The sequence below is a fragment of the Iodobacter fluviatilis genome (genome assembly GCF_900451195.1).
Classification (GTDB): domain Bacteria; phylum Pseudomonadota; class Gammaproteobacteria; order Burkholderiales; family Chitinibacteraceae; genus Iodobacter; species Iodobacter fluviatilis.
On the sequence record NZ_UGHR01000003.1, the window covers coordinates 1 to 56,657 of the forward strand.

The window sequence follows — 56,657 nt, forward strand, 5'->3', positions numbered from 1 at the left end:
CCCCCTCAAATTTCCAACGCCCACTGCAGATAGGGACCAAACTGTCTCACGACGTTTTGAACCCAGCTCACGTACCACTTTAAATGGCGAACAGCCATACCCTTGGGACCGGCTACAGCCCCAGGATGTGATGAGCCGACATCGAGGTGCCAAACTCCGCCGTCGATGTGAACTCTTGGGCGGAATCAGCCTGTTATCCCCGAGTACCTTTTATCCGTTGAGCGATGGCCCTTCCATTCAGAACCACCGGATCACTATGTCCTGCTTTCGCACCTGCTCGACTTGTCTGTCTCGCAGTTAAGCCGCCTTATGCCATTACACTATCAGTACGATGTCCGACCGTACCTAGGCGACCTTCGAGCTCCTCCGTTACAATTGGGAGGAGACCGCCCCAGTCAAACTGCCTACCATGCACGGTCCCCGATCCGGATAACGGACCAAGGTTAGAACCTCAAAGGGGTCAGGTGGTATTTCAAGGACGACTCCACACAGACTAGCGTCCATGCTTCAATGTCTCCCACCTATCCTACACAAACCACTTCAAAGTCCAATGCCAAAGCTACAGTAAAGGTTCACGGGTCTTTCCGTCTAGCAGCGGGGAGATTGCATCTTCACAAACATTTCAACTTCGCTGAGTCTCAGGAGGAGACAGTAGGGCCATCGTTACGCCATTCGTGCGGGTCGGAACTTACCCGACAAGGAATTTCGCTACCTTAGGACCGTTATAGTTACGGCCGCCGTTTACTGGGACTTCAGTCAAGAGCTTGCACCCCATCATTTAATCTTCCAGCACCGGGCAGGCGTCACACCCTATACGTCGTTTTCGACTTTGCAGAGTGCTGTGTTTTTGATAAACAGTCGCAGCCCCCATTTCTCTGCGACCATGTCAGCTCCAGCCGCAAGGGCCTTCACCTAATATGGGCTCACCTTCTCCCGAAGTTACGGTGATAATTTGCCGAGTTCCTTCTCCTGAGTTCTCTCAAGCACCTTAGAATTCTCTTCCTACCCACCTGTGTCGGTTTGCGGTACGGTCAATATAAAGCTGAAGCTTAGAGGCTTTTCTTGGAAGCATAGGATCAATCACTTCAGTCCGAAGACTTCGTCGTCACGTCTCAGCGTTAAAGCAGCCCGGATTTGCCTAAGCCACACGCCTACTCGCTTAAACCCACTATTCCAACAGTGGGCTGACCTACCTTTCTCCGTCCCCCCATCGCACTTTATATCGGTACGGGAATATTAACCCGTTGTCCATCGACTACGCATTTCTGCCTCGCCTTAGGGGCCGACTCACCCTGCGCCGATGAACGTTGCGCAGGAAACCTTGGGTTTTCGGTGTGCGGGCTTTTCACCCGCATTATCGCTACTCATGTCAGCATTCGCACTTCCGATACCTCCAGCATCCTTCTCAAGACACCTTCGCAGGCCTACGGAACGCTCCTCTACCATATGCACATCGTGCATATTCGCGTCTTCGGTTATCAGTTTGAGCCCCGTTACATCTTCCGCGCAGGACGACTCGACCAGTGAGCTATTACGCTTTCTTTAAATGATGGCTGCTTCTAAGCCAACATCCTGGCTGTCTATGCCTTCCCACCTCGTTTTCCACTTAACTGATTATTTGGGACCTTAGACGGCGATCTGGGTTGTTTCCCTCTTGACCATGGACGTTAGCACCCACAGTCTGTCTCCCATGCTCGCACTTGACGGTATTCAGAGTTTGCCATGGTTTGGTAAGTCGCGATGACCCCCTAGCCATAACAGTGCTTTACCCCCGTCAGTGATACATGAGGCACTACCTAAATAGTTTTCGAGGAGAACCAGCTATTTCCAAGTTTGTTTAGCCTTTCACCCCTATCCACAGCTCATCCCCTAATTTTGCAACATTAGTGGGTTCGGACCTCCAGTGCGTGTTACCGCACCTTCATCCTGGCCATGGATAGATCACTTGGTTTCGGGTCTACGCCCAGCAACTATGCGCCCTATTCGGACTCGGTTTCCCTACGCCTCCCCTACTCGGTTAAGCTTGCTACTGAACGTAAGTCGCTGACCCATTATACAAAAGGTACGCAGTCACCCCATTTTGCAAGGGCTCCCACTGTTTGTATGCATCCGGTTTCAGGTTCTATTTCACTCCCCTCCCGGGGTTCTTTTCGCCTTTCCCTCACGGTACTGGTTCACTATCGGTCGATGATGAGTATTTAGCCTTGGAGGATGGTCCCCCCATCTTCAAACAGGATTTCTCGTGTCCCGCCCTACTTGTCGCATGCTTAGTACCAACCAATCTTTTTCGTGTACGGGGCTATCACCCACTGTCGCCAGACTTTCCAGACTGTTCCACTAAAGTTTGATTTATCACATGCAGGCTCTTCCCATTTCGCTCGCCACTACTTTGGGAATCTCGGTTGATTTCTTTTCCTTCGGCTACTTAGATGTTTCAGTTCGCCGAGTTCGCTTCTCATGACCTATGTATTCAGTCATGGATGACCCAAAAGGGCCGGGTTTCCCCATTCGGATATCACGGGATCAATGCTTATTTGCCAGCTCCCCCGTGCTTTTCGCAGGCTAACGCGTCCTTCTTCGCCTATCATCGCCAAGGCATCCACCAGATGCACTTAGTCGCTTGATCCTATAACCTCAAACACGTATCAACAAAGTTAATACAATTCGAAGTATCTGATTTCGCTTTGTTTGCGACATCGATTATTCAGTTCTGACTTCGAACAATCGATTTTGATACAATCTACCCTTATTTATTTCTAAATTTGAGTATTACTTCTTCTATTTTTTTAAAGATCAAGTTACTGTCTTGCTGATTTTAGAAACCAGAATAAATGTGACTTTATTAAATCACATCAATTCTGAATCCTAATCAACAATCCCTAAACCTACAGTCGATGAGTGTGAGTACTCAATCCAAAAGTCTTCTCTTGAAAGGAGGTGATCCAGCCGCAGGTTCCCCTACGGCTACCTTGTTACGACTTCACCCCAGTCATGAATCCCACCGTGGTAAGCGGCCTCCTTACGGTTAGCCTACCTACTTCTGGTGAAACCCATTCCCATGGTGTGACGGGCGGTGTGTACAAGGCCCGGGAACGTATTCACCGCGACATGCTGATCCGCGATTACTAGCGATTCCGACTTCATGGAGTCGAGTTGCAGACTCCAATCCGGACTACGATCGGTTTTATGAGATTAGCTCCACCTCGCGGCTTGGCAACCCTCTGTACCGACCATTGTATGACGTGTGAAGCCCTAGCCATAAGGGCCATGAGGACTTGACGTCATCCCCACCTTCCTCCGGTTTGTCACCGGCAGTCTCCTTAAAGTGCCCAACTAAATGGTAGCAACTAAGGACAAGGGTTGCGCTCGTTGCGGGACTTAACCCAACATCTCACGACACGAGCTGACGACAGCCATGCAGCACCTGTGTATTGGTTCCTTGCGGCACTCCCCAATCTCTCAGGGATTCCAACCATGTCAAGGCTAGGTAAGGTTTTTCGCGTTGCATCGAATTAATCCACATCATCCACCGCTTGTGCGGGCCCCCGTCAATTCCTTTGAGTTTTAGCCTTGCGGCCGTACTCCCCAGGCGGTCTACTTCACGCGTTAGCTGCGTTACTAAGGAACGAATTCCCCAACAACTAGTAGACATCGTTTAGGGCGTGGACTACCAGGGTATCTAATCCTGTTTGCTCCCCACGCTTTCGTGCATGAGTGTCAGTATTAGCCCAGGGGGTTGCCTTCGCCATCGGTGTTCCTCCGCATCTCTACGCATTTCACTGCTACACGCGGAATTCCACCCCCCTCTGCCATACTCTAGTTGACCAGTTTGCAATGCAATTCCCAGGTTGAGCCCGGGGCTTTCACATCACACTTAATCAACCACCTGCGCACCCTTTACGCCCAGTAATTCCGATTAACGCTTGGACCCTACGTATTACCGCGGCTGCTGGCACGTAGTTAGCCGGTCCTTATTCTTCCGGTACTGTCATCCCCAATGGATATTAGCCACTAGGATTTCCTCCCGAACAAAAGCGCTTTACAACCCGAAGGCCTTCTTCACGCACGCGGCATTGCTGGATCAGGCTTGCGCCCATTGTCCAAGATTCCCCACTGCTGCCTCCCGTAGGAGTCTGGACCGTGTCTCAGTTCCAGTGTGGCGGATCGTCCTCTAAGACCCGCTACAGATCGTGGCCTTGGTGAGCCTTTACCTCACCAACTAGCTAATCTGATATCGGCCGCTCTAATAACGAGAGGTCTTGCGATCCCCCTCTTTCCCCCTCAGGGCGTATGCGGTATTAGCTATCCTTTCGGATAGTTATCCCCCATTACTAGGTACGTTCCGATATATTACTCACCCGTTCGCCACTCGTCAGCGGTGCAAGCACCCTGTTACCGTTCGACTTGCATGTGTAAAGCATGCCGCCAGCGTTCAATCTGAGCCAGGATCAAACTCTTTAGTTTAATCACTAAGCTAGTACTTACTGGCTTACTTTATTCAGAGCAACCATCGCTGGTCACTCCTTACTCATGTAAGCACTTGTTTCGCTTCCGAATCAAGCACTCACACTCATCGACTGTATTTTTTTAAAGATCGTTCTCGCTATCTGCATCACTGTGTTTCCGTGTGTGCTGCAGCGAGAGGCCGAACTATACCGGCGGGACCCTATTCGGTCAACACCCTGAGCAAAATAAAACGAAGCAAGTCGCTAAGTTGTTGATTTAAATAAAATCCATTTTGTTTCTTTTTTGCAGCCACAGCGTAAAGCCACAGAGCAGTGCCGCTCCAATATTCAAACCCTCTCAGAAAACCTGCTGATTTCGATCATTTATTGAGTTAACCAGCAAAATTCAAGCTCATAAATCTGCATATATATAGTTATGGCACTGCTTTGGGCTTTTCCAGTGATGCATTCAGCTGATCAACGCTGATTTCATTCTTGCCACCATTGGGCATACCAAACATGGCGGCCATTTCTGTGGCTTGATCCTGAGTCAGCACTAATAGCTCGATTCGTCGATTTGATGCGGCCAATGGGTTTTGAACGTCGTATGGCGCGCGATCGGCCATGCCGACGACTTGCAAGATATTTTCTACGGGCATGCCGCCTTCTAAGAGGCCGACTCTAGCTGCCATCGCCCGGTTGCTGGATAAGCTCCAATTAGAGAACGCTGCGTAATTGGCATTCTTATATTGCATTGAATCTGTATGCCCAATCACGAGGAGTTGGTGATCAATGCGGGAAAAAATGGCGCCCATTTTGAGCAGTAATCGCCTAAAGCGCTCGCCAGGCACTTGGCTGCCGCGCTCAAACATGCCCTGCTTATCAGTATCGTGCAGCATGATGCGCAGACCATATGGGGTGATAATGGTTTGAATGTTTTCTGAAAGCCCAGCTTCTTTAAATAGCTGAACAAACGTTTGCGCCAGCTCCTGCATATCTCGCGGGGTGTCGTAATGCTTTTTAGGCGAGGCATTATCAGAGTATTGCAAAGAGGCTTGCGCACCACCGCCCTGCCCCTGTGCCGATTGAATGGCACCCGATTGATTAGTGCCAATGATTGGCTCACGCGGAATCAGACTCCCCTTGGGATTGCCCTGATGATCAATCAACTCACGATTACCATTGCTGGCTAAAGAGCGCCCTGCGCCGTTACGCAATACGCGCTCCAGACTTTCCTTATCCCTTGCGGATAAAACCCATAACACCAGAAACAAACACATCAGCGCCAGAACGAAGTCAGCAAAAGCGACTTTCCACGCCCCGCCATGCGCTTCAGCACTTTGCTTGCGTGATACCTTACGAATAATTGTTTCTTCGTGCTTATTGTTTTTATTACTCAATTAAGCCGTTCCCTCTAACGTGTTGATCCACGTTTCAAGCTGAGAAAAGCTAGGCTTAATATTCAGCTGCACCAAACGACGCCCGGCATCGATTGCCAATAAAGGCGGCTTGCCTGATACGTGTGTCACAAGCACCACTTTTACGCATTCCAGATTAGACAGCTCTTCCTTCACCAGCTGGTGCATCATATTGCACAGCGGATCAAGCACGCCGTAGCAGAGAAAAATCCCGATAAATGTTCCCACCATTGCCGCCCCCACACGCTCGCTGATTTCAGCCACTTCAGCGCCTTCGCTAATGGTGTGCATGGTCATCACAATACCCAGCACCGCAGCCAAAATACCAAAACCGGGCATGCCTTCAGAGATTTTATGCAAGGATTTGGACGGCTGATTCAGCTCTTCGTGAATCGCTTCTAATTCTTGCTCTAATACGCCCTCTAATTCGTGCGCATTGATTTTGCCCATCGCCATCAGGCGGAAGTTATCCACAATAAAGGCAAGTAGCTTTGGTTGCTCTAAGACCAGTGGATAGCGCTGAAACAAGGCGCTCTCTCTTGGCGATTCAACGTGTTGATCCAGCGCTTTTAAGCCCTGGCCAGCGGTAATCAAAAGCTCATACATCAGCAATAATAATTGGCGCTGAAAATCCGGCCCCTGCTTTTTACCCAACACCACACGGCGGATTTGCCCCAGCATTTCTGCCAGCACATGCTTAGGGTTGCCCAGCACCAAGGCACCAAAGCCTGCGCCAATAATGATCAGTAGCTCAACCGGCTGCCAGATCAGGTGGAAAGTCCCCCCAATCATAAAAAAACCACCAAACACACACATCATGACGATGCCGATACCTAAAAACAGCTGCATGCTTCATTCCAACTTTATATTAAGCCCCACCTAGGGCGGTTTTCATTTTCTTAATTGCCGATTTATTAATCTGGCAAACCCGCGCTTCGGTTAAATCCAGCACCAGAGCAATTTCTTTTAAATTCAGCTCAAACTCGTAATACATCTGGATAACACGCTGCTCTTTTTCATCTAAACCAGACAAAGCCCGAGCTAGGCTCAGGCGATTAATCACGCCATTTTCCGGTGACTCTGCCCCACCTGCTTCGTGCACACCCTCGCTGAGCAAATCATCAAAGCTCGCCAGCACTTCAGCATTTTCGGCCATTTGATAATCACGGTATTCTTTGGCGGAGATATTCAAACCTGCGATGGCATCCGCCTCGCTTGGCTCCCTGCCTAGTTTTTTCCTTAAGGCGCGGATCTCATCCCGAATACGATGCGCGCTTTGCCTGACCGAGCGCGGCCGCCAATCTAAGCGCCTAAGCTCATCCAAAATAGCGCCACGCATCCGCAGCAGAGCAAAACCCACAAACTGATCATCGGGTGTGCCATAGCGGCGCAATGAATCGAGCAGGGCCATCAGACCAATCTGCTCCATATCTTCACGATCCAGCACAGCGCCCACCTGCGTTACCAACTGCCGGAGCACACGATTGAGCAGCGGCATATAGGCTGCCAGCTGAGCGGCTTCTTGCTTGCTGTCTAAAGCGCTATGAACGTAAGCGTCGGCAAGATCCACGATTTACTCAACAATCAATTTGCTGACCATCACATCAGAAAAAGGCTTATCTGATGCAACGCCTTTATAGGCAGCAGAGAACTCTTTATTTAAGAGCGCGTGATAATCCTCGATGGTCATTTTATTGGCCATGGTCAGATTAAGATGAGACAAGACCTTCACGGCGGTGCTCTTTAAAAAAGGCAGATGATTTTTAATCTCAGCTTCTTTTTCCTTGCTGGTTCTGAACACCAGATCCACCGCAATATAGTGGGTAGATAAAGAGCTGCCATCATCATTACGCAGCATGACAATGATCTTATCCACCGAGGCAAATTTATATTCAACGGATTCGGCTTTGGCTACCTTAGGCGCGCTGTCTTGCTTAAAATAATAAGCCGCTCCGCCGCCCACTCCGGCAGCAACTAATAAACCTAAAACAATAAAAATAATATTCTTAGACATGTGATTTCCAGATCGGTTAAATGCGCGCCAGAATGGAGCCAAACTCACTCGTTTCTTCGCCTAATTCTGCCAAAGCCTGACCGACCTCATCCGATTCAGCCGCCTGTTTTTTGGGAGATCCGTCTTTGCTTGCCGATGGATCTCTCACGTCAACCGCCACGCTGCTATATTCCTTTTGGCTTAAATCAGTACGCATCTGCTCAGTAATTGCATGCAGCTGCTTGGTGACATCGCTATTGCTGGCGTGCAATTGCACCGATAAAGCACCCGCCTCATGCTTAATGCTGATTTCTAATGAGCCGAGCATAGGCGGGGATAATTTAATCACCGCACGCTCAATCCCATGCCCAAGCTGCACATCAAGGCGATCTTTCAATGCGGTTTCTAAATGACGAGACCAGCTGGCGGGCTGAGTGGGCTCTAACTTAATGGGGGCCCATTCTGAAGGCTTGGCTTGCGGCATACTGCCGGCTGCCATGGTATTTAATTCAAACGGGCGAATGGCGGCCGGCTGATCCGGCGCATCATTCGCGAGCACAGGCTCGGCTTTAAGCAGAGGCGCATCGGCTTCTTGATGAGATATCGTTAGAGGCGGAGAGCTGACCACGACAGGCTGCTGAGGTGCAATAAACGGCTCCGCAATCATGTCTGCTTCAGCTGCGGATATTTGCGGCCCCGGTATCTTAGGAATAATGGGCGCGAAAAAAGCAGGCATGCTCAAGAGAGCAACGTCTGTGGGCTGCTCACTTATATCTTTTTCATCTTTCGTCGCCACGGCTTCGCTCTCCGCCACTGGGGTGGCGCAGTCCTGCATTTCACCGCTAAATAACATCGCCAACAGTGGGTCAAGCGGCGGTGTATTGATGGCGGGAAGATTCAAATCAGCAGGGTGGGGCATCATGCTTGCGAGCAGATTCATAATGCCTGCGCCGCATAAGCAAGGCTGGCATCGCGCTGCCCAGCAAACTGCGCCAATTTATCTGCCAGCTCTACCGTTGCCAAACGGCAGGCCTCCTGCATCGTGACATAAGCACGGCGTACATTTTTTAAGGCTTGCTGCTCTTGTTCATTCCAGGCATGGCCTGCCAGCAAGGCGGCAAATTGTGCGTCTAGGATCAGTAACCGATCCCAATCCTGCTCAGCCAAAGCGCCCTGCATTTCGGCCATTTTGGCACTCATTGCTTTAAGCCTTGGCATCACGCACACCCAGCCAACCACCACGCAAGGTGCCTAATAATTGTTCCACTTCGGTAACGCCTGCCACATCCAGCTGGCTGCTGGCGCTGTAAAGACGATAAACGCAAAAATCGTATAAACGCGCCAGATTGGTGACCACTTCACCGCCCTGATCAAAATCGAGTGCGCTGGATAAGCCATTTAATATATCGATGCACTTATTAATGCTCTCGCCCTTCTGCTCAAAACGCTTGTGTTCCATATGCGCTTTGGCACGAGCGAGCTCTTCCAAAAGGCCATCAAATAACACCAAAACCAATTGCACTGGCGAGGCATTGGAAGTCTGTGCTTCCAAATTCACCGAGTGATAACTGCTATACGCTTCGTAATCCATTACAACCTCATTTTGCCTGCATGTATCCGGGCCAACCCGCTTGGGCACGCCCGTAGCTCAACCACTAAACAAACGACATGCTGTCGAACATGCTGGATGTTTCACTCATTTGCGCTTGCAGCTGCTTAAGCTGGGTAAATTGCTTTAAAGCACGCTGATAAGCCTGATCGTATTGCTTAGAAATCTTATCGGCCTGAGCGCTTAAATCGCCCGCCGCTTTAGAAACTGATTCCTTGCGAGTTTTTAATAAGCCATTGCTGGCGTTCAACCATTTGCCAAGGTAATCGTTATTTTCTTTAATCAAATCAGTGCCAGTGCTGGAGTTAAAAATCTTCTCCAGCCCTGCTGGGTTTTCAATCAGCGCTTTATCGAGCTTGGTGCGATCAAGCGATAGATTGCCGTCGCGATCGGTTTTTACGCCAAAGTCCATCAGGCGCACGCCGTCAAAGCTTTGCCTGACCAAACCGTTTAATTTATCCCGCAGCGCGCGAATGCCTGAGTCAGATGCAAATGCACCGCCCGCATCCCGCTTACCGCTGTCATTTTTATCGTTTTTGGCATTGGCCAGCATGGCGCTTAAGGACTTTTTCGCAGTATTAAAGCCATCGATAAAGGTCTGTAAATTAGCTGCGGTATCGTTATTACTCGTGCTAACGGTAAGCTTTAATGCCGGATCACCGCTTTTCATGGCGCGGTTTAAATTTACTGTTACGCCTTCGATACCGGTAAACGTATTCGATGCCTGCTTGATTGGCACACCGGTGTTTTCGTCCCCCAAAAACACCAAGGCATCTTGCGCCTTAGATAAAACCTTGGGTGCTTCAAGTGCCAAAGCCGCCTCGACGCCTGCGCCACTACCGCTCACTTGCAAAGTATTGGCTTCGCCAGTTTGGCTGGAAGTCAGCACCAATTGTGACTGGCCATTGGCCGTCAGCACCATGGCGCTTACTTTGCCTGAGCTGTCTTTAGATTGATTGATGCTGCGCGCCAATTCGGTGAGCGATAACTTACCGTCAGCATCTTTATCTGCGCTGGCCAAATCAATGGCAATCGTCGCTGCGCCCACTTTGATATTAAGCTTGTCGCCAGCGGCCACAGTCATTGCATCGAGACGGGCAAAGGCCTGCTGCTCTGCCGTAGCCACTTGTTTAACAAACAGCGAGTAATTACCATCCTGCGCCTTAGCACCGGCCGTTACCGTAGCAATCCCTTCCTGGCTCAAAGCCGCAGCATGGGCCAAGACAGACTTTTTACCGCTTAAACCACCCAGCGTGTTTTTAAAATCCTGCAGTGTTTTTTGCAGCTGTACCAAGGCATCAGAACGGGCTTTATTCTCTTTGGTCCGCGTGTCATTACGGCTTTGCGCCTGCTGTACTGCGTAGCTGGCAACTTGGCTGGCCAGCTGCTGGGGATTAATTTCTGCCATGGCGTTTTTTCCGTAAAAGCAAATTAGAGGATTCTAATTAAACAAGGCGACCAAAGCCTTGCCATTACAAAATGTAAATAATTACGCCTTCAAAAGCCCAAATCTTGAACCACAGAGACGACGCTTCAGCCTCCCCCTTTGTAAAAGGGGGAATGAGGGGGATTTGCCTTTGAATTAGCTTTGCTTCGCGCCTTTTTATCAAAAGATACAGAGCAAAATCCCCCCTAGCCCCCCTTTTTCAAAGGGGGGAACAAGTACGCTCAAATCATGCCTAGGCATCAGCCCTTCTACGCAAATATGCCTGTGTAGCCGTTTCATCCGATTGTTTTTGCAAGGCCCGCTCGCGCTGCATTTGCAGTGCCATACGCTCTGCTGCGCCTAATTTATCCATCACTTCACGGCGCGATACGGCCGCTAATAAATCTTTACGCGCCACCGCCAAATCGGCATCACCCAAGGCTAAGTCTTGTTTTTGCAGGGAGATTAAATTCAGCAAGGAATGTTTAAATGCGCCAGCATTGATCGCCAAAGCGGGATGTGGCACAGCGCTTGCGCCCAAGTGCTGGCAAAGCGATTCCATACGGCTGATGTTTTTTTGATAGCGCTGCGTCAGCTGGTGCTTATCTCGCACCACGGTTTCTTGCTTATCCACATCGCTTTGGCGTAAACGTAACATCAGCTCTAAGCGCTGCACGGCTTGGGGGGTACTCATTGCAGTAGCGCCTTTAAATCGGCCAGTGAATCTGCCAGCGGAGCGGCCTCATGCACGGCCTGCTGTAAATAGGCTTCGATACGTGGAAATAAACGCACCGCTCTATCGGTTTCCGCATCGATGCCAGGCACATAAGCGCCCAAGGGAATCAGATCACGCACTTCGCGGTAGCGGGATAACAGCGCCTTAATCTGCCGCGATACAGCGTTATGCTCGCTGCTACTGATCTGACTCATACAGCGGCTGACCGACTGGGCAATATCAATGGCGGGGAAATGCCCGCGCTCGGCCAACTGGCGCGATAACACAATATGGCCATCTAAAATGGCTCTGGCGGTATCCACCACTGGGTCTTGCTGATCGTCCCCTTCGGCCAGTACGGTATAAATGGCCGTCATACTGCCCTGCGGGTTTTCACCATTGCCTGCGCTTTCGGCCAGATTAGGCAACAGCCCGAACACCGATGGCGGATAACCTCGGGTTGCAGGTGGCTCGCCCAGCGCCAAAGCCACTTCGCGCTGCGCCATGGCGTAGCGGGTGAGCGAATCTACCAGCAGCAAAACACGATGGCCTTGATCGCGATAATGCGCGGCAATGCTGTGGCATAGCTCGGTGGCGTTCAAACGCATCAGCGGCGATTCATCGGCCGGAGCCACCACCAGCACAGCTTTGGCCAAGCCTTCTGCTCCGAGCGAGTGATCCACAAACTCACGCACTTCACGGCCACGCTCACCGATCAGGCCAACGACGACGATATCGGCCGAGGTATTACGGGTAATCATGCCCAGCAGCACGCTTTTACCCACGCCACTACCGGCAAACAAGCCAACACGCTGGCCCTTGCCTAAGGACAGCAAGCCATTAATGGCACGCACGCCGATATCCAGCGGCTCGACCACCGGCTGTTTACGCAGCGGATTAATTTTGGGCGGCGCGGCGGCGAGAGGTTTGTCTCCGCCTAGCGGGCCAAGATCGTCCATCGGCTCGCCCAAGCCATTCACAATCCGGCCCAGCCAAGACTCACCAATCATTAAGGAACTGGCCTGCGGCGCGGCCTGCACTCTGGCGCCCGTTTGCAAGCCGACTGGCTTTTTGAAAGGCATAAGAAAAGAAACTTCGCGCCGAAAGCCCACCATCTGCGCCTGTATCCATTCGCCTGATGAAGTTTCAATCAGGCAGCGCTGGCCCGTCTCTAAAGGGCAGCCAATGCTTTCTAATAAAATGCCGGTCACGCCAATCAAGCGTCCGGTCATAGTGGCAACGGGAACGTCGTTTAAATCCAAGCGGCGCAGCGCGTCACCAATCACACTCATTCGGCAACCTGCACCAGCTGCTCTTGCAATTGATCCATACACAGATCCAAACGCTGCATACAACCCGCATCAGCTTCCATTTCTGCGCTGTGAATCCGGCACTCGCCAGGAGCAAGATGAGGGTCGGCCACCAGCTGCCAGCGTGCGACTCGCTCCGGGGCCAGCTCAATCACGCGCTGGCATTCTTCAGCATTTAAATGCACGGCAACCGAGGTATTAGTTTGCGACGTTGCTGCCAGCGTTTCATCGACCAAGGCCAGCAATTGCACCGGTTGCAAAGTCAGCTCGCAGCGAATCACCTGCCTTGCGACCTTGGCCACCAAATCGACCACTTCTTGGCGCAAGGCCAGCTGGTAATCATCGCTAGCCCGCTGCACCTGTTGCAGTAGCTGCTCCATCAGGGCAGCTTTTTCATCAAAACGCGCTGTCGCTGCCAGCCTTGCCTCAGCTTCGCCCTGAGCCAGCCCCGCCGCGTGGCCTTCGGCAAAACCAGCCGCCCCGCCACTGATTAAGCCCTCGGCATGACCATCGCTATGGCCGCTATCCCAGCCCTGCTGATAAGCCTCGGCTGATAAGGGCGCAGCTTCACCCGCTTGGGCAGACTGCGCTACCTGTAAGCGCTGCAAAGAAGGAAAACGATGAGGGCGAACCGATTTCACTCGACCACCGCCTCAGGGAAAAGTTGTAAATCAATTTCACCCGTGCTGGCTAATTCACGCACGATAGTCATGATTTCCTTGCGAACTTCCTCAACACGGCTCAGCGGCACGGGGCCAGAGCGGCGCATCATATCTTCGAAACTTTGTGCCTGACGGCGTGGCATGGTTTGGGTAATCGCCTGGCGCACTTCCGGCTCCGCACCTTTCAGTGCAATTGCCCACTGCTCCAGCGCCACATCTTCCACAATCCGCATCAGCGCGGTTTCGGTCTGGCGCGACAAGATAAAGAAGTCATACATACGGCTTTCGATTTCTGCGACCAGATCAGCATCATGGGCACGGAGCAGCTCGATCATTTGCTGCTTATTGCCCGAATAGCGGTTAATGATGTCGGCGGTTTGCTGCATACCTGCCACTTCAGTGCTCTGGGTGTGCAGATTATCCAAGCAGCGATTCACCAGCTCATCCAGCTCAAGCAATAATTCCCGATCCACTTCTTTCAGCCGGGCAATCCCCACCAGTACATGATCTTGTGTGGCAACCGGCAGCGCTTCAACGACCTAGCCCGCTAAATGCGGCGGCAGGAAAGCCAGGAAAACGGCCTGCATACGCACATGCTCGTGTGCAATTCTATCGGCCAGCCACTGCGGGGAAACCCATTGCAAGCGGGCCATCTTTGGGCGGATTTCATCGCCATAAATGCTGTTGAGCACACTATTGGCAATATCGCCGCCTAAGGCCAGATCCAAAGAACGCTGCAAAAAAGAGCGCGATGCGCCATGCACGCCGCTTTGCTCGCGGTACTCGTCAAAAAATTTCTGAATCGATACCTTTACCGTATCAACCTTAATGCCACTCATGCGCGACATCACCTGCGTGACGGCCAGCAATTCCTCACGCCCTAGGCAGCGCAGCACATTGGCAGCAGGCTCTTCGCCCATGCTCAATAAAACAATGGCCGCCTGCTCTACCGGAGTCAGCGCGGTTTCGGCCTGATTATTGATTGCGTCCATCTTTTTGTACCCACTGTTTAACGACTTCGGCAACGCGTTCCGGCTCTTTGGCAGCCAGCTCTTTCAAATGATCAACCAGTACGTCCACCGAAGAACCCGCCGGAGGAAGATCGTAATTCTCTAGCAAAGGCACCACCGGCATAGGCTTCGCAGATTTGGAATAGCCAGCCGCAACAGCGGGCTCTGCCGCGTTTTCAGGCGTGATATCTAGCTCGGCAGGCGGAGCAGCTAGGCCCAGTGGCGCGGCAGGTTTTCCTATCCATTCTTTAAGCAGCTTAAAAGCAGGGCGCACCAAGAATAAAAACGCCAGCAGCAATCCCAGCGCATAAGCGAACAAACCAATCGCATCATAAATGGTGCTGCGTTCCAGCCACCAAGGCGTGGCAACCGGACGAGCCGTAAACGGCAGGGTAGAAACCATTAACTGATCGCCCCGCTCGCTATTAATGCCCAAACCATTGCGTAAGATCTTTTCAATATTGGCAATTTGCGCGGGCGTCCAGCCCGCCTTGGCAGAAGGAGCAGCCGCATTACTCAAAACCACCGCCACATTGAGACGACGCAGTGCACCACGGGCTTTTTTTGTGCTGGTAATACTTTTATCGTAAGCGTACTGGCGAGTCATCGCATTTTTCTTAAAGCGGCTATCGTCAGTTTCAGGCTTGGCTGGATCAGCATTAACCGGTCGATTGCTTAAGGAGCCGGGAATACCAATCGCACTTTTTTCGCTGGTTTGTTCATCACGGCTGGCCTCGCTGGTGATTTTCGGCGCCTCACCGTATTGCTCTCGTGTCTCTTCTACCTGGTCGTTATCTACATCGGCGGTGACGCTCACCTTGAAGTTATCCGCCCCTAATACCGGATCAAGCAAATCACGGATGCTGCTCAGGGTTTGTTCACGGTAGCGGCTGGCGCTGTCGTTTTCATTCGCCGAAAAACCGCTGGCAGCCGTATCTAGGCGCGCAGATAAAAGACTGCCCGCTTCATCCACCAGCGTCACTTTCCGCGGGCTAAGGCTGGATACACTGCCAGCTACCAGATTAACAATCGCGGCTATTTGTTCCTGATTTAATTTCTGGCCTGGCTTTAAAGAAACAATAACCGACGCAGAGCTTTTATCAATTCCCGAATCAACAAAAGAAGAAGATCTGGCAATAGATAAATGCACCCGTGCGCTGGCAATGGGATCTAATGCCAGAATACTTTGCACTAATTCGCCCTCAAGCCCGCGGCGAAATCGTACATCCTGTACAAACTGGCTGACGCCTAATGGATCATTCTTATCGAGCAATTCAAGCCCGGCAGGTAATTTAGCCACCACGCCTTTAGCCGCCAATAGCATACGCACGCGGCCTAAATCGCTGTTTTCAACCAGCACCTGACCACTTTGCGGATGCAGGCGATATTTAATGTGCTCCGCATCCAGCACCGTCATCATATCTGCTACGGCAATTTTTTCTGTATTACCAAATACCGGTTTGTAATTGGAATCGTCATGCCACAAATACAGAATAAGCAATACGCTGATTGCAATGGCCAATACTGTAATGGGCAAAACCATTTTTACAAACGATGCAGGATTACGCTCATTATTTTTTAAACGTAATGTTTCAAAGCCAGCTTTTAATTGTGCGTACATGTTTTCCTGCTGCCTTTACAAAGGCATTTTCATCAGATCATCAACCGCACCCATGACCTTATTGCGCACTTGCATCATCATTGAGAACGATAAGCCCGCCTCCTGGCTCATCAGCATTGCGCCGACTAAATCGTTGCTGGCCCCGCTATCCACCTCGGCCATTTTGGCCGCTGCCATTTGATCTTTGGCATCAACGCCACGAATGGCATCGGCCATGATCGCCATAAAACCACCATTATTTTGGCCATGAGCATCAGGCGAATGCAGGCTGTTTCCTGAGATGGAGGCCATCTCGCCCAGCATTTTTGTTTGCTCAGTTTTTAAGGCCGAAGCAATTGCATTCACCATTTAAGCACCCCGTGTTGGCCAAAAAATTACGCCATTATTTTTTACAAACCACTTACAGGGCGCGGATTCTAACAGCAGTACACAGGCATAGTTAGCTGTGAATTTTTACCATGCAAAACAGATACATGAACATATCATAAAATTCTAATGTTGAAGTACAATACGCGCGATTTGCCAAATCACCCCTCCCTCTAGGTTCTTTCCCTGATCGGTATATAGCTGCGTGTCTATAGCAAAAACAAAACGTGTACTTCACGAAAAAAATGCAATTCAAGTGCTGGATCACAGCAGCTTAGGCCGCCCTCTGCACCTTTTAGCGGGATTAAACGAGCGGCTGAAAATAGAAACAGAGCAGTTTCTGAAAAGCGAATTCAACCGCCCCTACCGGGCCACACTGGGCGTGACTCAAATCAGCCAGTCCGCCCGTAAAGCCAATCCTGTGAGCTGGATAGATTTGGGTGTTGGCCAATTAGCCGTAGAAATGTCGCGCTCATTTTTGCTGCGTACGCTGGATTATCGCTATGGAGCAAAAGCCCAGCCTGCTGCGATCAGTGAGCAAGATTTAAATGGTGAAGAAACCAGCACAGAACAGCGATTAAAAACCAATCTTGCCAATAAGATAGCCCAGCTGTTTTTAGCGTTTTTAAATCAGGAGGCCAGCGAGTGCAGTGGTCTGAGGACTGAAGCCGCATGGCAAATTGAAATCGAAATAATCGATCAGATTGATCAGCTGAAAGCCAATATCTGTTTAGTACTGGACCATGCCCTGTTTGATTTACTACTGAAATTAGTTGCAAAACCACGCGCCAACAACAAAAGCCAGACCGCTTTCTTTGATCAATTAAAAATAAAATGCCATGCGCATCTGGCAGAGAAATCGCTGACTTTAGATGATGTTTTAAAGCTAAAAATTGGCGAGGTTATGCCAATTAACTTACAAGCTAAAGCCAGTGTGTATATTGGCAAGAGCAAATTGTTTACCGCCAGCGTCGCCGAAAATAACGGCGCTTTATGCCTCACATCATTTGAAGATGCAGAATAATTCCATGAATATGAATGACGATTTTGATTTAGAAAACGCACTGCAAGAGATGGAGTCAAAACCAGAAACCGCAGCACCGGCCAAGCGCGACCTCAATCCATTTTTAAGAAAAATCCCAGTTACGCTGACTTTAGAAGTAGGCGCGAGCGATATCTCCCTAGCCGAGCTGTTAGCCATCGAATACGGATCGGTATTAGAGCTGAATAAGCTCGCGGGTGAGCCACTGGATATCAAAGTGAATGGCACCACCATCGGCAAGGCCGAAGTGGTCATTACCGGCGAGAGCTACGGCCTGCGCGTGGTTGAATTAGATCACCTCGATTTACAAACCTTGGCCTCATGAATCTCTTTTGGCGATTTACGGTCCTGCTGCTGGCAGCGACTCCGGCATGGGCGGAAGACTCACTCAAGATCTTATCCAATAGCGCAACGGTGGGTGATTTAACGGTTAAAACCCAAGTTTTAATCATTATGACTTTGCTGGGATTACTTCCCACGCTGGTTTTAATGATGACCTGCTTTACCCGTTTTGTGATTGTATTGTCGTTGCTGCGGCAAGCGCTGGGTTTGCAGCAGGGCATGCCCAACCGGATTACCACCGGTATGGCACTGATTTTAACACTGCTGGTGATGCGCCCGGTGGGGGTGGAAGTCTGGCAAACCGCCATGCTGCCCTACGATCAGGACAAAATCACCCTGCTGGCCGCGCTGCAAATCGCCGAAAAACCGTTGTCCAAATTTATGCTGGCGCAAACCAATAAATCGGCACTGGCGCAGATATCACGCCTTGCTGGCGAAGGCCCAGTAGCCAAACCCAGCGATCACGCCTTTACCGTAAAACTGGCCGCCTTTGTACTGAGCGAGCTGAAAACCGCTTTTCAGATCGGCTGCATGCTGTTTATTCCCTTTCTGGTGGTCGATCTGGTGGTCTCCAGCGTATTAATGGCGATGGGGATGATGATGCTATCGCCGCTAGTGATTTCATTGCCGCTTAAATTACTGCTGTTTGTACTGGTAGACGGCTGGTCGCTCACCGTCAACACCCTTGTCACCAGCATACAGGCCTACTGATGATCACCCCTGATACCGCGGTTGATCTAGTCAACCAAAGCCTTTATGTGGTGGTGAAACTGGTGATTTTGCTGGTGCTGCCGGGGCTGATTGTCGGCGTACTGGTCAGCCTGTTTCAGGCCGCCACGCAAATTAACGAGCAAACCCTCAGCTTTTTACCCCGCCTGCTGGTCACCCTCGCCGTCATCGCCCTTGCTGGGCATTGGATCGTTGGCCAACTGATGACATTTTGCATCGAGATTTTTAATAATGCGGCGATGTTGGTGGGGTAGCAAAAAAGATTTTCCATAACGGCAATAGGCGCAAACAGCCCAAAAACTTATTAACCACGCTTTGTGTACAGGGCTTTAAAGTCCCCTTGAAACACGCCGAAGCGAGGAACAAGCGGGCGGGGTTTCTTTGATGCCTGTTTGAGCGAAGCGAGTTCCGCAGCCGCCGCTCGATTGTCCGCAGATGAGGGGCCTTCGTGTTTCGTGGGGCGGCCTTCTTTGCTTACTTTCTTGGCCGTTCAAGAAAGTGAGTCCCACGCGGGGGAATCCCGCACCTAAACAGTGTGCCGAAGGCACTAATCATTTTTGATCTTGAATTGGTCCACATCACCACACAAAGGCGGGTTACCGCCGAAAATGTCCACTGCCCCAATAAACACAACAAACGACCTAACCCACCCTAAAGCTCGAAACCACAAGAAAACCATGGACTCCCTGATTAAGGAATTACTCGCAATCCTACCCCTGCTCTGGTGGCCTTTTTGCCGCTATATGGCGGGGTTTAGTTTTGCGCCCTTGATAGGCGAAGCCATGGTGCCGGTGCGGGCGCGGATTGGTTTATCGCTGGTGCTCAGCGTCATCACCCTGCCCCTTATGCAAAAAACCCAAATCAGTATTGATCCCTTTTCTATGCACTGGATTCTTGCCACCTTTGCACAGGTGATTATCGGGCTGATTTTTGGCATGGCGTTTCAACTGGTGATGACCATCCTCTCCATCTTGGGCTTTTTGATTTCATCGCAAATGGGCCTGAGTATGGCGGTAATGAATGATCCTATGAGCGGCAGCTCATCCGATGTGATTTCCACCCTGCTGTATTTATTAGGCGCGCTGCTGTTTTTTGCCATGGATGGGCATCTGGTGATTGTGCAAATTATCTACGGCAGCTTTAAGCTGTGGCCGGTGGCCGATGGGATTAATTTTGTATCGCTCAAAATGCTGGCGCAAAGCCTGAGCTGGGTGTTTGCCGCTGCCCTGCTGCTGGCGATCCCGAGTATTTTTTCTACTTTTATTGTGCAGCTTGGCCTTGGCTTACTTAACCGCGTAGCCCCAGCTTTAAATTTATTCTCTCTGGGCTTTCCCCTTATTACCCTGTTTGGCCTGTTTACCCTTGGCTTGATCAGCCGTTTTATTCCAGGCCACTATAGCCAGCTCAGCGAAAAAATCTTGCAAATGATTGAGCAAATGCTGCATGGGGGCGTGCATGGCTGAAGCGTCTAATGGCGATAAAACAGAAAAAGCCAGCCCACAGAAACTCAAAAACGCCAGAAAAGAAGGGCAGATTGTCCGCTCGCGCGAAGTGGCTTCTGCCGTGGGTTTGCTCGCCAGCTTGAAAGTATTTGCCCTGCTGGCTCCCAGCTATTTAGTTGATTTTGATGCACTATTTAAGCTGGCTTTTAGCTCGCTAGATCAGCCAGGCAGCCTCGATCATGTTTGGTCTGGCCTATTTAGCGGCAGCTTTCTTTTGCTGCTTAAAATGCTGCTGCCTTTAGCCATCATTCCGCTGATGATTATCCTAGCCTCGCTTTATCCGGGCGGCTGGATTTTCTCTGGTAAGCAGCTGATGCCTAAATTTGAGCGCATGAATCCGCTTTCACACTTTGGGCGGATATTCTCTGCCCAGCATGCCAGCGAGCAAATCAAAGCCATTATCAAGGTCCTGATTTTAGGCGTTGTTTTGTTTTATATTAGCCGGGACAGCCTGCCTCAATTCTTTAGCCTGCAAGAGCTCACCCTGACCGAAGCGCTTAATGGCGCTGCGCAATTATTATTTGATGCGCTATTTAGCTTTTGCTTGGTGTTTATCTTATTTGCCGCCATTGATTTGCCGCTGCAAATATTTTTGTTTATGCGTAAACAAAAAATGAGCAAACAAGAGCAAAAAGACGAATATAAAACCAGCGAAGGCCGGCCAGAAATTAAACAACGCATCCGGCAAATTCAGCAGCAATTAGCCCAGCGCAGTATTCGCAAAGCTATCCCTAGCGCGGATGTGATTATCGTCAACCCGCGCCATTATGCGGTGGCTTTAAAGTACGACGAAAACCGGGCTCAAGCGCCCTTTATTGTGGCCAAGGGCATGGATGAAATGGCCATGTATATCCGCCAGCTGGCCGAAATCAACAAAATAGATATTGTGCCGATTCCGCCGCTAGCCCGTGCTATTTATAAAACCACTCAGGTCAATCAACAGATCCCTGCGCCCTTATTTAAAGCCGTGGCGCAGGTGCTGACCTATGTATTGCAGCTCAAAGCTTTTCGCAGCGGCGGCCGCCGTGTTGCTCCCCTATTACCGGATGATTTGGGCATTTCGCCAGAATTAGCAGAGATTAAAGAACCAGCATGAAAGCACTCGCCCCCTATTTAAGCGCCTTAAAGCAATTCAAGCTGGCAGCACCACTATTCTTGCTGGCCATGCTGGCGATGATTATTCTGCCGATTCCGCCGCTGGTATTAGATCTTTTATTCACCTTTAATATTGTGCTGGCGATTATTGTGATGCTGGTGGCGGTATCGGTGAAAAGGCCACTGGATTTCTCTGCCTTCCCAAGCATTATTCTGGCCACCACCCTGCTGCGGCTGACGCTCAATGTCGCCTCTACCCGTGTGGTCTTACTGCACGGCCATCAGGGTACGGAAGCCGCGGGCAGGGTGATCGAGGCCTTTGGTAAGGTGGTGATCGGCGGTAATTTTGTGGTGGGGATGGTGGTGTTTGTCATCCTGATGATCATTAACTTTATTGTGGTCACCAAGGGGGCCGAGCGCATTGCCGAAGTCTCGGCACGCTTTACGCTGGACGCCATGCCCGGCAAGCAGATGGCGATCGATGCTGATCTGAACGCGGGGCTGATTAATCAGGAACAAGCCCAGCGCCGCCGCCGTGATATCGCCACCGAAGCCGATTTTTATGGCTCGATGGATGGCGCATCCAAATTTGTACGCGGGGATGCCATTGCCGGTATTTTGATTCTGCTGATCAATCTGATTGGTGGAGTGGCGATTGGCGCGGCCATGCACGATTTAAGCATGGGTGAAGCGTTCCGCCTTTACGCGCTGATGACGATTGGTGATGGCCTTGTGGCACAGATCCCAGCCCTGCTACTGTCTGCTGCAGCCGCAATTGTAGTCACTCGCGTCAGCGATTCTGGCGATATGCAGGAGCAAATTGGCGAGCAGCTGCTGGCATCCCCCACGGTGCTATTGAGTGCCGCAGGCATTATGTTTGTGCTGGCGATTATCCCCGGTATGCCGGTCGTACCCTTTCTGGCCTTTGCTGCTCTGCTGGCTTATTCCGGCTGGAAAATGCATCTGAATGCAGAAAAAAACCCTAAGCCAGCCCAGGATTTAAAAGCCATCGAATCGGCGCTGCTCAGCAGCGATGAGGCCGAGCTGGATTGGCAAGCCCTGCCTTATGTCGATGTGTTATCCATATCGCTGGGTTATAAATTAGTCAGCCTGATGGATAAGGAGCAAGGTGCGCCGCTGAGTAAACGTATCCGTGGCGTGCGCCAGACGCTGAGCGAAAATATGGGGATATTGCTGCCGCATATCGCCATGCGCGACGATCTGCGCATCAAGCCATCGCAATACACCATCCGCCTCAACGGCAGTGTGGTGGCGCAGGCCGAAGTATTTAGCGATCACTTAATGGCCATTCCCTCGCCCGAGGTTTACGGCAATCTGGACGGTATTCCCGGCGTAGACCCTGCCTACGGCATGCCGGTCACCTGGATTGCCAGCAGTGACAAAGCCAATGCGCTGGGGCTGGGTTATCAGGTCATCGACTGCCCAAGCGTGATTGCCACCCACTTAAATAAAGTCATCCGCAGCCATCTGGCCGAGCTATTCCGCCACGACGATGTCAGCGCCTTATCTGAGCGGCTTACCGTGCTCGCCCCCAAGTTAGCGGCAGCGCTGAATACCGCACTCAACGCCAACCAGCTACTGCGCGTTTACCGCTATCTGCTGGAAGAAAATGTCTCGCTCAAAGACATCGTGCCCATCGCCACCACCTTGGTCGACGCCGCCGACAACGCCAAAGACCCCATCATGCTGGCCGCCGAAGTGCGCTGCACCTTAAAGCGGCAAATCGCCCAAGCCATTCTGGGCAATAAGAGCGGAATTAAAGCCTTTAACCTCAGTGCCGAGCTGGAAAACATGCTTTTAGGATCGCTCAGCCAAGCCCAGCAAAATGGCAAGGTAGCGCTGGATAGCTTCCCCATCGACCCCAATGTACTCGGCCAGCTGCAAAGCAATATGCCACTGGTGCGTGAGCAGCTCAAACAACAAAGCGCCCCGCCTATCCTGCTGGTCATGCCACAAATCCGCCCCCTGCTCGCCCGCTACGGCAGACTATTTGCACCTGGGCTGCATGTGCTTTCTTATAACGAAATTCCAGATAATTATGATGTGAGTTTGGTGGGGACGATGGGGTGATGGCGTTACCCCCCTATAGGCATCAAGTTAAGCGTTCGTCATGGAGTGGATCGGCATTTTATAGGGTGTACAACGACGCAGTCGTTGCGCACCAAAGGCCGGTGCGCAAGAAAAACAACTTGCACACCCTATGAAAATCAGCTTTTTTGCTAGGTTTTTGCCCTAGTTTGATACGCATAGGGGTGATGGCATTACACCCCAGCTCAATAATCCATCGCTTCCAATAAAACCAGCACTTCAGCCGCAAATTTAAATAAGGGCTGCGGAAGCTGGGCGGCGCTAAGGGTGGCGGCTTTGCGGGTAGGCATGCTGCGCGGGTGCTGTTGCCTAGCGACGCTAAAGCGAATAAGTCGTAAACCAAGCCGGATCGCAGCGGCTTTAAAATGATATTCCAAGGCGTTTAGCTCATCGTGCCAAATATCATCTGCCCACAGGCTAAACGCCAAGGTTTTGGCCTCCTGACTCATTACCAGCTTAATTTGCCCCCATTTGGGCAACACAATTTCCAGCAATAGCTCTAAAGATGCATGCTTTACAGAGCCATTTTGCGGCTCGTCTTCTTCTACAAACCACAGCCGTAAGATGGGGCCGCCCCAGAGCCAGAGCGGGATATTCGCCGATTCGACAGGTGCTTGCTGGCTGATCAATTGCGCGCTAAATAAACTGCCTGCGGCAAATTGCCCGCTATCTTGCGCCACACGCATCGCAAGGTAAGAAATCGTCCCAAGTAATTGCACCCGCCAAGCATTAGCCAGCTCGGCAATTTGAGGCTTATGCCTAGAAAATCTGGGGTTATCACGCAAAACCAAGGCATCCAGCAAGCCTTCATTTGTTGAGACTTGCGGCCCGGCCCTGGTTTCCAGAGCCAGTAATAAGCGGGGCTGATTTTCTAGAACACGTAATAAAAGCGGCCGGCTTAAAGGCCAGTCTGCGGCCAGCTCTGGCAAGTAAATATTAAGCTCCACCCCGGCGGCACTGCGTAAATGCAGCTCGCCACAAGGCTGACGGGCAACAATATCCAGCAAGAGCAATTCATTACTTTTAAACTGGCTGGCTAGGGTAGCCTGCACCCGTGGTGCAAGGCCTGTGCTGCACACTCTTCCCAGCATTTTTAAGTCCTAAGCGAAAAAAAACCAGCTGCAAGAGCAGCTGGTTAGTATCCAATCGTTACCGGATTATTGCATCAGAGACATCACCATTTGGCTCATCGAGCCGCTTTGCTTCAGCATCGAAGTACCGGCTTGCATCAGCATCTGGTTAGAAGTCATTTTCGCTTGTTCAGTCGCGTAGTCTGTATCCATGATACGACCCTTAGCCATCTTGGTATTGCTGTCCATATTGCCCAAGTTGTTATAAACATGGTCAAGACGGTTGGCGTTTGCACCCATATCTGAGCGAACTGTACCTACTGCTTTCAGTGCAGCTTCAAGCTTAGTAATTTGCGCATTGGCACCACCAGCCGAAGTCAGCTCTGTACCTGCAGTACCAGGTGTTGTGTAAGCAGCCGATGCCCCGCCCAAGGCGGTATCTAATGCCGTTAATCCTGTTTTCAGATCTACAGTCATTTTTTCTGCAGCACTCGCACCAATCTGGAAATCAACTGTTGCGCTACCCAACTTACCTGCTGTTTTATCCAATAAAGCCTCACCACCAAAGGAGGTGTTCTTCATGATATTGCCCATTTCCTTACCCAGCGCGTCGAACTCTGACTGCATCGCTGTTTTGTCGTCTGCCGAAGCAGTGCCGTTGGCGCCTTCAGTAGCAAGGTCTTTCATACGCAATAAGATGCTGCTTACTTCGCCCAAAGCGCCTTCAGCTGTTTGCAACATGCTGATACCGTTTTGAGTGTTCTTCATCGCAGCCTGCATACCACGGCTTTGCGCGTCCATACGTGTGGCAATTTGCAAGCCAGCAGCGTCGTCCATTGCAGAATTGATGCGCAGACCTGTGCCCAGACGGGTCATGGATGTGGTCAGAGCAGATTGGCTAGTGCCCAGGTTACGTTGGGTAGAAAGGGCAGCGGCGTTTGTGTGCAGGCTCAACATGGGGAAGAACTCCAAATGACAAAGTAACGGCACCCGCCATTGGGCGCCTCTACCTATCCAAGGCGACAAGCCCGTAGAAATTCTTAAGTAGTATATTAGTAAATATTTACATGCGCATTGTAGAGGGCGAAGGGAAACCTAAATCTTGAAACACGGAGGGCACTGAGAACACAGAGTTTCACGGAGGAAGACAGAGTAAAAGCACTTGGCTTAGCTTGAAATATTTTCAAAGTACAAACAATTAATTTTTATCGCAGATCACAGCACAGGGCTTAAATTTCCCCTTGAAGCGCGCCGAACGAGGAATAATCAGATCGGGGTTTCGGCAAAGGGGTAGCGAGGCAGCGAGCGCGCAGCCTTTGTCGCCGAGCTGATTATCCGCAGTGAGGGGCTTTCGTGCTTCGTGGGGTCGCCTTCTTTTGGTTCTTTTCTTGGCGAAGCAAGAAAAGAACGCCCCCGCGGTGGCTACCGCTCCTAAATCAACGTGCCGAAGGCACTAAACAGCATTGTTTATGATTTTGCTTAGCTGTTGGGTTACGCGGATTTGTCCGCCTAAAACAAGCTTGCAAACCCGCTAACCCAAGCTACAAATGCATAATCCACTATCTCAACGCCAACAAAGACAGCACCCGGTAACGACTCATCCCCATCAGCGCCGGGGCGATGTCGCTGAAGAAGCGGTAATCACTGCTTTGATTAAAGCGCGCATTAAAATCACCCACAAAACTTTGCGCCCATTGAGATTCGTCCATCGTGGAGAGCTGCTCAATTGCCAGCTTTGCCTCGCCCATAGCGCTGCTGATGGCGGCTCGGGTTTGCTCCAGCAGCTCAAGCGCCATCACTACTTTTTGCAAACTCTGCCGCACGCTGGCGTGATCATCAACGGACCAGCTGTTGGGCGAGATAGCGACGGCTTCGCTTTCAATTTTTAAGCGATTAGCCTGCCCGGCAGGAAAACGAATCCCGCCGCCCCGAATCGCCAGCTTGTTTTGCAGTGGTGCTAAGGCTTCTTCCGCCACCGAAAAAGTGAGTGCGCCGCTTTGATCGGCTTCGGTTCGGATGCCCGATGGCGCAAGTGCGCGGTTAAACTGGCGCAATACATTTTCGCTGCTGACTTCAGACCCCACGGCCACCGAGGCAGGGCCGGTACCGCGCACGCCAGTATAAAAAGTCAGCATTTCAGCTTGGCCACTACTTAAGGCTTCCAGCTCCAAGCCACGAATACGGAAGACTTCTTTTGCATCCTGCGATAGATGAAACTTTAAACGGCCATCCACACTGCCACCCGTGCGCTGGCTGCGATCAGCCCAAAGTGCAGAAAACCCAGCCACTTTAGCACCCAGATCGCCCGTATCTACCCGCCGTTGCCCCAGCTCTTGGCTTAATTTCAGCTTTAGGCCAGTCAGCTGATCACTCAGCTCATCGACATAATCCAGCGCACGCTGCCCAGCAGTCAGCTGCTCATTTAGCTGAGTGCTGTAACGCCAAGCCCCAAGCTGTTCGCCCTTTGGCTGACGCACGGCAGCCAGCTCACCCGATACGGTGGGTGCTGCGGCGATCACTGGCTTGCTATTAATTCCTGAGTTGCGGCCTAATTTATGACTGCTATCCAATCTGGGCAACGCTGCTGCCATACCCAACATCCTTTTAAATCACTTCAAAACCCGGACCAATCCATGACATTGAGTCCTGCTTACCGGGCTGGGAACATCGCACTAAACCGCTGAGCCCACTCTTTTATTCAAAGCACATCAAACAAAGACAAGCTGCTGACTTTTCCATAAGCCTTTTGAGAAGCTTGCAAAGCTAGCTTATAGCTATCCATCGTCACCATTGCCTCACCATAATCGAGGCTGCCTAATAGCCTAACCGATTGCTGATTGGACAGGCTGACATTGGCATGATTGTCTTCCATCATCTGCATATTATTTTGCGCGCCGCCCAGATTGGCGATCTTGCTGCCCACACTTCTGAGTGCAGCATCAATCCCGTTAATACCCTGTTCTACTGCCGGGCGATAGCCTGTAGCGGGTGGATTTTGCAACGCAGTAATGGCCAGATCAAGCTGATTTAATAACGCCGCCATTTCTGGCAAAGCCACATTCGAGGCTTGTGTCACGCCATTGCCCACCACCACCAGCTGCTGATCGCTATTGCCCAGAGCGGTATAACGACTGCCTGCAGTGGCGGTGTTATCCAAACCCAAAGTCGCTGTCGAGCTGGCTGTACCAGAAAAATAATAATGCCCTTCCTGATCCCTGGTATTGCTTGTGAAATACAGGCTGTCTCTTAAGCTGACCAGGCTCGCGGCAATATCTTTTACATCTTCTTTAGAGACCGTATCGTCCGCCCCAAGAAGCAGCACACGCGCCTGCATCAGATCCTGAGTCATCCCATCCAGATAAGATTCATTCATGGATAAGCGCGAGCGCAGCGCACCAATATTGCTGGTGTACTGGGTAATCGCGGCCTCTTCACGCTCTAAGCGCAGCAAGCGCACGCTGGAAATCGGGTCTTCTGACGGCAGTAAATAACGCTTACCCGATGACATTTTTTGCAGCAGCTCAGCCATATTGCCCGAAGCAGATTGCAAAGATTCATTCATGGTTGTTTGTAACTGGGTACTGGCGATACGCATAAAAACTCCATCAATTTAAACAGACCCGCTGGCCATAGCGAAATAACGCCCCTAATGTCGTACACCTATGGGTTTTGACATTAGCCTCCCCCTTAGTAAAAGGGGGATTTGCATTGGTTTGGCCCTTTTTTGTAAAAAGATACAGAGCTAAATCCCCCCTAGCCCCCCTTTTTCAAAGGGGGGAACAAGTGCATTAAACTTATGCAGATATGCTTAATTGGCTTAAGTAAACGACATTAGGCTCACTTCTCCGGCATTTCTGTGTAACTCTGTTCTCTGTGGTTCAAGGTTCGGATTTTACCCACAAGCCATTGCTATATGGCTTAGCCAAAAGCGGCCAGGGTGCTGTCGAACAGCTGATTAGCAATCGCAATCACCTTCATATTGGCCTGATACATTTTCTGGTACTCGATGATATTCATCGCTTCTTCATCGCGGTTTACCCCGCTGGTGCTTTTCCAATCCTGCTCGGACTGACTGCGCACTACTTTGCCGGTTGCGAGTGAGGATTGATTTTGCTGGCTTTCAGAAGCCAAGCGCCCTAAAAGCTGAGCATAGGCGTCGCTCAGCGTGACGGAGCCAAGGCCTAGCACCGTGAGCGCCTGGCTTTGAATATCAATCAATTTTTGCAAATTACCGCTACCACCGGGCTTGCTGGCGTCACTGGCAAAAGCTAAATCTTCCGCCACAATGCCGGGGCGAAGTTTGAGCATGGCTTCCGGGTTTTGCGCGTCAAACACAAACAGTGCCTTGCCCGGTTGGCCTGTTAAATCAAAACCGGCAGCATGCTGGCCGTTAATTCGTCCGGCCACTTCGCCCGCCAAAGTACGTATGGCGTCTTCCATCGGCTTTAAGCTATTTTTCTCGTATTCATTTAAGCCGCCTAACTGGCTACCAATACTGCCGCCGTTCAGGGTGAATTTTTCTTGAGCAAAAGACAATTTAATCAGCTGGCTGCCATCTAGCTGCGTTTCTGTGCTCATCACCGAAGAGCTATCGCCAACCACCAAGGGCTGGCCCGCACGCAAGGTAACCGAAATCGCACCGTCGTTTTGATTCACCACGCGCACATCAACCAAGCCGCTAAGCTGATCAATTTTGCGATCACGCTCGTCCAATAAGCCCGACGGGTTCACGCCTGTGGCGGTGGCCGCGACAATTTCTTTATTCAGGCGGGCAATCGATCCGCCCAAGGAATTCACCTGCGTGACCAAGGCAGTGCGCTGCTCATTAATCGAGGCATGCTGGGCGCTTAATACGCGGTTCAGATTATTAAAACGCTGCGCCATAGCACCCGCTTCAGTAATCACACCTTGGCGCAGCGCCAGCGAGCTGGGCTCTACACTGGCCGCGCCCAAAGCGGCATAAAATTTATCCAGGCCGCCACTAATGCTGCTGCCCGACGCGCTCATCACCTGCTCCAGCTGAGTTAAATAACCCTGCTTGGCAGCGCTTTCGCCCATATTGGCCGATGCCTGCCACATTTGCAGGCTGCGATACTGATCGTTGAAGCGGCGAATGGATTGAATATCCACGCCAGAACCGGCGCTGTGCGGATCGCCCACCGATGGGGCGATGGCGGATAAAACCACGCCCTGACGCGAATAGCCGGGAGTCATTACATTAGAAATATTTTGGCTGGCGGCATTCAGCGCGGCTTGTGCAGCCAGCGCTCCGGCCAGCGCATTTTGCATCATGCGCATCGGGGGGCTTTATTTAGGGATAAAGGAAGGTTGAGCAGCCTGCTAATAGCAGAGCCACTCTGTTGTAAGGCGACACGATTGGCAGTTTTATTAAGCAGAATATTTACATATTTGCAGTCTATGCCGGCTTAAGCCCCGCTCTAGACCAAGCCACATCATTTTTCCGGCAGCAGCTGCGCCATAATGGCATTGGCCACGCCAAACACCCTTTGTTTGGCCAGCTCTGCAGCCACGGCCTGATCGGCAAAATCCAGCATATCGCTATTGATGGTATTTTTAAAAATACTGTCTTCACTGCTGATTTCACGTGTGGCTTTACGCATTTGCTTGAGCATATCCTGGATAAAAAAGCTCTCGAACTGCACCGCAGCCGTTTCTGCTTTTTTACGATAGGCCTTGTTCTCAGCGATAGGCGGCGAGTCTGTTGCTTCAATTTGCAAAGACGAAGAAGAAATAGGATTCATCAAATCACCACCAGCTCGCCATCCAGAGCCCCCGCCTGATCGAGCGCCTGCAAGATCGCCATAATGTCGTCCGGCGATGCGCCGGTGCTGTTTATCGTATCGATAATTGTTTTTAAGCTTGCGCCCGGCGGCCAGCGGAACATCTGGCCCGAGCCTTCGCGCACATCGACTTTAGACCGAGGCACGGTGGCGGTCGTGCCGTTACTAAACGCACCCGGCTGGCTGACTGCGGGTGCTTCAGAAATCACAATTCTTAATGAGCCATGCGAAACTGCGGCGGCTCTGACCGTCACGCCCTGGCTGATCACCACCGTGCCGGTACGGGAATTAAACACTACGCGTGGCACTTCGGTAGCGGCGGTGATATTTAAAGCCTCCAGCTTGGCCACAAAAGCCACCCGCTCGCTTGGGTCAACAGGCGCAACAATCTCGATATTGGTGGCATTCTTGGTGCTGGCGATTTTGCCAAAATGGCGATTGACCACGCCGACAATTTGCGTGGCGTTTTGAAAGCTAGGCCGCTTTAAGCTCAGCGTTACCGTTGGCCGCGTATCAAAATCGCTTTCGATCTCGCGCTCTACACTCGCCCCGTTAGGAATCCGCCCCGAAGTGGGTGTGTTCACCGTGACGCTAGAACCACTGCTACCCTGCGCCGACAAGCCGGTAATCACCACATTGCCCTGTGCCAGCGCATAGACCTCGCCATCGGCAGCTTTTAGCGGCGTAAGTAGCAATACACCACCGCGCAAGCTTTTGGCATCCCCCAGTGATGAAACGGTGATATCAACCGTTTGCCCCTTACGATAACCCGAGGGCAAAACCGCATTCACCACCACCCCTGCCACATTCTTAACCTTGGTTTCACCCGTCTGCTTCACCCCAAACTGGCGCAGCAAATTGGCTACGGATTGCCCGGCAAACTTCACCTGCGAGTTATCCCCCGTGCCATTCAAACCCACGACCACGCCGTACCCCATCAGCTGATTCTCACGAATCCCTTCCACATTCACCAAGGTACGCAATTCCTGAGCACTGGCCGTTTGCAGCAGCAGGCAGAGCCAAAACAGATATTTAAACTTCATAGATTCCACTTCAAAACAACGATATGCAGCCCGATAGGGCGGGAGCAAGCCCATATGCGCTAAGCAAATACAAAGAAATTTTTAGTGCCTTCGGCACGTTGATTTAGGAGCGGTAGCCACCGCTGGGGCCCTACTTTCTTGCTTCGCCAAGAAAGTAGGCAAAGAAGGCGACCCCACGAAGCACGAAACCCCTCACTGCGGACAATCGAGTCGGCGGCTGCGGGACTCACTCGCTACGCTCGCTCAAACATCCTCGCCGAAACCCCGCCCCGCTTGTTCCTCGCTTCGGCGTGCTTCAAGGGGGGATTCAAGCCCAGTGCCACGAGTTGCGATAAAAATCCATATTTCTGAATTCGAAAATACTTAAAGCCTATTAAAACAACTCTTACCCTCTATTTTTCCCCGTGAAACTCCGTGTTCTTTGGGGCCGAAGTGTTTCAATACTTGGGTTTTCTTACATAACACCCTACAAAATCAAAACGGCATCCACGGGCTGTTAAATAACCGAGTCAGCCAACCCGCTGTATTCACATCATTTAGCGCGCCCTTGCCTGAATAGCTGATTCTGGCATTGGCAACACGCGGTGACATCACGCGGTTATCGCTGTCGATATCGTCGCTACGCACATAACCCACCAAACGAATCGATTCCTCGCCTTGATTTAAGGAGAGCTGTTTTTCACCCCGGATCAGCAGCAGGCCATTAGGCAGCACTTTTTCTACCACCACGGTAATGGCACCGCTGAGCATATTTTGCTGAGTACTGGAGGACGAACCAGCAAAATCACGCTTGGCTTGCACGCCCACATTGGTGGCATAGCTAGATGTGCCCAAGATGGTCGGCTTGATATCGACGCCACTGCTTTTATCAAAATTGGTGCCGGCTTTTTTACTGGCCTGTGTGGTTTCCTGCAATACCACAGTCAGCACATCCCCCGCCCGAAACGCGCGGCTATCGGCCAGCCATGAGTTAGCCGTATCCGCAGTAAACACACCGCCCGATTTAGCCTTGGCTGCCGGTGGAATAATCACCGGCACAGGCGGATCCTGCTCTGGCGCTTCGACCATGGGATTGCTTACGCATGCGCTCAACAGACAGAGCAGCAACATCAAAAAGACAGACTTCATCTTACCGACTGCGCAAGGTATTGCATCATATTGTCGGCAGCAGAAAGCACTTTGGTATTCATCTCGTAAGTGCGCTGCGCCGAAATCATATCGACCATTTCTTCCACCACTTGCACATTGGAGCCTTCCAAGGAGCCTTGCTTGAGCTTGCCCAGCGAGCTTTCACCCGGATTGCCTAAAGTGGGTGCGCCGCTAGCAGCGGTTTCCTGAAATAAATTGCTACCCAAGGCCAGTAAGCCTGTCGGGTTAACAAAGTTTGCCAAGGTAATCTGGCCGACTTCTTGTGGAGCGGCACTGCCTGCCAGAGTGATAGAAACCAAACCATTTTCAGCAATCGTCACCGAACTAGCGTCTTTAGGAATGGTGATTTCCGGTGAGAGTGGCACGCCCTGCGCGTTCACAATCCGGCCTTCAGAATTAAGCTGTAACTGGCCAGCGCGGGTATAGCCCGTTTCACCATTGGCCATTTCCACCTGCAAAAAGCCGCTGCCCATAATCGCCACATCCAGCGGCTGGCTGGAGGTCATTACCGAGCCGGTGGTAAATACTTTTTGGGTACCCGCAAGGCGCGTACCGTTACCCAGCTGCACACCCGATGGCGCGGCGTTGTTCTGATCCACTTTAGCGCCGGGCTGGCGCTCTACCTGATAAAACAGATCTTCAAACACCATACGATCGCGTTTAAAACCAACGGTGTTCACGTTGGCCAGATTATTGGCGATCGCATTCAACTTAGCGTCTTGCGCCTGAATACCGGTCTTGCTGATCCACATTGCTGGATTCATAAAATAGTCCTTATCCGGGTGTTTTGTTCATTCAATTGGCACTGCATGGAAGGGACCCCACATATGTGCTAGCTAATACCAAACAGATCTTTTTAGTGCCTGCGGCACGTTGATTTAGGAGCGGTAGCCACCGCGGGGCCTTCCTTTCTTGCTTCGCCAAGAAACGAAGCCAAAGAAGGCGACCCCACGAAACACGAAAGCCCCTCATCTGCGGACAATCGAGCGGCGGCTGCGGAACTCGCTCGCAAGCTCGCTCAAACAGTCCTCGCCGAAACCCCGCCCGCTTGTTCCTCGCTTCGGCGTGTTTCAAGGGGGCTCTAAAGCTCCGAGCAGAGTGCGCGGTTACTACGTTTTTTTGCTGTTTGCTAATAAACAAACTTGCTCAACGCGTATAGAGTTTCACCCGCCCTGCAACCAACCATTCCCTACCCACGAATCAAACGATTCCCTGCATCAGCCATATCATCAGCTGATTTAAACATTTTCATTTGCACTTCAAAGCTGCGCGTCAGCGTCATGGTGGCGATCATTTCTTCGACTGCTGATACATTACTGCGCTCTAAATGGCCACCCAAAACTTGCACGGTGTCGTCCACCGGCAGGGGCTGGCCAGAGCGGCTGACCACTAGACCTGCCTCATTTTTAGTCAGCTCGCTGGCATTGGGACGAACCAATTTAAGCTTGCCTGCTTCTTGCAAAGCGCCTGTCTCACCCTGAGGCAGCACAGAAATCGTGCCGTCATCGCTGATCGAAACCTGAGCAAAAGCAGGCAAGGTAATAGCCCCCCCATCGCCCAAAACGGCACGCCCATTGAGAGTGAGTGCGCCTTGGCTATCCACATTTAAATTGCCGCTGCGGGTATAGGCCTCACCGCCTGCGTATTCCACAGCCAGATAACCTTCACCTTTTAGCGCTACATCTAAGGAGCGGCCTGTCGGCGTGACGGTTCCGGCGCGATTATCCACCGCGCTGGCTTGCAGCTGCGCCATATGGCGAGCTTCATAACCGTAGCCCGGCACGGCTTGTGCGCTGGCCAGCTCGATATCGGCCCTAAAACCAGTGGTTTCAGCATTGGCCAAATTATTAGCGTGAATTTGCTGCGCGCGCAGAGTGCGATCTGCGCCGCTCATCACCGTGTAAATCAAGGCATCCATTACAGCGCCTGCATCAGGGCTTGGATCACTTGATTCTCGGTAGAGATCACCTTGGTATTAGCCTGGTAATTACGCTGAGCCGTCATCAGGCTAACCAGCTCGCCCGTCATATCCACATTGGATTGCTCAAGCGCGCCCGCGGTCAGCTTGCCGGTCATACCGCTGCCAGGCGCTGAATACAGCGCCGTACCTGTAGCGGCCGTTTCTGCCCAGCTGGTATTAGAAATTTGCTGTAATGCACTTTCATTAGGGAAGGTAGCCAACACCAGCGTTCCGGCACTTTGCTTTTGGCCATTGCTATATTTAGCCATCACTTCGCCATTTTCTTCGATGACCACACCGGTGAGCGTGCCGGACGCATAGCCATTGGCGCTGTTTACGGTGTTAGTTACTTCGCCCGCAAAGCGCGATGTACCTGCGTAATCCAGATTAATTGATAGCGGCGCGGCATTAGCAGGAGTACCCAAGGCTAGAGTGACAGGTGCGGTTGGGCTGCTTAATTTACCGTTGGCATCAAAGCTAAGGGTATTGGTGGCGGCAATGGTTGCACCATCAAAAGAGTAATGTGCTGTGACGCCCGCCGCGCCTTTTACAAAATACTGGGTCAAATTATGCTTTCCGCCCACAGAATCATAAACCGTCGAAACCATAGAAGCATTAAACGAGCTAGCATCGTCTTTACTAAACGCAGCCGTAGTAGGCACAGGCCAATCTGCAGATAAATTGCCGGTAAATTGCAGCTTATCGGTGGCTTTTGCTGGCACTTGCCCTACTGGCACTTTGATATCGCCAATCGCGCCCATCGCTGTGCCGCCACCATCACCTACAGGGGCGTAGCCCTGCGCACGGCGGCCAAAGCTATCGACCATATAGCCGTCTTTGTCTTTATCAAAAATCCCTACACGGGTATAGGCCATGCCACCACTCGGATCTTTAGCCACAAAAAACCCACTACCCTGAATAGCGGCATCCAGCGCCCGTCCCGTAGTCAGTAAACCACCACCTTTGGCGATATTTTGCGTGTGAGATGAGGTTTCTACCCCAATCGCCTGCGAGCCTGCATAGGCCGAAGAGAAATTCGCCCGACCTGATTTAAAACCGTAGGTACTGGAATTCGCAATATTATTACTGATGCTACCTAATTGATTATTAACGGCATTAATGCCTGACAGCGCAATTTCAAAACTCATAATTCAATCCTTTTTACGCAGAATGGCCTTTTAGCTTTGAAATCGCCGCCACTGGAAAATCACCCAAACCTGCAATAGTCACCATGGGCAAACCATTACTTAAATTAACGCTCTTAATCACACCAAAGACTTCTACCGCTGCTTTTTCTTTACTATCTGTTTCTACCGAAAGTGAATAGCTGCCTGGCTGTAACCCTAGTTTTTTAGGATCAAAATTAAACGCCACATCCCCTACTGGCTTGCTGCCTAAATCGACCACGGTGCGCTGCTGATCTGCCCCAGTAATCACTAAAGACACTTTTTTAGCGGGGCTGCCTAAAGAAAACTGCCCTGCTATCGCGTCTTTATCCAAAGTAATTGCACCACCATTCACCGCCACGGTAGAGCCAACATGGTTGCCCAAAGTCAGTACTTGCAAATCGTGCATCATTTGTGAATTCGCTTTTAATTCGCCCAACATCTTTTTGGAGTTATCCATTTGATTAAGCTGAACTAATTGATTCACAAACTGGCTAGGGTCGGATGGCTCAAGCGGGTTTTGGTTTTTGATTTGCGCAACCAGCAAAGTCATAAAGAAATTGCCGTCACTTTGGCCGGCAATCGGGTCTAGCGGATTAATTTGCTGCTGCGCGCTGGCATTTTGCTGAGCGGGTGAAAAGGCAATGGACATGGCTTGTAACTTATATTTGTATGGCCGCTTTGGCCTTAGATCGAATCAAAGTAGCAATTTAAAAGCGGAAAAACGCGGGGAATTATGCCTCGCCCATTTTTAATAAATCCTGCTGCATGGCCTTTACCCGCGATAAGACCTCCACATTGGTTTGAAAGGCGCGCGAAGCCGACATCATGTCGGTCATTTCTGCTACGGGGCTCACATTGGGGTAAAAAACATTGCCGTCCGCATCTGCCAAAGGATGGCTGGGCTCATGCGCTTTACGCAGTGGCTCGGTGCTTTCGATCACATCCAAGACCTGTACTTTGCCGCCGCTCAGCGCAGAAAAAACCGGCTTTCTGGCGTGATAAGTGGTGGCTTCATTGCCCGAGGCCGATTCCGCATTGGCCAGATTACTGGCAATGGTATTCAGGCGTGTGGTTTGTGCCGTCATTGCCGATCCGGCAATTTGCGCAATATTTCTAAAAGACATGGTTTATCCCGATATCGCCTTAGCCAGCCCTTTTATCTTCATATTGACGAAGGTAAGGCTGATTTGAAAATCTGATACGTTTTGCGAAAACTCAGCCTGCTCAACACCCAGCTCAACAGTGTTTCCATCACGGCTAGGATGATTTGGTGCGCGATACAGCAGCTCATCCCCCTCCCCCAAGCCGCCCAGATCCCCTGCCTCTGTAGCCAAGGCGCTGTCTAAACGCTCACGAAAACTGAAATCACGAGCCTGAAAGCCAGGCGTGTTTTCATTTGCAATATTTGCAGCCAATACTTGCGTACGCTCTGCACGCAGCCGTAAGGCTTCGGGATGCATATTCAAAGCTTTGTCGAAATGAACACCCATTTCCTATTCCCTTCACCATTTTCTTGCCCAAAATACAGATCCACCTTTCAAACATGTAAAAGGTGAGCGCGGATGGTAAATATTCCCTTGGCAACCGTATACGGTATAATTACCCGCTAATATTCTACTATGCTGATATTTAAGTGAAAAAAATACGGGCAAGATTCCCGACCGTCATATTTTATCTAATGTTTTCAATTACTTCGGCATATTCATCTGAAGTAAAAACTATTCCATTAGAAGAAAATGTAAAAAATTTCGCACAAAATTACTTTGAAATTTCAGCCAGAAAACAGTTTAACCGTGAGATTTTTCTGACAGTTTCTATTATCCCCCCAAGGGATATCAGCTTAATCCCCCCTTGTGCATCTGCTCCAAATATTAAAGCCTTTCAGGGTGAAGATTCTGCATTATTAAAAATAGACGTAAGCTGCAAAACAGGTAATAAGTGGAATGTGCTCTATCTGGCAAGAGCCATGTACCGCCCTGAACCCTCAGCACCTTTACGTGCTTTTAGCAGCAAGACGGCAAAACAAATTGCAAGCCAACCCCATGCAGCTGGGTATCTCGTCAAAAAAGGGGATGTATTGGAGTTAATTGCACGGGCAGAGCAAATAGAGATTCGCAGCAGTGTAATCGCCGAGGAAAATGGCAGATCAGGAGATGTGATTTGGGTGAAAAACAAACGCAGTGGCAAACAATTGCGTGCGGTAGTGAACTCTGGGCAAGAAGTATCACCGCTCTGAACTAGAGCCTAGCAGATCTAACGGTATCTACCACTTTGAGCAGCTTCTCCGCATAAGCGGGATCAGTGGCATAGCCACCTTTGACCAAAGCGCTGGCAAAAGCTTCGGCACTATTGCCAGTGCCCAGCGCCGGGCGAAAGCGCTTACTCTCGCTAAAAAATGCGGTGTAATCCTGAAATGCACTGCGGTAATCGGCATAAGCGCGAAAATGATCCATCTTTTTAATCGACGCACCATTTTCAAATTCAGTAGTCAGCACCGTGGCATGCTCACCACGCCAGCCCGCTGCCGCTTTGATTCCAAATAAATTGAATGTGCTCTGCCCATTGGCTTTTGTAATCGGCGCTTTACCCCAACCCGACTCCAAAGCCGCATGAGCCAGCAAAATATCACTAGCCACGCCCAACTTAGCAGACGCTTCCTGGGCGTAGGGCTGCATTTGCTCAATAAAAGCGTGTTTGTCTGTATCCATTGCCCCGGAAGGCAGCGAATTGATGGTGGCATTTCTAAGTACAAAGCCTTCCGGACTGAGTGGCATAGTCAGGCTACTGCCTTCCTCAATAAAGCGATTCACTTCAGAACGGGTCTGTGTAAAGAGCGACGAAAATGCAGATCCATCTCCCTGAGGACGAGGAGAATCTGGGCGTGGAGAAGGTAAATAGCCAATTTGATCAAACTGGATCATAAATATCCTGCTCTCCAAACAAGACTCTTTGCATGATTTCTTGTTGGGATAATATAAATTCGCCGTTGCGCTGATTTAATTGCTTGGCTTGGCGTAATAAAGTGCCTAATTGCTGCCATTTGGATAAGCAGGCTTGTTGCAAAGCGACAGGAAATAAAGCCATCAAGGCTTCACAATCAGCGGCTTTGCTGGTTTGAATCATTTGACTGCGGCGCGCGCGGCGCACTTCGATAGCAGCAAGCTGCTCGTTTATTTGCTCTAATACGCGGCTTAATTGTGCTGTCTGCTGCTGCACGGAGGTAGAAAACTGTTCATCAAGCAGAACAATTAAATCCTGATAAGCTTTTACATCGCTTTGTAAATCAGTGGCAAATTGCCGGATCAGGATATTCAAGCAAGCCCGCCGCCATGATATTTTTGCATCAGCCCTGCCACTTTATCCGCATCAAACTGAATCTCGCCACGCAGTAAGGCATTACGAATTTCCTGCACCTTGGCCATATCAATCTCCGGCCCGGCTTGCAGTGCTTGTTTAGCGGCACCAAGAGCAGAAGTTGCATCTGCTGCTTTAGCTGCAGATGGCTTAGCCACTGGGCTTGCAGGGGTGGAAGTGAGAATAGCTTCGCTTAGCTTAGAGTTAATACGCATAGTTATTTTAATACCCAGGGTCTGTTGACGTTTCATTCACGGCTGCGTTGGCTGCAGTTTTGGGGCTGAACAAGGCAAAAATTGCGACATGGCACGAGTACCATTAGCGATTTTTAACGATGTGCAGCCCCAAAAATGCAGTCAACCCGAAGGGCTGAGCCGGAAAACGGCCATTCACTGCGTTATGCTCCTCGACAATAACCAGTTATTGCCTTCGTCGCATGCCTTGTGCTTGGCCGTTTCCCGGCTCAGCGCAATTGTGAATGAAACGTCAACAGACCCTAGTCAGCACTCAATAGATAAGCGACACAAACGAAGAAAATCTTAAATCGAAACCACATACAAAAAAGCCGCTATTCGATTGAATAGCGGCTTTTTCAAAATTTTGGTTGCGGGGACAGGACTCGAACCTGTGACCTTCGGGTTATGAGCCCGACGAGCTGCCAACTGCTCCACCCCGCGACGGGTATTTGCTGCAAATGCATAACTGGTTGCGGGGATAGGACTCGAACCTATGACCTTCGGGTTATGAGCCCGACGAGCTGCCAACTGCTCCACCCCGCGACGGGTATTTGTCAGATTTCTACTGGTTGCGGGGACAGGACTCGAACCTGTGACCTTCGGGTTATGAGCCCGACGAGCTGCCAACTGCTCCACCCCGCGACGGGTGCGTTACTTAACAGTAACTCTGACAATGCATTTCTGGTTGCGGGGACAGGACTCGAACCTGTGACCTTCGGGTTATGAGCCCGACGAGCTGCCAACTGCTCCACCCCGCGACAGAGGGGCGAACTATACAAGAGCTTGTCAGTCGTGTCAATACATAAGGAATACTAAAAACTAAAAACTCATAAATAAAATCTATTGAGCCCTGTTACAGACAAATCACAGGGCCCTGTTAATCAATAACTTACTCAACCAAATCCTTATAGGCGTACCAAGTAGCATGTCCAAGCAGAGGGAAAATCACCACCAGCCCCACTACCGTGATAAAGCCGACTGCCGTCAGCAAAACAATCAAAGCAGCCCACTGAATCATCACAAGCCGGTTTTCTGATGTGACCCGCAAGCTGGTCATCATTGCAGTAATGCTGTCGACTTCTCTGTCTGCCAGCATGGGTATAGAAACAGCGGTGAGACCAAATACCAAAAAAGCCAGCAGAAAACCAGCCAGCGTCCAAGCCAACGTGAACGGTAAAAACTCACCCGTTAAAGAGCTGATGTAGCTCACCAAGCTCACATCCTGCCCGCCGTAAAACACGGCAAATAAAATGGCCGAGAAGCGCTCCCACGCAATAGCCACCATGGCCAGAGCAAGGCCAAGAAAACCAAGCTGCCCCAGATTGGCCAACAAATCACGAATTGACTGCACAAAAGAAGTTGGCCTGCCCTCCTCACGCTCAGAGGTAAGCTCGTAAATACCCGCCGCACCTAATGGGGCCAGCAATAAAAAGCCCGTAATCGAGGTAGTGAACAAATAGGGATGGTTTACAGCAAGAGAGAGAACCAAAGCGCCAATGAGAGTAACAAGCACGCCGTACATCAAGCTTGGCCCAGGATGGGCCCATAAATCCTGCCAGCCTTTTTGCAGCCAGACTACCGGGCTGTTTGCCGCAACTTCGCGGGTTTTAGGGAGCGTGAAATGCTGATCCAGCACGTCCATATGAATACTCATGGTCTTCCTCCTGGGTTGGTACAAATCTATTGTCAGGAGGAGGTTCGTATTTTCGAACTTTGCTCCGTCCCTATGGTGGCTAAAAGCCGCTGATCACAAAAACCTGTGATCAATGTGATTTTTAGTACACATACCAAAAGACACAGCAACGTCCAGACAGACGGCAAAAAATAAGAATGATGTAAGAATTTAAATGTCGAAGCTGACTTGCATATATCGAAACTCCTGCTAGCTTGTATTGATAAAGATTAAATTTGCGACCATCCCTGTCAGTCAAGAGGAAGGCGCTACACCCCGGGAGGTGAGTAATGCGAATACTTGCATTGGCTTTAATGCTGCCTGCTGCCGCACAAGCAGGAAGCATGAACTTCCAGCCGGCTCAATCTGCAATCGCCCACGACATCACAAATCTGCATACCTTGCTTATGTGGGTCATTCTGGTGATTTTTGTGCTGGTGTTTGGAGTGATGTTTTACTCAATATTAAAACACCGCAAATCTCTGGGCCACGCAGCCAAACCCTTCCATGAAAACACCACGGTTGAGATCCTCTGGACCATTATTCCGGCACTTATTCTGGTTGCGATGGCTTGGCCAGCCGCCCGGGTAGTCATTGCGCAAAAAGACACACGGGATTCAGAAATCACCATTAAAGCCACCGGCTATCAATGGTTCTGGGGTTACAAATACCTGGATCATGGCGTGGATTTTAAAAGCCGTCTTACCACAGACCGTAAGCAAATTGATGAATACCAAGGAAAGGGCAACCCAAAGGGCGAGCATTACTTACTAGAAGTGGATGAGCCTTTGGTGGTACCGGTGGGTAAAAAAATCCGCATTCTGACTACCAGTAATGATGTGATTCACTCCTGGGCGATGCCAGCATTTGGCGTGAAACAAGATGCTATTCCCGGCTTTATTCGCGACACTTGGTTTAAGGCCGAAAACACCGGCACCTTTCGTGGCCAGTGCTCCGAGCTGTGTGGCAAGGACCACGGCTTTATGCCCGTGGTGGTTAAAGTAGTGACCGATAAAGAGTTTCAGGATTGGGTAGGCAAGAAACAAGCCGAAGCCAAAGCAGCTGCTGACGATCCTAATAAAAAATGGACCAAAGACGAGCTGATCGCCCGTGGCAGATCGGTTTATGAAGGCAATTGCGTGGCCTGTCATAAAGCAGATGGTAAAGGTGCAGGCCCTTACCCATCGCTGGCCGGGTCCAAAATCGCCACCGGCCCGATTGCAGGCCACTTGGCTATTGTATTAGCTGGCAAAAACGCTATGCCTGCCTGGAATGCGCTTTCAAACACAGAAATTGCGGCAGTCATCACTTACGAGCGCAATAGTTTTGGCAATACCACTGGCGATGCCCTTTTCCCCGCCGACGTTAAAGCCGCCAGAAAGTGAGGATAAAACCATGACTACTGCACACGACGCGCTCCATACCCCAGCTCACGACCATGCCCACGAGGAGCACCACCCCTCCTTTGTACAACGCTGGTTTTATGCCACCAATCACAAAGATATCGGCACGCTTTATCTGTGGTTTGCCTTCAGCATGTTTATTACCGGCGGCATTATGGCGCTGTGTATCCGTGCCGAGCTATTCCAGCCTGGCCTGCAATTCTGGCAACCGGAATTCTTTAATCAGCTGACCACCCTGCACGGCGTGATTATGGTGTTCGGCGCGATTATGCCGGCCTTTACCGGCCTTGCTAACTGGATGCTGCCGCTGATGATCGGTGCGCCGGATATGGCATTTGCCCGAATGAATAACTGGAGTTTCTGGCTATTGCCACCTGCAGCAGCCCTGCTTTTGATCTCTTTCTTTGTACCGGGCGGTGCGGCTGCTGGGGGCTGGACGCTTTATCCGCCGCTGTCGATTCAGGCTGGCATGGGCATGGATCTGGCGATTTTTGCCATCCACCTCTTAGGACTGTCTTCGATTATGGGTTCAATTAACATCGTCACCACCGTGCTGAATATGCGGGCACCGGGAATGACGATGCTGAAAATGCCGTTGTTTGGCTGGACCATGCTGATTACGGCTTATCTATTGATTGCCGTGGCGCCGGTGCTGGCGGGTGCAGTCACCATGCTGCTCACTGACCGCCACTTTGATACGCACTTTTTCAAGGCGATTGGCGGGGGCGACCCGGTATTGTTCCAGCATATTTTCTGGTTCTTTGGCCACCCCGAGGTTTACATCATGGCGCTGCCTGCTTTTGGCATTGTCAGCCAGATTATTCCCACCTTTGCCCGCAAACCCTTGTTTGGCTATGTATCCATGGTTTACGCCACCTGCTCGATCGCCATTTTGTCGTTTATGGTATGGGGCCACCATATGTTTGCCGTGGGTATGCCCGCCAGCACCCAGCTGTTTTTTATGTTCCTGACCATGCTGATTGCCGTGCCAACTGGGGTAAAAGTGTTTAACTGGATCGCCACCATGTGGCAGGGCAGTATGACTTTTGAAACGCCGATGTTGTTTTCAATCGGTTTTGTTTGCCTGTTTACGATTGGGGGCTTTTCGGGCTTGATTCTGGCGATTGCTCCGGTCGATACCCAGATGCAAGACACCTATTATGTGGTCGCCCATTTCCACTATGTGCTGGTAGCGGGTGCCTTATTTACCCTGTTTGCCGCCACCTATTACTGGCTGCCTAAATGGACCGGCAATATGTATCACGAGGGCCGGGGCCAGTTTCATTTCTGGTGGTCGATGATCTGGTTCAATGTGACCTTTTTCCCCATGCACTTTTTGGGCCTTGCCGGTATGCCGCGCCGCATTCCGGATTACGCACTGCAATTTACCGACTTTAATGCCATGGCTACGGTAGGCGCATTCTGCTTTGGGCTGGGGCAGATCTTCTTCTTATTTAATGTGATACACACCATTCGCGGCGGCGTGGGCAAAGCCCCTGCTAAGCCATGGGAAGGCGCAAACACTCTGGAATGGGAAGTGGCTTCCCCAGCACCACACCACACATGGGAAACCCCGCCTTCTTTAGAAATGGTCGAAAAAGGCCTGAAAGCCCAAGGCCTGCTGGAGCATCATCATGAGTAAAAACCTGCGCACCGCCCTGATCACAGCCAGCATCGCCGCGGCCTTTTTTGTGGGAATAATTATCCGGCGCTGGCTAATGGACGTGTAGAGCCAAATCTAAAATCTGTGGGCCCAGAGTTTCTGTATGGCGAGCAAGGACTACGTCGTTGTACTGCCTAAGGAAACGCCTTGGTTTTCTCTGGGTAACACTGTGCTCTCTGTGCTTCAAGATTTGGGTTTTGAAATAATTACCTGAGTATAAAAAGGTGGCAATGCAAAGCACTCTCCAGCAAGCCAATCGCAAACTCGCTATACGGATGCTGGTCATTGCCTGCCTGATGTTTGGCTTTGGCTATGCCATGGTGCCGTTTTATGGCGCGCTTTGTAAGGCAATGGGGATAGACCGGGCTAACAGCGATTTTGCCAATGTGAATGCCGCAGTAATTCGGGTGGAGTTTGATACCAATGTGGCAGATAAGCTGCCTGCTACGCTGATGGCGCTTGACCCGGTGATGGCCGCCAAGCCCGGTGGCTTAATCAAAGCTAGGTTTCGTTTAAGCAATCTTTCTGATCAGCCACTTAAAGTGCGTGCCATTCCCAGCTTTGCCCCTGCCAGAGCAGCGGGTTTGCTGCAAAAACTGGAATGCTTTTGCTTTGATGCCCTGACTTTAGCACCCAATGAACAACGAGATGTCACCGTGGTGTTATTAGTCGCCAATGAATTGCCCGCAGAGCTGGGTGCAGCCACGCTCTCTTACACGCTGCACCCGGAATTGAAATCATGATTGCAGCACTTAAAACGGTACTGGCCGCCTTTTTTGGCGTACGCAGCCGCAAAAATGCCGAGAGCGCAAAGCTAAAGCCACAGCAGATCATTGCAGCAGGGCTGTTCTTGGCACTGTGCCTGGCACTTGGCGTATTTCTGCTGGTAAGGGTGTTAATTGCCAATTCCTAAGGTGGGTAGAAAAACCTATCCACCCTACAATTGATGGAGCTGAAAATGAATGTAGAAAACGGAATTCACGACGCACACTACTATGTGCCAGCCCCGTCGCGCTGGCCCATCGTTGGCTCTGTCGCCTTATTCTGCATGGGGCTGGGCGCTGCCTTTGCCATGAATAGCGTTGCCGCTGGCAGCTGGATTTTGCTGCTAGGTTTTGCCATCCTCATCTGGATGATCTTTGGCTGGTTTGGTGATGTGGTGAAAGAATCGCAAAGTGGCAGCTATGGCCAGCAGGTTGACTACTCGTTTCGCTGGGGAATGAGCTGGTTTATTTTCTCTGAAGTCATGTTCTTCGCCGCCTTTTTTGGCGCACTCTTTTACACTCGGACCATTTCTGTTCCCGAGCTGGGCTTTTTTTCGGATACCAACACCCTGCTTTGGTCAGGATTTCACGAAAGCTGGCCCGCCGCAACCGGCCCTAAAGCCGCACCTTACACCCCCATGGCCGCCATTGGCCTGCCCGCCATCAATACCGCCCTACTGCTCACTTCCGGCGCAACGCTCACTTGGGCGCATTGGGGCTTAATGGAAAACAAGCGTAGCCAGCTTAAACTTGGCCTGCTGCTTACCGTGATCCTCGGCAGTTTGTTTTTAACACTGCAAGCCATCGAATATCACCATGGCTGGACCGAGCTGGGTCTAAAAATGAGCTCCGGCGCTTACGGCGCTACCTTTTACATGCTCACCGGCTTTCACGGCATGCACGTACTGGTTGGCACCATCATGCTGGCCACCATGCTGGTGCGCTCCACAAAAGGCCACTTCAGCCCCGAACACCACTTCGGCTTCGAAGCCGCCGCATGGTACTGGCACTTTGTGGATGTGGTGTGGCTGATCTTATTTGTGTTTGTGTATTGGCTATAAGAAAACCCAGATCTTGAACCACGGAGGACACGGAGTTTCACGGAGGACACGGAGTTTCACGGAGGACAGCAGGATTTGAGTTAAGTTTTATATAGCCCTTAGGCATTTCAAACCTGAACTATCTGAACGCATACCACAGCTCATAGCACGGGGCTTTTACCCTCCCCTGAGTCCAGCCGAGCGAGGAACAAGCGGCATGGGGAAGTCGGCAATTCGTGTTTGAGCGAAGCGAGTTGAATTGACGCCATGCCGATTGTCCGCAGAGAGGGAACCACGCGAAGCGGGGCGCAGACGTCGGGGTCGCCTTCTTTTGGTTCTTTTCTTGGCGACGCAAGAAAAGAACGCCCCCACGGTGGCTACCGTTCCAAAATCAACGTGCCGAAGGCACTAAAAAGAGCCGTTTGATTTTAGTTAGCAAAGAAAACGGCGGGTTACAACCCGTCCTACAAAAGCAGTCCAAAAGAAAAACAAAAACACTCATGCATTGGGATGTATCCACCCCATCCCATAAGCAATCAATAACAAAACAAATAAAGCAATCGACAAGCCCACCCTCAGTGTCAGAGCACGCACCACCTGCGTGGATCGCCCGCCGCGAACCAGCTGCAAGAGTGCCCGCCCGAGGGCGATGATGATAACCAGGAGCAGGATGATGGCAACAATCTTCATAGAAAATCCTCCGTCTACTCCCATCTTAGCGCAACGTCGCCGATATGCGCTCGTCTGTTTAGCAACCCTCATCCTAATTACTTTTTGCATGGGCCTGTGGCAGCTCAGCCGTGCAAATAATAAGCAATTGTTAATTGAACAACAGGCAAAACAAGAAGCACTTCCCCCTCTGCCATGGGCCGGAGGCACTCCCCCCTTATTTCGCCCGCTCAGACTAAGCGGCCAATGGCTGCCACAGGCCCAAATTCTGCTCGATCACCGGATTGAAGCCGGGCAGATCGGCTATCACGTCATCACCCCTTTTCAGCTGAGTAATCACAGCATTGTGCTTGTCAACCGTGGCTGGTGGCCCGATACCCAACCGCCCAAGCCAAGCGATAACACCATCGTCAGCGCTCAGCCTTGGCCGCGTTATATCGAGCTGGCCCCAACCCTGCCTGCAGATCACATTTTTCAGAATATCAATCCGGAGCGCTTTGCAGCATGGAGCAAGCTGCCCCAGCCTGTTGCCTATGCGCTGATGCAAGAAAGTAAAAAGGGTTTGATTGTGCAACACAGCCAGCCCGCTATCCCACCAGAAAGGCATCTTGCCTATACCGCCACATGGTGGGGAATGTGCTTAGCGGGCATTTTTCTTTGGAGACGCTTTAAAAGGGAGACAGAACTATGAAAGGACGCACCGTGCTCATCGCTTGCTTTATGTTATCCCTGCTGCCTGTATTAGCTGCACAAGCCGTTTGGCAGTGGTGGAGACCCGTTGGCGGCAATAGCTTTGGCGAGCTGCTCGCCACCCCCATCGCAGCACCTGGCCCATGGCGATTAGCCGCTGCCGATGCCGCGTGCAGCGAGGTGCACAGCAAGCTGCTCTTTGCTGCCGGACAACTGCGGCTGGCCCAGGGCGAAGCCAGCCAGCGGATTGTGCGCGCCAGCTTTTGCCCCTCTGATAACGCCGACATCGCCTACCTACCCAGCCACGCCCCCGATAGCGGCCTCTACCTGATCGACCCCCACGGCAACGCCGTACTGCGTTACTCCAAGGAGCAACTCTCTAACGACGACGGCAGACGCAAGGCACTGAAAGAAATTGGGCAGGTTTTGAAAAATAATAAGGCACTAGGGTGACCATTATTCATTAGCAAGCAACGAGAAAGGTAATTGACCACTCTCTTGGCATGGGGCTCAAGAATCCCCTTGAAACACGCCGAATCGAGGAACAAGCGGGGCGGGGTTTCGGCGAGGATGTTTGAGCGAGCGAAGCGAGTGAGTCCCGCAGCCGCCGACTCGATTGTCCGCAGTGAGGGGATTTCGTGTTTCGTGGGGTCGCCTTCTTTGGCTTCGTTTCTTGGCGAAGCAAGAAAGGAAGGCCCCTGCGGGGGCTACCCGCACCTAAACACTGTGCCGAAGGCACTAAAAAGGTCTTTTTGATTTTGGTTTACAAGGATGTGGTCAAACCCGCCGTGCTTTGCCAATAAATATTACGAAAACGGTGGGTTTCACCCGCCCTACACAGGAGGCTCTCAATGAAACCACTGCTCTGCCTTACCTTAATCTGGACTTTCTGTCTGGTGATGCTCGGTGCTTATGTGCGGCTTTCTGATGCGGGCTTAGGTTGCCCGGATTGGCCAGGTTGCTACGGGCAGCTGGTTGCACCGGATGAAGCGCATGAAATTGCCCAAGCCAGTGCAGACTTTGGCAGAGATATGCGCGGCGAAATAGAGCCTGCCAAGGGCTGGAAAGAAATGATCCACCGCTATTTTGCGGGCGGACTGGGGCTGCTGGTCTTAGCTGCGTGCTGCTTGCTTTGGAAAAAATACCCAAACCTTAGCCGTATCAGTATTTTGCTGCCCCTAGCAGTGATTGTTTTCCAAGCCCTGCTAGGAATGTGGACCGTCACCATGAAGCTGATGCCCATCGTGGTCACCGCGCATTTGCTAGGCGGAATGACGCTGCTGGCACTGCTAACTTGGCTTAGCTCCCAAGCACTTTTAAAGTCGCAACTCCCCAGCCAACTGCGTCCTATCTTAATCATCAGCCTAATCGCCATCGTGCTGCAAATTGTCCTAGGTGGCTGGGTATCGACCAATTATGCGGCGCTAGCCTGCAATGGTTTTCCTGCATGCCAAGGCAGCTTTGCCGCGCCTGCTGGTTTAAGCGAAGCCATGCAGCCAATACGCCAGCTGGGGCAGGCGGCCACTGGTGAGTCGCTGACGATTCATCACTTAGCAGCCATTCACTGGCTGCACCGGCTGGGTGCTTTACTACTGCTTATCTGCATCAGCGCGCTGATCTGGCAGCTGCGTAAGGCCAGCCCAAGCTGGGCGGGGCTGATTGCTGCGGCGCTGCTGCTACAAATCTCGCTGGGCATCAGCAATGTTTGGTTTGATTTACCACTGCCGCTGGCTGTAGCACATAACGGTGGTGCAGCGATTTTGCTGATGCTGGTGGTGGCGGCATTAGCACAGGTTTTACCGGCTCAGAATATTGCCCAAGCGCCCTCTCCCCTAAGCCTCTCCCCAAATGGGAGAGGGGGAAAAATAGCACCTTCGTCGCAGTTTTAATTTACTGGAGCCTGACCATGCGTACTCTCGCCCTTACCCGCTCCCATGCCCAGCTGGCTGAGCTGCTGAAACTTGGCAAACCGCGCGTCATTGCCCTGATTGTATTCTGTGCCGTGGTTGGCATGCTGCTGGCCACTCGGCAGCTGCCATCTATCGCCCTGCTTTTGGCCGCTACAACAGGTATTGGTTTGGTTGCCAGCGGAGCGGCCGCTTTTAACTGCCTGATCGAAGTAGAGCGCGATGGCAATATGCGCCGCACCCAGCAGCGCCCGCTGGTTAAAGGCTCGGTCAGGCACAGCGATGCCCTGCTCTATGCTCTGATTACCACCGCAGTTGGGCTGTGGCTGCTGGCCGCTTTTGTCAATATGCTGACGATGTGGCTAACACTGGCAACCTTCTTTGGCTATGCAGTGATTTACACCCGCTTACTGAAAGCCGCAACGCCACAAAATATTGTGATTGGCGGTGCATCCGGCGCCATGCCGCCGATCTTGGGCTGGGCTGCCGTCACCGGCAGCGTACCGCCCGAAGCGATGATATTATTTTTAATTATCTACACCTGGACGCCGCCGCATTTCTGGGCTCTGGCGCTATACCGCCGCGATGAATACGCAAAAGCGGGCCTGCCCATGTTGCCCATTACCCATGGACTAGCCTTTACCCGCTTATCTATCCTGCTCTACGCCGCCATCCTCGCCGCAGTCACCGCCCTGCCGGTGGCATTAGGCATGAGCAGCTGGCTATATGGCGTCGCTGTGGCCGTGCTGAACGCGGGCTTTTTATCGCGGGCATTTAAACTATGGCAGCAAGAGGATGAAGCAGAAGGGGATGTGATTGCGCGGGAGTTATTTAAATATTCGATTAAATATCTGGCGTATTTATTTGCAGCTTTACTGCTGGATCATTGGTTGATGGTGTTAGTGACGTAAAACGCCCTCTACCCCTCTCCGAAAAAGGAGAGGGGTAGACAAGAAAATTACACCGTCCAGCTCACCATACCGCTATAGGCAGTGGCCAATACAATCAAACCAAAGGCAATTCGGTAATAGGCAAAGCCTACGAAAGTATGAGTAGAAACAAATTTAATCAGCGCACGAATAGCGATAAAAGCAAAGATAAACGAGGCAATAAAACCCACAGCAAATACGCCGCTATCACCGATATCTAATTCATGGCGGTGTTTAAGCAGGCTGTAAATTGAAGCCGCGCCCAGCGTTGGAATCCCCAGGAAAAATGAAAACTCCGTTGCCGCCTTGCGGGAAATACCAAGAAACATGCCGCCAATAATCGTAGCTCCTGAGCGACTGGTGCCTGGGATCAGGGCAAGACACTGGCAAAGACCCACTTTAAGCGCATCTTTCAGGCTTAAATCATCAACGGTTTCAATCAACGCTACTTTATTCACTTGGCGTTTTTCTGCCCAAAGAATAATTAAACCACCCACAATAAACGCCATGGCCACGGGTACGGGTTGGAATAAATGCGCTTTAATCACCTTGCTGAATAGCAGGCCTAAAATAGCCGCAGGAATAAACGCAATCACCACCGCCAGCAATAAATTACGCTCGCCGCCTGGCTTAACCGCCCCGGTTAAGGTGCTCACCAGCTTGGCCCGGTATTCCCACACAACTGCCAGCATAGCGCCTAGCTGAATAAATATTTCATAAACGTCGCGCTTTTCCTTGCTCATAAAATTGAGCAAATCACCTGTTAAAATCAAATGACCCGTGCTGGAAATTGGCAAAAACTCAGTAATACCCTCAACCATGCCCATAATGAGCGACTTAAACAGCAATACGATATCCATTGATAATCTGCCAATAGCCTGAAAAGAGAAGCGCATTATATCTGGGCAATCTTATCAACTGATTAAGATCTGCTATTTATTGAAGGATTTACATTAGAGCTTGTGGCTTATTTTTTGTAGGGTGGGTAAAACCAATCCAATCAACTTAAGCACAACCCACCAGAAATGATGCTCTTGTAGCTTGGGTTAGCGGGTTTGTTCGTCGATTTTAGGTGGACAAAACCACGTAACCCAACATGCAGGCGTAAACGAATGTTGGGTTACGCGATAAAGCGGCTAACCCAACCTACGAATTCACCTTAAGTTGATAAGACTGAGGTAAAAAAAGCTAAACCAAATTAGATTTTCTCTGTGCTCTATGTGTGCCCGGTATCTACAGACCTTTTAAAACACAAAATCAAACCGGTAAATGCGCACGTAATCTGCTCGGCAGCCAAGCCAGAAGCGGCTCAAAATCAGTCGCATCCATCAGATTTTTAAGCGTAAGCCCCAGCTCGGTATCGCCCTCAATGCTTAAGCGGCGCTGAAAAAACAACGTGTCAGGGTCTTCCAGACGGCGGGCCAGCACCAAATAATCTGCAAGGCTGGCGCTAAAGGTGACATCTGCCGCGCCGGTCCCACGCTTAAACCGGCCATCCTGAAAAGAAAGCGTCAGGCCACGACCAATATCCAGCACTTCTAGGCGGATATTTCGCCCGGCCAGCCATGCAAAGTCTTCCTCTGGCCATAGTTTATTTTTAACCAGATTTAAACTGCTGGCTAAGGCGATAGCCACTGGGGCTTCGGGTAGTTTAAATAAAACTAATTGCTGCAAACGTTTCATACACATTCCTTTATGCCCGCTTCGCCATGCCAATAACCATTCACAAGCCCCTGTGGATAAGCTGTTGAAAAGTCGTGGACAGCCTCGGGATAAGTACATTTTTCAGCATAGGCCGCGACCAGCACAGCTGTGCCGGTGGACTGCGGGCTAATGCGCAGATAATCAATGCCCATCTGTGCCATTTTTGGCAATTCGTTATAGAGCGACTGGCAGGCGGAAGACTGAGTCTGAATGCCGTTCAAGCGTAAAAACCCCTGGCCTTCACGGGTAGAAACTAACTGCCCATCCGCATGATCCAAGCAGCGAAACTCACAGGCATCTTTGCTCAGGCCGTAATAACGCGCAGTAAAGCAGCGGGCCGAAAAAGCCAGCGGCAAATGGCCGTGCACAAAGACTTCCGTCTCAATGGCACTGGTTTTCTCGGCCAGAATGGCGGCGATATCGGCCTGGCTGCTTTCTAAAGAAGGCAGCCAGCGCATTGCGCCCTGAGCCGCAAACCAATCCAATGCCGCACCGTTATAAATATTAAGATGCGGCCCGGCTACAAAACGCATTCCCAAATCCCGCGCCACTTTAACTGCGCCTAAATCATTAGCCTCGATACAGCCCCCCGCCTCGGCCAGCCTTTTTAAGCTGGAAAGATCACTGGCAGATTCCAGCAGCGCCTGCGATGAAATCACCACCTCTTTACCCGCAGCACGCAGCTGCTCCGCCACTTCCAGCCAATCCGCACTACGCAACTCGTGGCGGCGCGAGCAAACCACCTCGCCCAGATAAATCACATCCACCGGCCAAGTTGCTGCCCCGGCATAAAAATCCAGCACCTGCTGCTTAGGCCAGTAATAAAGAATGGGGCCAAGAGAGAGTTTCATTGTTATTCCTGTATAAAGCGTCGGGGCTCACCCCATATGCGCTAACTGCCTTGATTTTAAAATTCAAATGAAGCAAAAACTAAGCTATGGCTACGTTATCTGCATAGGGCTTTTACCTCCCCTGAAAACGCGCCGAGCGAGGAACAAGCGGGGCGGGGTTTCGGCGAGGATGTTTGAGTGAGCCTGCGAGCGAGTCCCGCAGCCGCCGACTCGATTGTCCGCAGCGAAGGGGTTTCGCGTTTGTGGGGTCGCCTTCTTTGCTTACTTTCTTGGCGAAGCAAGAAAGTGAGTCCCACGCGGGGGACTCCCGCACCCAAATACCGTGCCGAAGGCACTTAAAAACGTATCAAAACCCCATGGGCAAAACCTATCCTCATCGCCACGGCCTGCTATAAGCCCCCAGCGTTTGCTGATGCCCCTCAGACACTTTATCCAGCGTGGCTTGCCAAGCAGGCTTAACGGAGTAACGCGGGTCGGCACAGCTATCGATCGCCATACGTAAGGTTTTAGTCACCTCAGCCACATAAGAAGGGCTGCGCTGGCGGCCTTCTACCTTGATCGCGGCCACTCCGATACGCAACAGCTCTGGCAAAATGGATAAGGTATTCAGGCTGGTCGGCTCTTCCATGGCGTAATAAGTATCGCCATCGACTTCAAAACGGCCCTTGCATAGCGTGGGATAACCAGCAGGCTCGCCCGCATCAAAACGATCGATCAGTACGCCATTTAAACGCGCATCCATACGCTCACCCTGTTTATCCCAACGTACAAACTGCGCAGGGGAACAAACGCCATGGGTATTGGGTGATTGGCCTGTTACATAGCTGGATAAAATGCAGCGGCCTTCAGCCATCACACAGAGGCTGCCAAAACCGAATACCTCGATTTCTACCTGGGTATTTTTAATTACGTACTCAACCTGAGGCAGAGTCAGCACACGCGGCAACACGGCCCGGCGCACGCCAAAACATTCGTGAGCTAAATTGATGGCTTCAAAATTAGTGGCCGACCCTTGCACCGATAAATGCAGATGCAAATGGGGATGAGTTCGGTGGGCATAATCCAGCAGACCCAGATCGGCCAGAATCACCGCATCCGCCCCCAGATCAGCGGCTTTATCAACCGACGCACGCCAATCGGCAATTCGCCCCGGCTGAGCATAGGTATTAATCGCGATTAATATTTCACGGTTTTTAGCATGAGCGTAGCGCACGCCCTCGCTGAGCTGCGCATCGCTAAAATTGAGGCCAGCAAAATTTCTGGCATTGGTGGCATTTTTAAAACCGAGGTAAACCGCATCAGCGCCCTGGTCAACGGCGGTTTTTAAGGCAGGCAGGCTGCCCGCTGGGCAAACAAGTTGGGGCAGGGCCATAAGCACCCCCGAAGTATAAACAGAGGCAGCTTACAGGCAGGTGACAACATGCTTTTTAAGCTAAATCAAACTAAGCTCGGAATAACGCGCAGAAAAAAGCGTGCGGCTGCAAAAATGCAGCTACGCACGCCCCAATCACCCACACACAGAGAGTCTTTTCACAAAGCCCACACGCTTTGCGACGACTTTTTAATCATAGTGCACTGCAATATATTTTGCCTTAATCGAGATCAATTTTGCTGAAATAAGCAAAAAATTCTTAGAAAACAATGAAAAACACCGTTTACTGCGTTTTGTAGGCATTTGCTTCGCACTACGCACCAAGCATAGTGCCATAATTCCCAATTGGCAGACACTGGACTAAGGTTCATGCTGCACGTTATTCCCGCTGGGACACAAACCCAGCAACGAAAACCAACAAACAAGGATGCTCAAAATGCAAATTGCAATGATTGGCCTCGGTAAAATGGGCAGTAATATGGCACGCCGTTTGGCTGCTGGCGGAGCCACCGTATTTGGCTTTGACGTAAGCGCCGAAACACGTAACCAACTGGCCGCAGACCACGCCAATATCCGCAGTTTTGACTCCGTAGCCAGCCTGATTGCAGAATTACCAAGCCCACGCGTGGTATGGATGATGCTGCCAGCCGGTGAAATCAGCGAAACCATGTTTGGCGAGCTGACTGCACTCCTGGCACCAGGTGATTTAATTATTGATGGCGCAAACGCCATGTATAAAGACTCACAGCGCCATGCAAAAGAACTGAACGCCAAAGGCTTTAAGTTTATGGATGCGGGCGTATCTGGCGGCGTCTGGGGCTTAGCTAACGGCTACACCATCATGATTGGCGGTGAAAAAGACGCATTTGCGATGGCAGAGCCCTTCGTTAAAATCCTGGCTCCGGCATCGGATCGCGGCTGGATTCACGCTGGCCCGGCAGGTAGCGGCCACTATGTGAAGATGGTTCACAACGGTATTGAATACGGCATGATGCAAGCTTTTGCCGAAGGCTTTGCCCTCTTGGAAGCCAAAAAAGAGCTGAATCTTGATCTGGCCGAAGTGGCTGAAACATGGCGTCATGGCTCGGTAATCCGCTCATGGCTGCTCGACTTAACTGCCGACACGCTGAAAAACGATACCAAACTAGAAGACATCCAACCCTTCGTTCCTGATTCAGGCGAAGGCCGCTGGACCGTGCTGGAAGCGGTAGAGTTGGGCGTACCTGCACCGGTTATCGCAGCGTCGCTATTCCAACGCTACACCACCCAGGGTAAAGGCGATTACGTCGCTAAATTGCTTTCCATGATGCGCAATGCCTTTGGCGGCCACCATGTAGCAAAGAAGTAATTGTTTCACTCAGAAAAACCCGTCTTTTTTAAGACGGGTTTTTTTATAGATCGAGCAGCATAAAGATTTCACAAGAGTGATGGCCCGTCGCCCCCATGGGCTCTGCAATCTGCCTGAAGCCCATTTTTTTATAAAGCGCCAATGCTGCAGGAAGGCATGCAGTCGTTTCTAAATAGCACTGCCGGTATCCCGCGTGCCTCGCAAAATCACACGCCATGATCAGCAAACGCTTTCCCAGCCCCAAGCCCCGACAATCATCCAATAAATACATCTTTTGCAATTCACACACCGATGCATCTGCCCCGGCCAGCGGCGCAATCCCTGCCCCGCCTGATAAAGTCCCCGACTCTTTTTGAATCACCCAATAAGCCGCCCCAGCCTCTTGATAACAAGGGTAAAGCTGATCCAGATGTGGATCCGCCACACCATAACCACGCTCTTCACTCAGGCCATGCTCGGCAGAAACCTGCCGAATTACCGCAGCAACTGCAGCATTATCCGTTTCTGCCATCAGGCGAATTTGATAGCCCTTTTGCACGCGGGCGGCGTTTAAAGCCTGCCGGTATAAATCTAAACCCGCCTGCAGGCGCTGCTGCTCAGCAGGATCCAGCTGCTGTAAAACACATTCAATTTCTGCATCATATTCAGCATGCACAGCCCGTAAAACATCCCGCCCGGCCAGAGATAAAACAGCCTGCTTGCTGCGCTTATCGCTGGCATGAGCCTGCCATTGAATCAGCCCCTCTTCCGCTAATTTTTGCAGTGTGCGGCTGATATTGGATTTATCGATACGCAAACGCTCAGCCAGCTGCAAATTGGTCTGCATTGCCTGCTCCAGCTCGATCAGAATATGCGCCTCAACCGGGCTGAGATCGACCTTGCCACATTTTTTTGAAAACACGCCTAGCTCACGGACAATATCCCGGGATACGGCTCTTAATGATCTGGCGTTCATAGCGGCTCAAATATAGTTGCGATTTACAACTATATTTCATTCTTTCAGAAAACACCATAGGCAGTTGATATTTTACATCTCGCTTACCCCAATATATTTAAACAGCATAGCCACGTAAATTCATCGCTCATCTCTCAATTAATAAGATTCCCGCCCCATGTCTAATTCAATTCGCACCGCCATTGCTGCGCTATTTATTGCTGGCTCGGCATTCAGCCATGCCAATAATCTGGTTTTAGAAGCCGGTGCAATGGACAGATCGGCCGATCCTTGCAGTAATTTTTATCAATATGCCAATGGCCAATGGCTGGCGAATCATCCTGTGCCTGCGGATCGTGCCCGCTATGGGGCTTATGATGAAGTTTTTGAGCGCAATCTCACGGCGCTTAAAAATATTATTGAAACGGCAGCTAAATCAAATAGTGCCAATGCTGCCGTACAAAAAGTGGGGGCATTTTATTTAAGCGGGATGGATGAAGCGCGTTTAGAGGCAGAAGGGGCAAAACCACTGGCA

Annotated in this window: 59 protein-coding genes, 4 tRNA genes and 2 rRNA genes (1 of these 65 running past the window's edge); 20 read left to right on the plus strand and 45 right to left on the minus strand. The window is 51.1% G+C overall.

Going from position 1 to position 56,657, the window contains the following annotated elements:
- The 17 genes from DYD62_RS15320 to fliE all read right to left on the minus strand — a co-directional run.
- Nucleotides 1–2,626, minus strand: a 23S ribosomal RNA gene (locus DYD62_RS15320); the annotation flags it as partial.
- Nucleotides 2,627–2,930: 304 nt separating this feature from the next.
- Nucleotides 2,931–4,464 (minus strand): 16S ribosomal RNA (locus tag DYD62_RS15325).
- Nucleotides 4,465–4,879: 415 nt separating this feature from the next.
- Entirely contained in the window at nt 4,880–5,845 is a 966-nt protein-coding gene (locus DYD62_RS15330; RefSeq protein ID WP_115228331.1) for a flagellar motor protein MotB, read from the minus strand.
- Nucleotides 5,846–6,712 carry a flagellar motor stator protein MotA gene (gene motA, locus DYD62_RS15335; protein WP_115228332.1) on the minus strand — a complete coding sequence of 289 codons (867 nt, stop codon included), beginning with the start codon at nt 6,710–6,712 and terminating at the stop codon, nt 5,846–5,848.
- Between the two features lie 19 nt (nt 6,713–6,731).
- A complete protein-coding gene (gene fliA, locus DYD62_RS15340) occupies nt 6,732–7,433 on the minus strand; it encodes an RNA polymerase sigma factor FliA (RefSeq protein ID WP_233702952.1) in 702 nt (233 codons plus the stop codon).
- A gap of 3 nt (nt 7,434–7,436) precedes the next feature.
- The gene (locus DYD62_RS15345; protein WP_115228333.1) at nt 7,437–7,877 is read right to left on the minus strand and encodes a flagellar basal body-associated FliL family protein; all 441 of its coding nucleotides are present in this window, start codon (nt 7,875–7,877) and stop codon (nt 7,437–7,439) included.
- A gap of 16 nt (nt 7,878–7,893) precedes the next feature.
- Nucleotides 7,894–8,796, minus strand: a complete 903-nt coding sequence (locus DYD62_RS15350) for a flagellar hook-length control protein FliK (protein WP_115228334.1) — start codon at nt 8,794–8,796, stop codon at nt 7,894–7,896.
- A complete protein-coding gene (locus DYD62_RS15355) occupies nt 8,793–9,056 on the minus strand; it encodes a hypothetical protein (RefSeq protein ID WP_115228335.1) in 264 nt (87 codons plus the stop codon). Before DYD62_RS15355 ends, DYD62_RS15350 begins: the two co-directional genes overlap by 4 nt.
- A gap of 4 nt (nt 9,057–9,060) precedes the next feature.
- Nucleotides 9,061–9,447: a flagellar export chaperone FliS gene (gene fliS / locus DYD62_RS15360; RefSeq protein ID WP_115228336.1), complete on the minus strand. Its 387-nt coding sequence runs from the start codon at nt 9,445–9,447 to the stop codon at nt 9,061–9,063.
- Between the two features lie 64 nt (nt 9,448–9,511).
- On the minus strand, nt 9,512–10,873 hold the full coding sequence (gene fliD / locus DYD62_RS15365) for a flagellar filament capping protein FliD (RefSeq protein WP_115228337.1): 1,362 nt from the start codon (nt 10,871–10,873) through the stop codon (nt 9,512–9,514).
- 271 nt (nt 10,874–11,144) lie between these two features.
- Nucleotides 11,145–11,585 carry a flagellar FliJ family protein gene (locus DYD62_RS15370; RefSeq protein WP_115228338.1) on the minus strand — a complete coding sequence of 147 codons (441 nt, stop codon included), beginning with the start codon at nt 11,583–11,585 and terminating at the stop codon, nt 11,145–11,147.
- A complete protein-coding gene (gene fliI, locus DYD62_RS15375; RefSeq protein WP_172476516.1) occupies nt 11,582–12,898 on the minus strand; it encodes a flagellar protein export ATPase FliI in 1,317 nt (438 codons plus the stop codon). Before fliI ends, DYD62_RS15370 begins: the two co-directional genes overlap by 4 nt.
- Entirely contained in the window at nt 12,895–13,557 is a 663-nt protein-coding gene (fliH, locus tag DYD62_RS15380; protein ID WP_115228339.1) for a flagellar assembly protein FliH, read from the minus strand. Before fliH ends, fliI begins: the two co-directional genes overlap by 4 nt.
- The gene (locus tag DYD62_RS24240; protein WP_267896131.1) at nt 13,554–14,075 is read right to left on the minus strand and encodes a FliG C-terminal domain-containing protein; all 522 of its coding nucleotides are present in this window, start codon (nt 14,073–14,075) and stop codon (nt 13,554–13,556) included. Before DYD62_RS24240 ends, fliH begins: the two co-directional genes overlap by 4 nt.
- A 42-nt stretch (nt 14,076–14,117) precedes the next feature.
- Nucleotides 14,118–14,570, minus strand: a complete 453-nt coding sequence (locus tag DYD62_RS24245) for a hypothetical protein (protein WP_267896132.1) — start codon at nt 14,568–14,570, stop codon at nt 14,118–14,120.
- Complete coding sequence (fliF, locus tag DYD62_RS15390; protein ID WP_115228340.1) at nt 14,554–16,209, minus strand: flagellar basal-body MS-ring/collar protein FliF; 1,656 nt, start codon at nt 16,207–16,209, stop codon at nt 14,554–14,556. The genes DYD62_RS24245 and fliF overlap by 17 nt, the downstream gene beginning before the upstream one ends.
- Nucleotides 16,210–16,224: 15 nt before the next feature.
- Nucleotides 16,225–16,557 (minus strand): flagellar hook-basal body complex protein FliE, encoded by a 333-nt coding sequence (gene fliE, locus DYD62_RS15395; RefSeq protein WP_172476517.1) that lies wholly within the window; start codon nt 16,555–16,557, stop codon nt 16,225–16,227.
- A gap of 223 nt (nt 16,558–16,780) precedes the next feature.
- Between fliE and DYD62_RS15400 the strand changes: the two genes are divergently transcribed.
- From DYD62_RS15400 to flhA, 7 genes are all read left to right on the plus strand, one after another.
- Entirely contained in the window at nt 16,781–17,599 is an 819-nt protein-coding gene (locus DYD62_RS15400; RefSeq protein WP_132038675.1) for a FliM/FliN family flagellar motor switch protein, read from the plus strand.
- Between the two features lie 4 nt (nt 17,600–17,603).
- Nucleotides 17,604–17,942, plus strand: coding sequence for a flagellar motor switch protein FliN (gene fliN / locus DYD62_RS15405; RefSeq protein WP_115228342.1), 339 nt, complete (start codon nt 17,604–17,606; stop codon nt 17,940–17,942).
- Nucleotides 17,939–18,670, plus strand: a complete 732-nt coding sequence (fliP, locus tag DYD62_RS15410) for a flagellar type III secretion system pore protein FliP (RefSeq protein ID WP_115228343.1) — start codon at nt 17,939–17,941, stop codon at nt 18,668–18,670. Before fliN ends, fliP begins: the two co-directional genes overlap by 4 nt.
- Nucleotides 18,670–18,942 carry a flagellar biosynthetic protein FliQ gene (locus tag DYD62_RS15415; RefSeq protein WP_046353564.1) on the plus strand — a complete coding sequence of 91 codons (273 nt, stop codon included), beginning with the start codon at nt 18,670–18,672 and terminating at the stop codon, nt 18,940–18,942. Before fliP ends, DYD62_RS15415 begins: the two co-directional genes overlap by 1 nt.
- A 423-nt stretch (nt 18,943–19,365) precedes the next feature.
- On the plus strand, nt 19,366–20,151 hold the full coding sequence (gene fliR / locus DYD62_RS15420; protein WP_115228344.1) for a flagellar biosynthetic protein FliR: 786 nt from the start codon (nt 19,366–19,368) through the stop codon (nt 20,149–20,151).
- Nucleotides 20,144–21,286 (plus strand): flagellar biosynthesis protein FlhB, encoded by a 1,143-nt coding sequence (gene flhB / locus DYD62_RS15425; protein WP_115228345.1) that lies wholly within the window; start codon nt 20,144–20,146, stop codon nt 21,284–21,286. Before fliR ends, flhB begins: the two co-directional genes overlap by 8 nt.
- Nucleotides 21,283–23,376 (plus strand): flagellar biosynthesis protein FlhA, encoded by a 2,094-nt coding sequence (flhA, locus tag DYD62_RS15430; protein WP_115228346.1) that lies wholly within the window; start codon nt 21,283–21,285, stop codon nt 23,374–23,376. The genes flhB and flhA overlap by 4 nt, the downstream gene beginning before the upstream one ends.
- 203 nt (nt 23,377–23,579) lie before the next feature.
- On the opposite strand, the gene DYD62_RS15435 is transcribed toward flhA, so the two are convergent.
- The 14 genes from DYD62_RS15435 to flgB all read right to left on the minus strand — a co-directional run bounded on the left by DYD62_RS15435 (nt 23,580) and on the right by flgB (nt 37,076).
- Complete coding sequence (locus DYD62_RS15435; protein WP_115228347.1) at nt 23,580–24,485, minus strand: hypothetical protein; 906 nt, start codon at nt 24,483–24,485, stop codon at nt 23,580–23,582.
- Nucleotides 24,486–24,551: 66 nt separating this feature from the next.
- Complete coding sequence (locus DYD62_RS15440) at nt 24,552–25,421, minus strand: flagellin N-terminal helical domain-containing protein (RefSeq protein WP_115228348.1); 870 nt, start codon at nt 25,419–25,421, stop codon at nt 24,552–24,554.
- A gap of 602 nt (nt 25,422–26,023) precedes the next feature.
- Nucleotides 26,024–27,055 (minus strand): hypothetical protein, encoded by a 1,032-nt coding sequence (locus DYD62_RS15445; protein WP_115228349.1) that lies wholly within the window; start codon nt 27,053–27,055, stop codon nt 26,024–26,026.
- A 107-nt stretch (nt 27,056–27,162) separates the two neighbouring features.
- Nucleotides 27,163–28,059 carry a flagellin N-terminal helical domain-containing protein gene (locus DYD62_RS15450; RefSeq protein ID WP_115228350.1) on the minus strand — a complete coding sequence of 299 codons (897 nt, stop codon included), beginning with the start codon at nt 28,057–28,059 and terminating at the stop codon, nt 27,163–27,165.
- A 323-nt stretch (nt 28,060–28,382) separates the two neighbouring features.
- Nucleotides 28,383–29,762, minus strand: coding sequence for a flagellar hook-associated protein FlgK (flgK, locus tag DYD62_RS15455; protein ID WP_115228351.1), 1,380 nt, complete (start codon nt 29,760–29,762; stop codon nt 28,383–28,385).
- Between the two features lie 155 nt (nt 29,763–29,917).
- Nucleotides 29,918–30,226 (minus strand): rod-binding protein, encoded by a 309-nt coding sequence (locus tag DYD62_RS15460; RefSeq protein WP_115228352.1) that lies wholly within the window; start codon nt 30,224–30,226, stop codon nt 29,918–29,920.
- Complete coding sequence (locus tag DYD62_RS15465; protein ID WP_115228897.1) at nt 30,226–31,308, minus strand: flagellar basal body P-ring protein FlgI; 1,083 nt, start codon at nt 31,306–31,308, stop codon at nt 30,226–30,228. Before DYD62_RS15465 ends, DYD62_RS15460 begins: the two co-directional genes overlap by 1 nt.
- A gap of 474 nt (nt 31,309–31,782) precedes the next feature.
- Nucleotides 31,783–32,436 carry a flagellar basal body L-ring protein FlgH gene (gene flgH / locus DYD62_RS15470; RefSeq protein ID WP_115228353.1) on the minus strand — a complete coding sequence of 218 codons (654 nt, stop codon included), beginning with the start codon at nt 32,434–32,436 and terminating at the stop codon, nt 31,783–31,785.
- Nucleotides 32,433–33,221, minus strand: a complete 789-nt coding sequence (gene flgG / locus DYD62_RS15475) for a flagellar basal-body rod protein FlgG (RefSeq protein ID WP_115228354.1) — start codon at nt 33,219–33,221, stop codon at nt 32,433–32,435. The genes flgH and flgG overlap by 4 nt, the downstream gene beginning before the upstream one ends.
- 425 nt (nt 33,222–33,646) lie before the next feature.
- Nucleotides 33,647–34,375: a flagellar basal body rod protein FlgF gene (locus tag DYD62_RS15480; RefSeq protein ID WP_115228355.1), complete on the minus strand. Its 729-nt coding sequence runs from the start codon at nt 34,373–34,375 to the stop codon at nt 33,647–33,649.
- Nucleotides 34,375–35,565 (minus strand): flagellar hook protein FlgE, encoded by a 1,191-nt coding sequence (locus DYD62_RS15485; RefSeq protein WP_115228356.1) that lies wholly within the window; start codon nt 35,563–35,565, stop codon nt 34,375–34,377. The genes DYD62_RS15480 and DYD62_RS15485 overlap by 1 nt, the downstream gene beginning before the upstream one ends.
- 13 nt (nt 35,566–35,578) lie before the next feature.
- Entirely contained in the window at nt 35,579–36,235 is a 657-nt protein-coding gene (locus DYD62_RS15490; RefSeq protein WP_115228357.1) for a flagellar hook capping FlgD N-terminal domain-containing protein, read from the minus strand.
- An 82-nt stretch (nt 36,236–36,317) separates the two neighbouring features.
- On the minus strand, nt 36,318–36,710 hold the full coding sequence (flgC, locus tag DYD62_RS15495) for a flagellar basal body rod protein FlgC (protein ID WP_115228358.1): 393 nt from the start codon (nt 36,708–36,710) through the stop codon (nt 36,318–36,320).
- 3 nt (nt 36,711–36,713) lie between these two features.
- Nucleotides 36,714–37,076, minus strand: coding sequence for a flagellar basal body rod protein FlgB (flgB, locus tag DYD62_RS15500; protein ID WP_115228359.1), 363 nt, complete (start codon nt 37,074–37,076; stop codon nt 36,714–36,716).
- A 143-nt stretch (nt 37,077–37,219) separates the two neighbouring features.
- Between flgB and DYD62_RS15505 the strand changes: the two genes are divergently transcribed.
- Nucleotides 37,220–37,822 (plus strand): flagella basal body P-ring formation protein FlgA, encoded by a 603-nt coding sequence (locus DYD62_RS15505; RefSeq protein WP_132038676.1) that lies wholly within the window; start codon nt 37,220–37,222, stop codon nt 37,820–37,822.
- Nucleotide 37,823: 1 nt separating this feature from the next.
- Here DYD62_RS15505 and DYD62_RS15510 read toward each other — a convergent pair whose 3' ends face one another.
- The 8 genes from DYD62_RS15510 to DYD62_RS15545 form a co-directional block, all read right to left on the minus strand.
- On the minus strand, nt 37,824–38,507 hold the full coding sequence (locus tag DYD62_RS15510; RefSeq protein WP_115228361.1) for a glycoside hydrolase family 73 protein: 684 nt from the start codon (nt 38,505–38,507) through the stop codon (nt 37,824–37,826).
- Nucleotides 38,494–38,901, minus strand: a complete 408-nt coding sequence (gene flgN / locus DYD62_RS15515) for a flagellar export chaperone FlgN (protein WP_165928693.1) — start codon at nt 38,899–38,901, stop codon at nt 38,494–38,496. The genes DYD62_RS15510 and flgN overlap by 14 nt, the downstream gene beginning before the upstream one ends.
- A complete protein-coding gene (gene flgM / locus DYD62_RS15520; RefSeq protein WP_207916597.1) occupies nt 38,898–39,191 on the minus strand; it encodes a flagellar biosynthesis anti-sigma factor FlgM in 294 nt (97 codons plus the stop codon). Before flgM ends, flgN begins: the two co-directional genes overlap by 4 nt.
- Nucleotides 39,192–39,541: 350 nt before the next feature.
- Nucleotides 39,542–39,617: transfer RNA gene (locus DYD62_RS15525), tRNA-Met, on the minus strand.
- 26 nt (nt 39,618–39,643) lie between these two features.
- Nucleotides 39,644–39,719 (minus strand) — tRNA-Met (locus tag DYD62_RS15530).
- 23 nt (nt 39,720–39,742) lie between these two features.
- Nucleotides 39,743–39,818, minus strand: a tRNA-Met gene (locus tag DYD62_RS15535).
- A gap of 40 nt (nt 39,819–39,858) precedes the next feature.
- A tRNA-Met gene (locus tag DYD62_RS15540) sits at nt 39,859–39,934 on the minus strand.
- A 131-nt stretch (nt 39,935–40,065) separates the two neighbouring features.
- Nucleotides 40,066–40,830 carry a DUF2189 domain-containing protein gene (locus DYD62_RS15545; RefSeq protein ID WP_115228363.1) on the minus strand — a complete coding sequence of 255 codons (765 nt, stop codon included), beginning with the start codon at nt 40,828–40,830 and terminating at the stop codon, nt 40,066–40,068.
- A 308-nt stretch (nt 40,831–41,138) separates the two neighbouring features.
- Here DYD62_RS15545 and coxB point away from each other — a divergent pair, with 308 nt between their 5' ends.
- From coxB to DYD62_RS15570, 6 genes are all read left to right on the plus strand, one after another.
- Nucleotides 41,139–42,233 carry a cytochrome c oxidase subunit II gene (coxB, locus tag DYD62_RS15550; protein WP_207916599.1) on the plus strand — a complete coding sequence of 365 codons (1,095 nt, stop codon included), beginning with the start codon at nt 41,139–41,141 and terminating at the stop codon, nt 42,231–42,233.
- Nucleotides 42,234–42,243: 10 nt separating this feature from the next.
- Nucleotides 42,244–43,893, plus strand: a complete 1,650-nt coding sequence (gene ctaD, locus DYD62_RS15555; RefSeq protein ID WP_115228364.1) for a cytochrome c oxidase subunit I — start codon at nt 42,244–42,246, stop codon at nt 43,891–43,893.
- Nucleotides 43,886–43,981, plus strand: coding sequence for a cytochrome oxidase small assembly protein (locus DYD62_RS23840; protein ID WP_218586923.1), 96 nt, complete (start codon nt 43,886–43,888; stop codon nt 43,979–43,981). Before ctaD ends, DYD62_RS23840 begins: the two co-directional genes overlap by 8 nt.
- Nucleotides 43,982–44,144: 163 nt before the next feature.
- Nucleotides 44,145–44,657: a cytochrome c oxidase assembly protein gene (locus tag DYD62_RS15560; protein WP_115228365.1), complete on the plus strand. Its 513-nt coding sequence runs from the start codon at nt 44,145–44,147 to the stop codon at nt 44,655–44,657.
- The gene (locus DYD62_RS15565; RefSeq protein ID WP_115228366.1) at nt 44,654–44,827 is read left to right on the plus strand and encodes a DUF2970 domain-containing protein; all 174 of its coding nucleotides are present in this window, start codon (nt 44,654–44,656) and stop codon (nt 44,825–44,827) included. Before DYD62_RS15560 ends, DYD62_RS15565 begins: the two co-directional genes overlap by 4 nt.
- Nucleotides 44,828–44,872: 45 nt before the next feature.
- Entirely contained in the window at nt 44,873–45,739 is an 867-nt protein-coding gene (locus DYD62_RS15570) for a cytochrome c oxidase subunit 3 (RefSeq protein WP_115228367.1), read from the plus strand.
- A gap of 477 nt (nt 45,740–46,216) precedes the next feature.
- Here the strand turns inward: DYD62_RS15570 and DYD62_RS15575 are convergent, their stop codons facing one another.
- On the minus strand, nt 46,217–46,408 hold the full coding sequence (locus DYD62_RS15575; protein WP_099398448.1) for a twin transmembrane helix small protein: 192 nt from the start codon (nt 46,406–46,408) through the stop codon (nt 46,217–46,219).
- On the opposite strand from DYD62_RS15575, the gene DYD62_RS15580 reads away from it, so the two are divergent.
- From DYD62_RS15580 to cyoE, 4 genes are all read left to right on the plus strand, one after another.
- Nucleotides 46,392–47,078 carry an SURF1 family protein gene (locus DYD62_RS15580; protein ID WP_207916601.1) on the plus strand — a complete coding sequence of 229 codons (687 nt, stop codon included), beginning with the start codon at nt 46,392–46,394 and terminating at the stop codon, nt 47,076–47,078. The genes DYD62_RS15575 and DYD62_RS15580 overlap by 17 nt on opposite strands.
- Nucleotides 47,075–47,530: a hypothetical protein gene (locus DYD62_RS15585; RefSeq protein WP_115228369.1), complete on the plus strand. Its 456-nt coding sequence runs from the start codon at nt 47,075–47,077 to the stop codon at nt 47,528–47,530. Before DYD62_RS15580 ends, DYD62_RS15585 begins: the two co-directional genes overlap by 4 nt.
- Nucleotides 47,531–47,928: 398 nt before the next feature.
- Complete coding sequence (locus tag DYD62_RS15590) at nt 47,929–48,966, plus strand: COX15/CtaA family protein (RefSeq protein ID WP_115228370.1); 1,038 nt, start codon at nt 47,929–47,931, stop codon at nt 48,964–48,966.
- A gap of 17 nt (nt 48,967–48,983) precedes the next feature.
- Nucleotides 48,984–49,895: a heme o synthase gene (cyoE, locus tag DYD62_RS15595; RefSeq protein ID WP_115228371.1), complete on the plus strand. Its 912-nt coding sequence runs from the start codon at nt 48,984–48,986 to the stop codon at nt 49,893–49,895.
- Nucleotides 49,896–49,942: 47 nt separating this feature from the next.
- Here the strand turns inward: cyoE and DYD62_RS15600 are convergent, their stop codons facing one another.
- From DYD62_RS15600 to ubiU, 4 genes are all read right to left on the minus strand, one after another.
- A complete protein-coding gene (locus tag DYD62_RS15600; protein ID WP_115228900.1) occupies nt 49,943–50,773 on the minus strand; it encodes an undecaprenyl-diphosphate phosphatase in 831 nt (276 codons plus the stop codon).
- A 397-nt stretch (nt 50,774–51,170) separates the two neighbouring features.
- On the minus strand, nt 51,171–51,596 hold the full coding sequence (ubiT, locus tag DYD62_RS15605) for a ubiquinone anaerobic biosynthesis accessory factor UbiT (RefSeq protein ID WP_177880692.1): 426 nt from the start codon (nt 51,594–51,596) through the stop codon (nt 51,171–51,173).
- Nucleotides 51,593–52,468 (minus strand): U32 family peptidase, encoded by an 876-nt coding sequence (locus tag DYD62_RS15610; protein ID WP_115228373.1) that lies wholly within the window; start codon nt 52,466–52,468, stop codon nt 51,593–51,595. The genes ubiT and DYD62_RS15610 overlap by 4 nt, the downstream gene beginning before the upstream one ends.
- 373 nt (nt 52,469–52,841) lie before the next feature.
- On the minus strand, nt 52,842–53,840 hold the full coding sequence (gene ubiU, locus DYD62_RS15615) for a ubiquinone anaerobic biosynthesis protein UbiU (protein WP_115228374.1): 999 nt from the start codon (nt 53,838–53,840) through the stop codon (nt 52,842–52,844).
- Between the two features lie 388 nt (nt 53,841–54,228).
- Here ubiU and gnd point away from each other — a divergent pair, with 388 nt between their 5' ends.
- A complete protein-coding gene (gene gnd / locus DYD62_RS15620) occupies nt 54,229–55,188 on the plus strand; it encodes a phosphogluconate dehydrogenase (NAD(+)-dependent, decarboxylating) (RefSeq protein WP_339360915.1) in 960 nt (319 codons plus the stop codon).
- Nucleotides 55,189–55,231: 43 nt separating this feature from the next.
- On the opposite strand, the gene DYD62_RS15625 is transcribed toward gnd, so the two are convergent.
- Nucleotides 55,232–56,143, minus strand: a complete 912-nt coding sequence (locus DYD62_RS15625; RefSeq protein WP_115228376.1) for a bifunctional helix-turn-helix transcriptional regulator/GNAT family N-acetyltransferase — start codon at nt 56,141–56,143, stop codon at nt 55,232–55,234.
- A gap of 157 nt (nt 56,144–56,300) precedes the next feature.
- Here DYD62_RS15625 and DYD62_RS15630 point away from each other — a divergent pair, with 157 nt between their 5' ends.
- Nucleotides 56,301–56,657, plus strand: partial view of a M13 family metallopeptidase gene (locus DYD62_RS15630; protein WP_115228377.1) — the start only. The gene runs 1,659 nt beyond the window's last position; 357 of the gene's 2,016 nt are visible here — the first part of the coding sequence; it begins with the start codon at nt 56,301–56,303; its stop codon lies beyond the right edge, outside the window.

Coding starts and splice junctions, on each gene's coding strand:
- DYD62_RS15565 (WP_115228366.1), top strand. CDS start 44,654: ATGATTGCAGCACTTAAAACGGTACTGGCCGCCTTTTTTGGCGTACGC.
- DYD62_RS15570 (WP_115228367.1), top strand. CDS start 44,873: ATGAATGTAGAAAACGGAATTCACGACGCACACTACTATGTGCCAGCC.
- DYD62_RS15580 (WP_207916601.1), top strand. CDS start 46,392: ATGGCAACAATCTTCATAGAAAATCCTCCGTCTACTCCCATCTTAGCG.
- ubiU (WP_115228374.1), bottom strand. CDS start 53,840: ATGGCCCTGCCCCAACTTGTTTGCCCAGCGGGCAGCCTGCCTGCCTTA.
- DYD62_RS24245 (WP_267896132.1), bottom strand. CDS start 14,570: ATGGACGCAATCAATAATCAGGCCGAAACCGCGCTGACTCCGGTAGAG.
- coxB (WP_207916599.1), top strand. CDS start 41,139: ATGCGAATACTTGCATTGGCTTTAATGCTGCCTGCTGCCGCACAAGCA.
- DYD62_RS15625 (WP_115228376.1), bottom strand. CDS start 56,143: ATGAACGCCAGATCATTAAGAGCCGTATCCCGGGATATTGTCCGTGAG.
- fliR (WP_115228344.1), top strand. CDS start 19,366: ATGGACTCCCTGATTAAGGAATTACTCGCAATCCTACCCCTGCTCTGG.
- fliE (WP_172476517.1), bottom strand. CDS start 16,557: ATGGTGAATGCAATTGCTTCGGCCTTAAAAACTGAGCAAACAAAAATG.
- fliS (WP_115228336.1), bottom strand. CDS start 9,447: ATGGATTACGAAGCGTATAGCAGTTATCACTCGGTGAATTTGGAAGCA.
- DYD62_RS15435 (WP_115228347.1), bottom strand. CDS start 24,485: ATGCTGGGAAGAGTGTGCAGCACAGGCCTTGCACCACGGGTGCAGGCT.
- DYD62_RS15460 (WP_115228352.1), bottom strand. CDS start 30,226: ATGAATCCTATTTCTTCTTCGTCTTTGCAAATTGAAGCAACAGACTCG.
- DYD62_RS15480 (WP_115228355.1), bottom strand. CDS start 34,375: ATGGATGCCTTGATTTACACGGTGATGAGCGGCGCAGATCGCACTCTG.
- fliF (WP_115228340.1), bottom strand. CDS start 16,209: ATGTACGCACAATTAAAAGCTGGCTTTGAAACATTACGTTTAAAAAAT.
- DYD62_RS15585 (WP_115228369.1), top strand. CDS start 47,075: ATGAAAGGACGCACCGTGCTCATCGCTTGCTTTATGTTATCCCTGCTG.
- flhA (WP_115228346.1), top strand. CDS start 21,283: ATGAAAGCACTCGCCCCCTATTTAAGCGCCTTAAAGCAATTCAAGCTG.
- flgH (WP_115228353.1), bottom strand. CDS start 32,436: ATGAAGTCTGTCTTTTTGATGTTGCTGCTCTGTCTGTTGAGCGCATGC.
- DYD62_RS15575 (WP_099398448.1), bottom strand. CDS start 46,408: ATGAAGATTGTTGCCATCATCCTGCTCCTGGTTATCATCATCGCCCTC.
- flgB (WP_115228359.1), bottom strand. CDS start 37,076: ATGGGTGTTCATTTCGACAAAGCTTTGAATATGCATCCCGAAGCCTTA.
- ctaD (WP_115228364.1), top strand. CDS start 42,244: ATGACTACTGCACACGACGCGCTCCATACCCCAGCTCACGACCATGCC.
- DYD62_RS15440 (WP_115228348.1), bottom strand. CDS start 25,421: ATGTTGAGCCTGCACACAAACGCCGCTGCCCTTTCTACCCAACGTAAC.
- fliP (WP_115228343.1), top strand. CDS start 17,939: ATGAATCTCTTTTGGCGATTTACGGTCCTGCTGCTGGCAGCGACTCCG.
- flgK (WP_115228351.1), bottom strand. CDS start 29,762: ATGCGCATGATGCAAAATGCGCTGGCCGGAGCGCTGGCTGCACAAGCC.
- DYD62_RS15485 (WP_115228356.1), bottom strand. CDS start 35,565: ATGAGTTTTGAAATTGCGCTGTCAGGCATTAATGCCGTTAATAATCAA.
- DYD62_RS15560 (WP_115228365.1), top strand. CDS start 44,145: ATGCAAAGCACTCTCCAGCAAGCCAATCGCAAACTCGCTATACGGATG.
- DYD62_RS15510 (WP_115228361.1), bottom strand. CDS start 38,507: ATGATCCAGTTTGATCAAATTGGCTATTTACCTTCTCCACGCCCAGAT.
- DYD62_RS15445 (WP_115228349.1), bottom strand. CDS start 27,055: ATGGCAGCAGCGTTGCCCAGATTGGATAGCAGTCATAAATTAGGCCGC.
- DYD62_RS15350 (WP_115228334.1), bottom strand. CDS start 8,796: ATGAATCTGCTCGCAAGCATGATGCCCCACCCTGCTGATTTGAATCTT.
- DYD62_RS15355 (WP_115228335.1), bottom strand. CDS start 9,056: ATGAGTGCCAAAATGGCCGAAATGCAGGGCGCTTTGGCTGAGCAGGAT.
- DYD62_RS15600 (WP_115228900.1), bottom strand. CDS start 50,773: ATGGATATCGTATTGCTGTTTAAGTCGCTCATTATGGGCATGGTTGAG.
- fliD (WP_115228337.1), bottom strand. CDS start 10,873: ATGGCAGAAATTAATCCCCAGCAGCTGGCCAGCCAAGTTGCCAGCTAC.
- DYD62_RS15465 (WP_115228897.1), bottom strand. CDS start 31,308: ATGAAGTTTAAATATCTGTTTTGGCTCTGCCTGCTGCTGCAAACGGCC.
- DYD62_RS23840 (WP_218586923.1), top strand. CDS start 43,886: ATGAGTAAAAACCTGCGCACCGCCCTGATCACAGCCAGCATCGCCGCG.
- flgG (WP_115228354.1), bottom strand. CDS start 33,221: ATGAATCCAGCAATGTGGATCAGCAAGACCGGTATTCAGGCGCAAGAC.
- DYD62_RS15450 (WP_115228350.1), bottom strand. CDS start 28,059: ATGCGTATCGCCAGTACCCAGTTACAAACAACCATGAATGAATCTTTG.
- fliI (WP_172476516.1), bottom strand. CDS start 12,898: ATGAGTGTGATTGGTGACGCGCTGCGCCGCTTGGATTTAAACGACGTT.
- DYD62_RS15345 (WP_115228333.1), bottom strand. CDS start 7,877: ATGTCTAAGAATATTATTTTTATTGTTTTAGGTTTATTAGTTGCTGCC.
- DYD62_RS15490 (WP_115228357.1), bottom strand. CDS start 36,235: ATGTCCATTGCCTTTTCACCCGCTCAGCAAAATGCCAGCGCGCAGCAG.
- fliN (WP_115228342.1), top strand. CDS start 17,604: ATGAATATGAATGACGATTTTGATTTAGAAAACGCACTGCAAGAGATG.
- DYD62_RS15590 (WP_115228370.1), top strand. CDS start 47,929: ATGAAACCACTGCTCTGCCTTACCTTAATCTGGACTTTCTGTCTGGTG.
- flhB (WP_115228345.1), top strand. CDS start 20,144: ATGGCTGAAGCGTCTAATGGCGATAAAACAGAAAAAGCCAGCCCACAG.
- DYD62_RS15610 (WP_115228373.1), bottom strand. CDS start 52,468: ATGAAACTCTCTCTTGGCCCCATTCTTTATTACTGGCCTAAGCAGCAG.
- cyoE (WP_115228371.1), top strand. CDS start 48,984: ATGCGTACTCTCGCCCTTACCCGCTCCCATGCCCAGCTGGCTGAGCTG.
- flgM (WP_207916597.1), bottom strand. CDS start 39,191: ATGAAACGTCAACAGACCCTGGGTATTAAAATAACTATGCGTATTAAC.
- DYD62_RS15370 (WP_115228338.1), bottom strand. CDS start 11,585: ATGAGTACCCCCCAAGCCGTGCAGCGCTTAGAGCTGATGTTACGTTTA.
- motA (WP_115228332.1), bottom strand. CDS start 6,712: ATGCAGCTGTTTTTAGGTATCGGCATCGTCATGATGTGTGTGTTTGGT.
- ubiT (WP_177880692.1), bottom strand. CDS start 51,596: ATGAAACGTTTGCAGCAATTAGTTTTATTTAAACTACCCGAAGCCCCA.
- DYD62_RS15415 (WP_046353564.1), top strand. CDS start 18,670: ATGATCACCCCTGATACCGCGGTTGATCTAGTCAACCAAAGCCTTTAT.
- flgC (WP_115228358.1), bottom strand. CDS start 36,710: ATGTCTTTTAGAAATATTGCGCAAATTGCCGGATCGGCAATGACGGCA.
- DYD62_RS15545 (WP_115228363.1), bottom strand. CDS start 40,830: ATGAGTATTCATATGGACGTGCTGGATCAGCATTTCACGCTCCCTAAA.